The 54833-nt window shown below is 52.5% G+C and carries 66 protein-coding genes and 2 pseudogenes (2 of these 68 cut by a window edge); 17 read left to right on the plus strand and 51 right to left on the minus strand.

Annotated features, from left to right (window positions below; genetic code table 11):
- Together U8U68_RS08635 and U8U68_RS08640 are read right to left on the minus strand one after the other, a co-directional pair.
- Positions 1-820 carry the 5' portion of an Rpn family recombination-promoting nuclease/putative transposase gene (locus U8U68_RS08635; RefSeq protein WP_322200411.1) on the minus strand. Its footprint begins 62 nt before the window's first position, so only the first 820 of its 882 coding nucleotides appear in the window; the start codon lies at positions 818-820; its stop codon lies beyond the left edge, outside the window.
- A gap of 62 nt (positions 821-882) precedes the next feature.
- Positions 883-1050 carry a hypothetical protein gene (locus tag U8U68_RS08640; protein ID WP_322169191.1) on the minus strand — a complete coding sequence of 56 codons (168 nt, stop codon included), beginning with the start codon at positions 1048-1050 and terminating at the stop codon, positions 883-885.
- Between the two features lie 85 nt (positions 1051-1135).
- On the opposite strand from U8U68_RS08640, the gene U8U68_RS08645 reads away from it, so the two are divergent.
- Positions 1136-1663 (plus strand): nitroreductase family protein, encoded by a 528-nt coding sequence (locus U8U68_RS08645; protein ID WP_322200412.1) that lies wholly within the window; start codon positions 1136-1138, stop codon positions 1661-1663.
- 11 nt (positions 1664-1674) lie between these two features.
- Here the strand turns inward: U8U68_RS08645 and U8U68_RS08650 are convergent.
- The 5 genes and pseudogenes from U8U68_RS08650 to U8U68_RS08670 form a co-directional block, all read right to left on the minus strand.
- Positions 1675-2124 (minus strand): annotated as a pseudogene (locus tag U8U68_RS08650) (CHAP domain-containing protein); the annotation flags it as partial.
- Positions 2125-2600: 476 nt separating this feature from the next.
- Complete coding sequence (locus tag U8U68_RS08655; protein WP_322200413.1) at positions 2601-3653, minus strand: hypothetical protein; 1053 nt, start codon at positions 3651-3653, stop codon at positions 2601-2603.
- A 79-nt stretch (positions 3654-3732) separates the two neighbouring features.
- Complete coding sequence (locus tag U8U68_RS08660) at positions 3733-4389, minus strand: DUF3846 domain-containing protein (protein WP_322200414.1); 657 nt, start codon at positions 4387-4389, stop codon at positions 3733-3735.
- A gap of 11 nt (positions 4390-4400) precedes the next feature.
- On the minus strand, positions 4401-5093 hold the full coding sequence (locus tag U8U68_RS08665; protein ID WP_322200415.1) for a DUF3849 domain-containing protein: 693 nt from the start codon (positions 5091-5093) through the stop codon (positions 4401-4403).
- Positions 5094-5108: 15 nt separating this feature from the next.
- Positions 5109-5666 carry a DUF1281 family ferredoxin-like fold protein gene (locus U8U68_RS08670; RefSeq protein ID WP_322200416.1) on the minus strand — a complete coding sequence of 186 codons (558 nt, stop codon included), beginning with the start codon at positions 5664-5666 and terminating at the stop codon, positions 5109-5111.
- A 48-nt stretch (positions 5667-5714) separates the two neighbouring features.
- Between U8U68_RS08670 and U8U68_RS08675 the strand changes: the two genes are divergently transcribed.
- A complete protein-coding gene (locus U8U68_RS08675) occupies positions 5715-6101 on the plus strand; it encodes a hypothetical protein (protein WP_322200417.1) in 387 nt (128 codons plus the stop codon).
- A gap of 29 nt (positions 6102-6130) precedes the next feature.
- Here the strand turns inward: U8U68_RS08675 and U8U68_RS08680 are convergent, their stop codons facing one another.
- The 12 genes from U8U68_RS08680 to U8U68_RS08735 form a co-directional block, all read right to left on the minus strand.
- Positions 6131-6976, minus strand: coding sequence for a hypothetical protein (locus U8U68_RS08680; RefSeq protein WP_322200418.1), 846 nt, complete (start codon positions 6974-6976; stop codon positions 6131-6133).
- The gene (locus U8U68_RS08685; RefSeq protein WP_322200419.1) at positions 6977-8110 is read right to left on the minus strand and encodes a hypothetical protein; all 1134 of its coding nucleotides are present in this window, start codon (positions 8108-8110) and stop codon (positions 6977-6979) included.
- Positions 8111-8124: 14 nt separating this feature from the next.
- Positions 8125-8250, minus strand: coding sequence for a hypothetical protein (locus U8U68_RS08690; RefSeq protein ID WP_322200420.1), 126 nt, complete (start codon positions 8248-8250; stop codon positions 8125-8127).
- Positions 8251-9381, minus strand: a complete 1131-nt coding sequence (locus U8U68_RS08695) for a hypothetical protein (RefSeq protein WP_322200421.1) — start codon at positions 9379-9381, stop codon at positions 8251-8253.
- Between the two features lie 19 nt (positions 9382-9400).
- Positions 9401-11017 (minus strand): recombinase family protein, encoded by a 1617-nt coding sequence (locus U8U68_RS08700; RefSeq protein ID WP_322200422.1) that lies wholly within the window; start codon positions 11015-11017, stop codon positions 9401-9403.
- 2 nt (positions 11018-11019) lie between these two features.
- Entirely contained in the window at positions 11020-11871 is an 852-nt protein-coding gene (locus tag U8U68_RS08705; protein ID WP_322200423.1) for a recombinase family protein, read from the minus strand.
- Positions 11868-13400 (minus strand): recombinase family protein, encoded by a 1533-nt coding sequence (locus U8U68_RS08710; RefSeq protein WP_322200480.1) that lies wholly within the window; start codon positions 13398-13400, stop codon positions 11868-11870. The genes U8U68_RS08705 and U8U68_RS08710 overlap by 4 nt, the downstream gene beginning before the upstream one ends.
- Positions 13401-13471: 71 nt before the next feature.
- A complete protein-coding gene (locus tag U8U68_RS08715) occupies positions 13472-13621 on the minus strand; it encodes a hypothetical protein (protein WP_322200424.1) in 150 nt (49 codons plus the stop codon).
- A complete protein-coding gene (locus U8U68_RS08720; protein WP_322200425.1) occupies positions 13618-14001 on the minus strand; it encodes a recombinase family protein in 384 nt (127 codons plus the stop codon). Before U8U68_RS08720 ends, U8U68_RS08715 begins: the two co-directional genes overlap by 4 nt.
- Before the next feature lie 476 nt (positions 14002-14477).
- Entirely contained in the window at positions 14478-14897 is a 420-nt protein-coding gene (locus tag U8U68_RS08725; protein ID WP_322200426.1) for an RNA polymerase sigma factor, read from the minus strand.
- A gap of 292 nt (positions 14898-15189) precedes the next feature.
- Positions 15190-15786 carry an accessory gene regulator ArgB-like protein gene (locus tag U8U68_RS08730; protein WP_322200427.1) on the minus strand — a complete coding sequence of 199 codons (597 nt, stop codon included), beginning with the start codon at positions 15784-15786 and terminating at the stop codon, positions 15190-15192.
- Complete coding sequence (locus tag U8U68_RS08735; protein WP_322200428.1) at positions 15783-15938, minus strand: cyclic lactone autoinducer peptide; 156 nt, start codon at positions 15936-15938, stop codon at positions 15783-15785. The genes U8U68_RS08730 and U8U68_RS08735 overlap by 4 nt, the downstream gene beginning before the upstream one ends.
- Before the next feature lie 268 nt (positions 15939-16206).
- Here U8U68_RS08735 and U8U68_RS08740 point away from each other — a divergent pair, with 268 nt between their 5' ends.
- From U8U68_RS08740 to U8U68_RS08775, 8 genes are all read left to right on the plus strand, one after another.
- Positions 16207-16536, plus strand: coding sequence for a helix-turn-helix domain-containing protein (locus U8U68_RS08740; RefSeq protein ID WP_166545080.1), 330 nt, complete (start codon positions 16207-16209; stop codon positions 16534-16536).
- Positions 16537-16585: 49 nt separating this feature from the next.
- A complete protein-coding gene (locus U8U68_RS08745; protein WP_166545079.1) occupies positions 16586-17302 on the plus strand; it encodes a LytR/AlgR family response regulator transcription factor in 717 nt (238 codons plus the stop codon).
- The gene (locus tag U8U68_RS08750) at positions 17302-18606 is read left to right on the plus strand and encodes an ATP-binding protein (RefSeq protein ID WP_322200429.1); all 1305 of its coding nucleotides are present in this window, start codon (positions 17302-17304) and stop codon (positions 18604-18606) included. Before U8U68_RS08745 ends, U8U68_RS08750 begins: the two co-directional genes overlap by 1 nt.
- A 407-nt stretch (positions 18607-19013) precedes the next feature.
- Entirely contained in the window at positions 19014-19355 is a 342-nt protein-coding gene (locus tag U8U68_RS08755; RefSeq protein ID WP_322200430.1) for a hypothetical protein, read from the plus strand.
- Positions 19356-19510: 155 nt separating this feature from the next.
- Entirely contained in the window at positions 19511-20860 is a 1350-nt protein-coding gene (locus tag U8U68_RS08760; protein ID WP_322200431.1) for a hypothetical protein, read from the plus strand.
- Position 20861: 1 nt separating this feature from the next.
- Positions 20862-21728, plus strand: coding sequence for a carbohydrate ABC transporter permease (locus tag U8U68_RS08765; RefSeq protein WP_322200432.1), 867 nt, complete (start codon positions 20862-20864; stop codon positions 21726-21728).
- The gene (locus tag U8U68_RS08770) at positions 21725-22498 is read left to right on the plus strand and encodes a carbohydrate ABC transporter permease (RefSeq protein ID WP_322200433.1); all 774 of its coding nucleotides are present in this window, start codon (positions 21725-21727) and stop codon (positions 22496-22498) included. Before U8U68_RS08765 ends, U8U68_RS08770 begins: the two co-directional genes overlap by 4 nt.
- Complete coding sequence (locus tag U8U68_RS08775; protein WP_322200434.1) at positions 22495-23607, plus strand: hypothetical protein; 1113 nt, start codon at positions 22495-22497, stop codon at positions 23605-23607. The genes U8U68_RS08770 and U8U68_RS08775 overlap by 4 nt, the downstream gene beginning before the upstream one ends.
- Before the next feature lie 53 nt (positions 23608-23660).
- Here the strand turns inward: U8U68_RS08775 and U8U68_RS08780 are convergent, their stop codons facing one another.
- Genes U8U68_RS08780 through U8U68_RS08790 form a run of 3 tightly spaced genes read right to left on the minus strand, consistent with a single transcriptional unit; the run spans position 23661 to position 27483 of the window.
- Positions 23661-26549: an exodeoxyribonuclease III gene (locus tag U8U68_RS08780; protein WP_322200435.1), complete on the minus strand. Its 2889-nt coding sequence runs from the start codon at positions 26547-26549 to the stop codon at positions 23661-23663.
- Positions 26550-26555: 6 nt separating this feature from the next.
- The gene (locus tag U8U68_RS08785; protein ID WP_322200436.1) at positions 26556-26996 is read right to left on the minus strand and encodes a hypothetical protein; all 441 of its coding nucleotides are present in this window, start codon (positions 26994-26996) and stop codon (positions 26556-26558) included.
- A 16-nt stretch (positions 26997-27012) separates the two neighbouring features.
- Positions 27013-27483: an SLOG family protein gene (locus tag U8U68_RS08790; RefSeq protein WP_322200437.1), complete on the minus strand. Its 471-nt coding sequence runs from the start codon at positions 27481-27483 to the stop codon at positions 27013-27015.
- Between the two features lie 100 nt (positions 27484-27583).
- Between U8U68_RS08790 and U8U68_RS08795 the strand changes: the two genes are divergently transcribed.
- Positions 27584-27760 (plus strand): hypothetical protein, encoded by a 177-nt coding sequence (locus U8U68_RS08795; protein WP_322200438.1) that lies wholly within the window; start codon positions 27584-27586, stop codon positions 27758-27760.
- A 44-nt stretch (positions 27761-27804) separates the two neighbouring features.
- On the opposite strand, the gene U8U68_RS08800 is transcribed toward U8U68_RS08795, so the two are convergent.
- From U8U68_RS08800 to U8U68_RS08825, 6 genes are all read right to left on the minus strand, one after another.
- Entirely contained in the window at positions 27805-28041 is a 237-nt protein-coding gene (locus U8U68_RS08800) for a helix-turn-helix domain-containing protein (RefSeq protein WP_322200439.1), read from the minus strand.
- A 3-nt stretch (positions 28042-28044) separates the two neighbouring features.
- Positions 28045-28479, minus strand: a complete 435-nt coding sequence (locus U8U68_RS08805; RefSeq protein WP_322200440.1) for a hypothetical protein — start codon at positions 28477-28479, stop codon at positions 28045-28047.
- Between the two features lie 117 nt (positions 28480-28596).
- Positions 28597-29310 (minus strand): helix-turn-helix domain-containing protein, encoded by a 714-nt coding sequence (locus U8U68_RS08810; protein WP_322200441.1) that lies wholly within the window; start codon positions 29308-29310, stop codon positions 28597-28599.
- A gap of 100 nt (positions 29311-29410) precedes the next feature.
- Positions 29411-29665, minus strand: coding sequence for a hypothetical protein (locus U8U68_RS08815; RefSeq protein ID WP_322200442.1), 255 nt, complete (start codon positions 29663-29665; stop codon positions 29411-29413).
- Positions 29662-30744, minus strand: coding sequence for a M56 family metallopeptidase (locus tag U8U68_RS08820; RefSeq protein ID WP_322200443.1), 1083 nt, complete (start codon positions 30742-30744; stop codon positions 29662-29664). Before U8U68_RS08820 ends, U8U68_RS08815 begins: the two co-directional genes overlap by 4 nt.
- Positions 30741-31271 carry a hypothetical protein gene (locus tag U8U68_RS08825; protein WP_322200444.1) on the minus strand — a complete coding sequence of 177 codons (531 nt, stop codon included), beginning with the start codon at positions 31269-31271 and terminating at the stop codon, positions 30741-30743. Before U8U68_RS08825 ends, U8U68_RS08820 begins: the two co-directional genes overlap by 4 nt.
- Positions 31272-31411: 140 nt before the next feature.
- On the opposite strand from U8U68_RS08825, the gene U8U68_RS08830 reads away from it, so the two are divergent.
- Positions 31412-31723 carry a helix-turn-helix domain-containing protein gene (locus tag U8U68_RS08830; protein WP_322200445.1) on the plus strand — a complete coding sequence of 104 codons (312 nt, stop codon included), beginning with the start codon at positions 31412-31414 and terminating at the stop codon, positions 31721-31723.
- 137 nt (positions 31724-31860) lie between these two features.
- A complete protein-coding gene (locus U8U68_RS08835) occupies positions 31861-32409 on the plus strand; it encodes a helix-turn-helix domain-containing protein (protein WP_322200446.1) in 549 nt (182 codons plus the stop codon).
- A gap of 5 nt (positions 32410-32414) precedes the next feature.
- On the opposite strand, the gene U8U68_RS08840 is transcribed toward U8U68_RS08835, so the two are convergent.
- Genes U8U68_RS08840 through U8U68_RS08850 form a run of 3 tightly spaced genes read right to left on the minus strand, consistent with a single transcriptional unit; the run spans position 32415 to position 34487 of the window.
- Positions 32415-32666 (minus strand): hypothetical protein, encoded by a 252-nt coding sequence (locus tag U8U68_RS08840; protein ID WP_322200447.1) that lies wholly within the window; start codon positions 32664-32666, stop codon positions 32415-32417.
- Positions 32650-33102, minus strand: coding sequence for a YolD-like family protein (locus U8U68_RS08845; RefSeq protein ID WP_322200448.1), 453 nt, complete (start codon positions 33100-33102; stop codon positions 32650-32652). The genes U8U68_RS08840 and U8U68_RS08845 overlap by 17 nt, the downstream gene beginning before the upstream one ends.
- Before the next feature lie 14 nt (positions 33103-33116).
- Entirely contained in the window at positions 33117-34487 is a 1371-nt protein-coding gene (locus U8U68_RS08850; RefSeq protein WP_322200449.1) for a Y-family DNA polymerase, read from the minus strand.
- Between the two features lie 259 nt (positions 34488-34746).
- On the opposite strand from U8U68_RS08850, the gene U8U68_RS08855 reads away from it, so the two are divergent.
- Positions 34747-36120, plus strand: a complete 1374-nt coding sequence (locus U8U68_RS08855) for an NYN domain-containing protein (protein ID WP_322200450.1) — start codon at positions 34747-34749, stop codon at positions 36118-36120.
- Positions 36121-36393: 273 nt separating this feature from the next.
- On the opposite strand, the gene U8U68_RS08860 is transcribed toward U8U68_RS08855, so the two are convergent.
- Both U8U68_RS08860 and U8U68_RS08865 read right to left on the minus strand, forming a co-directional pair.
- Entirely contained in the window at positions 36394-36666 is a 273-nt protein-coding gene (locus tag U8U68_RS08860; RefSeq protein ID WP_322200451.1) for a helix-turn-helix domain-containing protein, read from the minus strand.
- Entirely contained in the window at positions 36659-38413 is a 1755-nt protein-coding gene (locus U8U68_RS08865; protein ID WP_322200452.1) for a type IV secretory system conjugative DNA transfer family protein, read from the minus strand. The genes U8U68_RS08860 and U8U68_RS08865 overlap by 8 nt, the downstream gene beginning before the upstream one ends.
- A gap of 100 nt (positions 38414-38513) precedes the next feature.
- Between U8U68_RS08865 and U8U68_RS08870 the strand changes: the two genes are divergently transcribed.
- Positions 38514-39479 (plus strand): uroporphyrinogen decarboxylase family protein, encoded by a 966-nt coding sequence (locus tag U8U68_RS08870; RefSeq protein WP_322200453.1) that lies wholly within the window; start codon positions 38514-38516, stop codon positions 39477-39479.
- A gap of 7 nt (positions 39480-39486) precedes the next feature.
- Here U8U68_RS08870 and U8U68_RS08875 read toward each other — a convergent pair whose 3' ends face one another.
- The 3 genes and pseudogenes from U8U68_RS08875 to U8U68_RS08885 form a co-directional block, all read right to left on the minus strand.
- Positions 39487-40419, minus strand: coding sequence for a DUF3991 and toprim domain-containing protein (locus U8U68_RS08875; protein WP_322200454.1), 933 nt, complete (start codon positions 40417-40419; stop codon positions 39487-39489).
- A 3-nt stretch (positions 40420-40422) separates the two neighbouring features.
- A complete protein-coding gene (mobP3, locus tag U8U68_RS08880) occupies positions 40423-42912 on the minus strand; it encodes a MobP3 family relaxase (RefSeq protein WP_322200455.1) in 2490 nt (829 codons plus the stop codon).
- Positions 42913-42948: 36 nt separating this feature from the next.
- Positions 42949-43881, minus strand: a pseudogene (locus U8U68_RS08885) (ArdC-like ssDNA-binding domain-containing protein); the annotation flags it as partial.
- Between the two features lie 77 nt (positions 43882-43958).
- Between U8U68_RS08885 and U8U68_RS08890 the strand changes: the two are divergent.
- Complete coding sequence (locus U8U68_RS08890; RefSeq protein WP_322200456.1) at positions 43959-44390, plus strand: DUF3879 family protein; 432 nt, start codon at positions 43959-43961, stop codon at positions 44388-44390.
- A 34-nt stretch (positions 44391-44424) separates the two neighbouring features.
- Here the strand turns inward: U8U68_RS08890 and U8U68_RS08895 are convergent, their stop codons facing one another.
- The 11 genes from U8U68_RS08895 to U8U68_RS08945 all read right to left on the minus strand — a co-directional run bounded on the left by U8U68_RS08895 (position 44425) and on the right by U8U68_RS08945 (position 51548).
- Positions 44425-44847, minus strand: a complete 423-nt coding sequence (locus U8U68_RS08895) for a hypothetical protein (protein WP_322200457.1) — start codon at positions 44845-44847, stop codon at positions 44425-44427.
- 356 nt (positions 44848-45203) lie between these two features.
- The gene (locus U8U68_RS08900; protein ID WP_322200458.1) at positions 45204-46007 is read right to left on the minus strand and encodes a Fic family protein; all 804 of its coding nucleotides are present in this window, start codon (positions 46005-46007) and stop codon (positions 45204-45206) included.
- A gap of 86 nt (positions 46008-46093) precedes the next feature.
- Positions 46094-46486 (minus strand): hypothetical protein, encoded by a 393-nt coding sequence (locus tag U8U68_RS08905; protein ID WP_322200459.1) that lies wholly within the window; start codon positions 46484-46486, stop codon positions 46094-46096.
- A 1-nt stretch (position 46487) separates the two neighbouring features.
- Positions 46488-46688 (minus strand): DUF6103 family protein, encoded by a 201-nt coding sequence (locus U8U68_RS08910; RefSeq protein ID WP_322200460.1) that lies wholly within the window; start codon positions 46686-46688, stop codon positions 46488-46490.
- A gap of 14 nt (positions 46689-46702) precedes the next feature.
- Complete coding sequence (locus U8U68_RS08915; RefSeq protein ID WP_322200461.1) at positions 46703-47191, minus strand: gamma-glutamylcyclotransferase family protein; 489 nt, start codon at positions 47189-47191, stop codon at positions 46703-46705.
- A 24-nt stretch (positions 47192-47215) separates the two neighbouring features.
- Positions 47216-48208 (minus strand): amidoligase family protein, encoded by a 993-nt coding sequence (locus U8U68_RS08920; RefSeq protein WP_322200481.1) that lies wholly within the window; start codon positions 48206-48208, stop codon positions 47216-47218.
- Between the two features lie 113 nt (positions 48209-48321).
- A complete protein-coding gene (locus tag U8U68_RS08925) occupies positions 48322-49701 on the minus strand; it encodes an ankyrin repeat domain-containing protein (RefSeq protein WP_322200462.1) in 1380 nt (459 codons plus the stop codon).
- Positions 49702-49750: 49 nt separating this feature from the next.
- A complete protein-coding gene (locus U8U68_RS08930) occupies positions 49751-50059 on the minus strand; it encodes a DUF6809 family protein (protein WP_322200463.1) in 309 nt (102 codons plus the stop codon).
- A gap of 11 nt (positions 50060-50070) precedes the next feature.
- The gene (locus U8U68_RS08935; protein WP_217958749.1) at positions 50071-50382 is read right to left on the minus strand and encodes a DUF6809 family protein; all 312 of its coding nucleotides are present in this window, start codon (positions 50380-50382) and stop codon (positions 50071-50073) included.
- Between the two features lie 104 nt (positions 50383-50486).
- On the minus strand, positions 50487-51179 hold the full coding sequence (locus U8U68_RS08940; RefSeq protein WP_322200464.1) for a hypothetical protein: 693 nt from the start codon (positions 51177-51179) through the stop codon (positions 50487-50489).
- A gap of 18 nt (positions 51180-51197) precedes the next feature.
- Positions 51198-51548 (minus strand): hypothetical protein, encoded by a 351-nt coding sequence (locus U8U68_RS08945; protein ID WP_322200465.1) that lies wholly within the window; start codon positions 51546-51548, stop codon positions 51198-51200.
- Positions 51549-51634: 86 nt separating this feature from the next.
- Between U8U68_RS08945 and U8U68_RS08950 the strand changes: the two genes are divergently transcribed.
- Positions 51635-52171, plus strand: a complete 537-nt coding sequence (locus U8U68_RS08950) for a flavodoxin family protein (RefSeq protein ID WP_322200466.1) — start codon at positions 51635-51637, stop codon at positions 52169-52171.
- 2 nt (positions 52172-52173) lie between these two features.
- Here U8U68_RS08950 and U8U68_RS08955 read toward each other — a convergent pair whose 3' ends face one another.
- From U8U68_RS08955 to U8U68_RS08965, 4 genes are all read right to left on the minus strand, one after another.
- The gene (locus U8U68_RS08955) at positions 52174-52752 is read right to left on the minus strand and encodes a hypothetical protein (protein ID WP_322200467.1); all 579 of its coding nucleotides are present in this window, start codon (positions 52750-52752) and stop codon (positions 52174-52176) included.
- Complete coding sequence (locus tag U8U68_RS22620; RefSeq protein ID WP_437124421.1) at positions 52745-53530, minus strand: DNA cytosine methyltransferase; 786 nt, start codon at positions 53528-53530, stop codon at positions 52745-52747. Before U8U68_RS22620 ends, U8U68_RS08955 begins: the two co-directional genes overlap by 8 nt.
- Entirely contained in the window at positions 53475-54233 is a 759-nt protein-coding gene (locus tag U8U68_RS22625; RefSeq protein ID WP_437124422.1) for a DNA cytosine methyltransferase, read from the minus strand. Before U8U68_RS22625 ends, U8U68_RS22620 begins: the two co-directional genes overlap by 56 nt.
- Positions 54234-54321: 88 nt before the next feature.
- On the minus strand, positions 54322-54833 hold the 3' portion of the coding sequence (locus U8U68_RS08965; RefSeq protein ID WP_322200468.1) for a VirB4 family type IV secretion system protein. The gene runs 1324 nt beyond the window's last position; 512 of the gene's 1836 nt are visible here — the last part of the coding sequence; the start codon falls outside the window, past its right edge — the gene reads right to left on this strand; its stop codon occupies positions 54322-54324.

Raw genomic sequence — 54833 nt, forward strand, 5'->3', positions numbered from 1 at the left:
CCTCCAGAGTCTTATGCCGCTCCAGCAGCCGCTTAATCAGGCCAGCCATGGCACTATGCTCACCTTCAGCGCGACCTTCGGCCCTACCCTCAGCTCGGCCTTCAGCCCTACCTTCAGCGCGACCCTTTTCCTCACCCTCTCTCAGGGCAATAAAACGTACATCCTCCAGTTTCGCTGCCAGCGTCATAAACCTCTCCACCTTCCTGTCGTCGGATTTGATGTCCTCCACCGCCCGGTCGATCCGGGTCAAATATTCGTTGCCGGAAACGTCAAAGGACAGCTTGTTCTTCTTCGCGTTGATGTACCGCAGAAACTCCAAAGCAGACTCACTAAGGTTCGGCTCTGTGAACTGCGCGTTCAAAATATACGCATGGGAGCCGTCATCATATACGATGTCCTCCGCGCCCTCAATTACAGATTTACGCTTATAAAGTGCCAGTCCCCTACCATAATAATCATCCGTACAGACGAAAATCACATAGCTGGACTTCAGGTCCCGGTAGCGCTCAGATACCTCCAGGGTTCGCCGGTCCAGGGAACTCTGGTAATACCTGATCCGACGCTCCAGGTCATAAGCGCTGCCGGTCTGCATCTCCACGGCGTACTGCGTCCTTTCGCTGTCCTCCAGGGAAATATCCAGCCGGACGCCATGCAGTTCAAACCCGTCCTTAATATCCTGCTGTTTCTCGATATAGGTGATCTCCGCAATTTTCTTCTCCAAAACCGCCTCCAGCAGCGGCTTGACGTTCTCAGGCTGGCGCATCACTTCGCCGAAGATGAAATCATTGGCCAGCGAAAGCTCCGCCGCAGCTTTGTTCATGGCGTCCACCTTCTTTCTGTTATCATTATACCCGAATCCGATCTAAAAAGCAACTGTTTTGCCTACTCACTGCCCCCCTCCGGCGCGGCGATGTCATCTTTTTCCACCTCCGCCTGTACCAGCCGGGTGACAAAATCCTTCTGCTTGAGCTGATGGCGCTTGAGATAGGCTTTCAGCCGCTGATAGGTTTCCTCGGGCATCTGAATGGCCATTGTTCTTGTGTTTTCCATAGTGATTTTCTCCTTGTTTATCTATTTTTTGTTTGCGCCATCCTTATTGAATGTGCTATACTTAGCTCAGCAAGGAGGCGTATCTATGAATATTATCAACGCGATTTCCACCCGGCGCAGTGTACGCCAGTTCACATCCCAGCCAATTTCTGATGAGGACCTGCATACCATTCCCCCAGCCGGTATGTCCGGCCCAAGTGCGGTAAACGCCAGGCCGTGGAGCTTCTTGATAGTCCGCGACAGGGATACTCTCTGCAAAATGGCGGACGGCAACGGCAATGCCGCCCAGCCCTTGAAGGGCGCTGCCCTTGGAATTCTTGTGCTGGGCGACATGACCCGCACTTTTGAGCGCGCCCCAGATTATTGGGTCATTGACGGCTCCATCGCTGCGCAGAACATGATCCTCGCCGCCCATGGCCTGGGCATAGGCTCAGTATGGCTGGGCACCTGGCCCCAGGAGGAAAAAATTGCCGCCCAGCGCCAGCTTTTTGATTTGCCGGAGAGCGCCGTGCCCCACTCCATTATTGCTTTCGGCTACCCGGAGGAATCCCAGAAAAATCTCCCAGCCCGCGGAGGTTATGAGGAAGAGCGGGTCCATTATGACAAGTGGTAGCCGAAAGCATTTTAGAACAGATTCGGCGTCCCATACCCCAAAATCTGGTAATTGCCGATGGGGTAGCTGTTCCGCTCACAAGCATTCCCTGAGTTGCCCTCGATGGTGTAGACCCTGCCGCCCTCCACCTTTTCCACAATACCAACATGGTCAGAGCTGCCATCCTGTACGCCGTTTTCGTCCGGCCAGTCGAAGAAGATAATCATTCCGGATTCGGGCGTTGACCTGCCGTCCAGCCACTGGCCTTTATTCTTGAACCAGGCCACGCCAGTATCGCAGCCTGCAAATTTGGGTATAATTCCCTTGTCGATGTAACCGCACTCGTTGGCGCACCAACTGACAAAACAGGCGCACCACTCCACCCGGCCTTGGAAGCCGTACCAGCTCCAGTATGGCTCGCCGCCTACATTGCCAAGCTGGGCTTTGGCAACCTCCACCAGTTGGTGATTGGCATAGTTCATGATTGCCGAGAAGTCCTCCGGGTCAAGGTCAGTACCGAACACAGCGTTGACCTCGGCAATAAGCTGCTGGTCCGTTTGACCGTCCGCAAAGCATCCTGCCAGTTTTGCAACAAACCCAGGCTCCTTTGCCTGTTCCGAAAGCGCCAGTATGTACAGCACCTCGGCGGCTTTGATCTGCTCGGGCGTTCTGCTGGTCATGGCGGAGTGGAGGGCATTGACGGTATCCTCCACGAATTGCAGTTCTCCGATCTGCTCTGGGGTGAGGTTGTCAATCACATCATTGACCAGCCCCGGCGCTGAGAAGTCGATATCGTCCCGGCTGAAAAATGCCGCCACCGCTGTGCCGGGGAGGATGAAGAACACGCAAAAGGCCAGAATCAGGCAGACGATTTTGTCCCAATTCCGCTTGTCCAGCAGGAGTGAAACGGCTATCTTTTTCAGTGCCGCGCCAATTGTTGCACCGATAATAATCCCCCCTACATATTCATGGCCATGCCGCCGTACTCCTGATCTTCTTCCTCATCGGGGTCCGGGAAACCGGGCGGCTCGTCCTGGCCGTAATCGAAGTTGGGAGCGACCTCCACCGCCGCTCCCAGGAGGCCCTCCACATAGGAGTGGTCAGGCTCCGATCCCTTAGTTTCCTCGGCGTATTCCGGTTCCCCGGTGGAAAAATCCTGGTCGTTTTTTTCCTCTTGTTCTTCGTCGAAACGGGCCGCGGAATCGCCCACAGTGGGGCTTTCTTCTGGCTCGTCGCCGTACTCGACCTCGGGGCTGTCCTCGTCAACAGGGGCCTCACAGGGGCCGGGAAATTCCTCGTCCTGTTCTTCTTCGGTGGTCTCCTGTTCGCCCTCAGAATCGGCCACAGCGGGGCTTTCTTCCGGTTCGTCATCGTACTCGTACTCCGGGGAATCCTCTGTCACAGGGGCCTCTCCAACCTCTGAAAGCACTTCGTCCTGCTCGTCTTCCTGGGTTTCTTCCTGCTGCTTTCTCAGCAGTTCTTCGTCCCTTTCCAGTTCTTCCTCAATCAGCCCGATGACGAACGCCTTTTGAGTCATCTGATTGCGTTCCAGGTACCGCTTGACCCGCTGAAACAGGCTTTCCGGCACCTGGAACGCCAGCGTTCTTAAGTTCCCCATATCTTTTACCTCCACTTCAAGGATATTTGGGTGCAGCTCATCTTGCGCGGCCAGGGCAATGAACTCGTCCATAGCCATGCCGTGTTCCTCCAGATATGCGTCAATCTCCGTTTTGAGTTTTGCGCCAATGCCTGGAATTTGCGGATGCAGTTCATTCTGCGCGGCCTGGGCGAAAAACTCATCCATTGTCACATTATGTTCCTCCAGATACATGCTGATTTCAGTCTGGAGTGTAGGGTCCATTTCCATGGACGGAGGCTGCAGCAGTTCCTGCGCTGCAAGGGTGATGAAGTCCGCCATTTTCATGTCGTGCTCTTGCAGATACGCGGTGATTTCGGCATGAAGTTCCCGGTCAACGTGAACGCTTATGCCTTTGGTGTTTGGATGGGGCATATTTGTCCTCCATTTCTCAAAATATTATGAAAGACGGCACTCCGAAAAGCGCCGTCTTGTCACCATAGTGATATGTAAATTAGAAAAAGTGCATGGTGAATCCCATATCCTCTTGCACTTCCCGCTGGCTGATTTGCTCCGGCTGGGCAAAGCGCTCCATGTACCGCTGGGTTTCCTCATCTGTCAGGGAGCGGAAGTCCTCGCCATCCTCTCCCATAATAAAGAACGGCCCTGCTATGATGGAATCACCAACACGCCGGTTTCCCTCCATGCCCATCAGCTTGGCTTCCTCGTTGCCTACCAGGATCGTGCCATCCCCCAAATAAACGGGCTCGATATGTCCCATTACAGCCCTTTGTAAGGACTTCAGGTCATCGCCAACCTCACTGACAAAGGGCGGACGGTTGGGTTCCACGTAGACGATTTTCAGCAGTCCATCCGGCTTATGGGACTTGTTTTCATCGAAGCCGATATCCTTAAAGCCGATTGTGTCGCAGAAATATGCGCCGTCCTCTGTGAGCACCACATCGGAGACGGAGAGGGAATGCCCGCGGTGCAGAGGGTGTCCCCTGGTGTTGAGCATGGTGAACACATCCTCCAGGTTTTTGCAGTCTACGTCTCCGCTGAACACCTCGTCGTAGCTGGCGGGGTCTATATCCTCGACCCGGTTAAGCCCCATGAACTTAGTTCTGTCAGGATCGCGCTCGGAATTGATTTGATAGATTTTGATATGCATGGTGTCCTCCTTTATGTCATTTCCTGCTCATTGGTCTGCTCTTGTTTTTCCGGCAGCTTTTCTCTGGCCCAGTCGGGCATATACTCGTCCTTCAGCACACCCAGGAAATCTTGACGCTCATAGTTAGTTTCTTCTCCATCTTTAAGAAACTGCCCATAGACCGCACGGCCGCGGGCAATGGGCGAACAGCCGAACTCGCCATCCGCTAGGAATAACTGGTAATCAGGCGTTTTATATGAATCCTTGAGTACGGTGGGGTTCAGCACCAGTACCTTACCCTGGAAGTCCTCGTCCGCGCCGGTGCAATGGCCCTTGTCGAACAGCCCCAGCGCCTGCCAGTCCCGGCGGACATCATTCACAAATAAGTTGAGAAGCCCCGGATGACTGTCCACCACAAACTGATACTGCGTGGTGTCCTGCGGGATATGGAAACCCTTGGCCCACTCCTTGTTGTAATGGAAAATGCGGCCATCCTGCTCTTTTTCGTGGATGGTATTGGCCAACACCCAGTTTACACGGTCGATGCCGTATTCGCCAAGGACGGCCTTTTCGCAGTTGTCTGTCAGCCGGGAGCCATCATAGTTTTCATTGATGGCGCGCTCGATGGCGCGGGCGCAGTCGCAGTTGGCTTGGTAGCTTTCTCGCCACAAACCGCGCTCATTATACTTGATCGCGTATTCCAGCGAGTATGGATATATGTACATTTTCTGACCTCCTGATTACATTGTCTGTTCCTGTTCCGGGGGAAGTCCATTGTGCTCAAACTGGTACCAAACTTCCACCGAAAAATCCATTCTTTCATCGTACCCATCTACCTGCTCGCACTCGGTCTGTACCCCTGCCTTATATTTAGCCGTGCCACAGTTTACAACCATCTGTTCCTCCGCCCACTGGTGGGTGAATTCGATGTCAGGGTACATTTCCGATAGCTTATGTATGACCGGGGCAGGCTCCTGCCAGGCCGTCCGAAAGGCCAGTTTATCACATTGACTGTAGTCTCTGCCTTCCTCATAACCGCCAGCGTCCCACTTGGTGTTCCAGTGTTTCCTGCACCAATCGTACCAGTTGGGAGCACCATACTTCTGAATGTTGTGGATGACTTGCGGGTCAGTTTTGCTCCTGCCGCACTCGATGTCCAGCTCCGGGGGCATAGGAATGATCTTGTTAAAGGAAATGCTGCCGGGGCCGAACTCATCGTTCTGGATCGCCGACAGCATCTCTTTGATTCTTTCTTTGTCACCATCGAAAGTGACAATATTTGCAACGTAATTTGGCATATTGTAACTCCCCCCTTTTTGTTGACTGTAATGGTGCATTGTGTTATTATGAGTAAGCAAGATTCTTTCAATCACCTCAACCGTTGGAGCAAGCGCATGAAATATTTTATAACCGAAGAAGAACGGAAAACGTCCGGCAGCACCTGCTATTTTGAATTTATGAAAGGCCGCTATCATGACAAATGCTGGCTCCCCGATTCCATAAGTATCAGCGATGAATTATGGGATGAAGTCGGTTTATCAAAACTCATTTCTGGCGTAATTGGATGCTTTGACTATTATGGGGTAACAGTCATTAATAAGCACCAATGGGGTGAAATTGTGAAGAACAGTAAAGGCTCTGACCCGATTATCGAAGATGTTATTGAAGAGCTGATCCCATGGTTAAAGGATTGTTTTAAGGAGTATGAAGTTTTTACAATCCTGGGGATTTAGTATCTGTATGGGCGGCGCTGACTGAGCGCTTACATCCCCCCAAACTGCTGGCCGGAATGCCCCAGGTACTCATCCATTTCCTCGCTGTCCTTGATAAAATAGCCGGTGCCGCTGTCCCAAAATGAAACGTAAAGGTTGCCCCGGTCGGTAGGAATCTCCTGCTGCTCATACCCTTCCCCTAGGCCGTCACTGTTCTGGCCGCGAATCCATTCCCGCAGCTCGTTTTCTTCTTCCTCTGTCATAGGCTCGGTCAGGCGGATATCGACTCTGCCGTATAGTTCATTGTCCAGGACTTCAAAGCCCCAATCAGCCAGGAGCAGCTTGTCCGCGCCAGCGTCAGTGTAGTACACGGACATATTGTTAATATCCCGGCGTGTATATTTGGCGAATGACTCCTGAATCGTATCTTCCATACCCAGCAGGAACCGCTTTCCGGCAGGCAGTTCTTCGCCATATTCGTCATCCCAAAGTTTGCCGGCAAGGGGGAAGTAATAGGTCTTGCTGACGGTCCCGGCATCGTAAGTCATCTGGTGAATATCGGCGCGCAGTTCCTTGGCGGTACGGTACTGGTCGTGAATGATATTCTGCTCCAAATCCTCTTTGATGAGATCGCTTGCCTGGGTAACGATGTGCGCCATGTCGTTGGCGTCCATCAAGGTGCAGCCATCCGGGAGCAAGCGTCTCAAGTGTTCGCCCATCTCGTTGTCTGGAATAAGCTCTCCCCGGATTCTCTCACCGTTGCCGTCCATAGAGATGTGCTCCGGCCACAACCGTGTGCCTGACGAGGCCACCGCCTCGCTCAGCCGCGAATAGTCCTGGGGCAGCGTGATGGTGACGCTTTCGCCGGTGTCTTTCGTGAGTTTAGCTTTGAACATCTACATTCCTCCTAATTCGATTTCATTACGTTTTTCATGGAGTATCTTCACCACATCGCAGCCTTCCTCCATGCAGACAAAACTGCCGGTCATGAACTCGCCCTCGCGCTCCTGTATGAAATATTCGCCCAGTTTGTGATAGTCCAGGAAGTCCCGAAGGTATTCTCCGGCCTCATAGCCATGCTCATGCTGGGTGACGTATTCACCCACACCGGCAGGCGTCTGTGCACCCTTTATGAAGATAAAGTCATTCAGGTGGTCTGCCAGCTTTTTTATGTCCTCACCGGTAACCACTTCCGCATAATCCGTAACACACAGCAGCTTGTGGAGGTCTATGTTTTCTCGGGCGAGAACCTCGGCCAGGTAATTGGCCTCATACAGACCCGCTATTTCTAAGTTGGTTTCCAGCCTGTCCCACCAGCATTCATCCGGGCAGTTGAAGATTTCCATCTCCATAGTGCAGTCGCTGAGACATGGCGCGTCCAAACGCTTTAGGGCTTTCTCGATGGAGATACTTTCCTCCGGTAGGTACAGGTATTCGGTCCTTTCCTTAAAGTGCATATGTACGATTGCGACCACGTCGCCCTTATAGAGATAGGGCGGGAATGTTGTGCCATCGTAGACCTGCTGAAAGGGCACTTCCTTATTCTCAAACAGCAGGCCGTATTCCGTAGGAATGCCCCTACCGGAAGAGAGCAGATCGCGGCCTACTTGGGCGAAGTCGATTGTTTCCAGCTCAGTTTTGGAAAGGCTGCCCCGAATATTCAGAAGGTGGTACTGGCCTATCCCGGCCAGGTCGGAAACATCCCGGATAACCGTGTAGTGGTTGATATTAAACGACAGGTTGATAAGCTGCTCAGGCTCAGGACATTTCTCAAGACTCACCGCTGCCATAAACTGGTCGTACTCGCTCTCATCAAAGCGATCGATGCTTTTCGCCAGGAAGTTCAGCTCATCGGCACTGACGATCAGACCGTTCAGTATATTTAGACCCGATGGCCAGATAACGCTGGAAATCGGAATTTCACTGCCGCCTATGTACTGCAGTTTGTCCTCCAGCACGCTGTCCTTCATGGGAAACTCCCACTCGATAGGGCTTTCATCGGTGTGGATCTGTACTCGGATCGTTCCCATCTTCCACCTCCATTTTATTCGATATTTTCTATCCTGGTTTTACCGTATTTAAATGTAATCACTATTTCATCCGCTTGTCCTCCTTGCATGCGGTACAACTGTGTTGGATGTCCTTGCGGCCAGCCGGAGGCTCCGTCCATCTACATCCCTCCAAACTCAATCCCCTCTGGCGCATCCCACATGATCTGCTCCAAATCGCAATTATCCTTCATGCAGATAAAGCAACTGCCCATAAATTTTCCATCGCGCTCATCCACAATATATTTGCCCAGCTTATTGAAGTCCACGAAGTCTTCTATATATTCTCCAATCTGATAGCCGGGCTCATGCTGCGTGATGTATTCTCCCACGTCCGCGCAGGTTTCCGCTCCGTCCATGATAATGAAATCATGAAAATGGTCCGCCAGTTTTCTGATCTCATCCGCCTCAAGTGTTTCCGCATAGTCCGCAATATACAATAAGCTATGGGCGTCCAGGTCTTTTCTGCTAAGAACCCCGGCAAGAGTATTGGCGTCTTCCAGACCCGCCTGATCAAAGACCTGCTGCAATATATCCAGCCAGATTTCGTCTTCATATGATAGGAGTTCAATCTCCATCGTACAGTCACTCCGGCATGGCGCCTCCAGCCTTTTCAAGGCTTTGTTGATAGAGATATCTTCCTCCGGCAGATACAGATATTCGGTCTTTTCCATATAGTGCATATGTACGACCGCGATTGCGTCCTCCCTATCCATGAGGGGGAAAACTGTGCCATCGTAGACCTGCTGAAAGGGTACTTCTTCATTCTCAAACAGCAGGCCGTATTCCGTAGGAATACCCCTGCCGGAGGAGAGCAGATCGCGCCCTACTTGAGTGAAGTCGATGGTTTCCAGCTCGGCCTTTGAAAGGGAGCCCTGGATGTTTAAGAGATGGCGCTTGCCGGTCCCGGTCCAATCGGAAACATCCCGGATAACCGTATAGCGGCTGACATTGAATGATAGGTTGATAAGCCGCTCCAGGTCTGGACTTTTCTCAAGACTCGCCGCTGCCATAAACTGGCTATACTCGCTGTCATTGAGGCGCTCCAGGCTCTTGGCGAGGAAGTTCAGCTCATCCATGCTGACAGCCAGTTCCCTTAACATGCCCAAGCCCTTGGGCCAGATGATGCCGGAGCTTGGTACCTTATTTCCGCTGCCAATGGACTTTAGTTTGTCTGCCAGCTCGCTGTCTTTCATAGGGAAATCCCAGGCAGCGCTGCCCTCATTGTCGCTGATTTGTATTTTTATACTCACCACTTTCACCTCCATTTTATTACATATTTTCCGTTCTCGTCTTACCATCCTTAAATGTGATTTCTATTTCCTCTGCCGACTTCACATGGATGGTCGAGACCAGCCTGCGGGTCAGGATGTCATCGTATTCCATACCGCTTTCGGCAAACTGCCCGAGCAGTTCGTCAATTTCAGCCATGCGGGAGTCCGTGATGGCCCGGTTCTTTTGCTGGCTCTCTATGCCTGCCAGCCGCTGATTTAACTGTTCCAGCTCGTTCACAATATTGGTGAGGAGCAGTTCATATTTTGTAATGTCGTTTTCTTCCATGCACCGGGCTACTAAGTCCTGTTTTTGCCGGGTCAGCTCCGTAATCCTAGCCCGGATATCTGCCTCGCCGCCGGGTATCTGGGGGGCCAGCGCCCGGTCCAGGTTTGCTTTGAGCAGTTCCATGTCAGCGCCCACATTTATGTACTGATTCATGATGCCGTTGACAATGGCGGTGTGGAGGGCTCCTTCTTCCAGCGTAGGGGACTCATTGCAAAACTGAGTACCGTAGTCCAGCCGTGTCCCGCACCGCCAGACAATTTTCTTCTTGCCCTTTTTTGCCCAGGTGGTTCGCCGGTAGGGGGAGCCGCATTTTCCACAGACCAGCAGCTCGCTGAGAGCGTATTTGCCCCGGTGCCTGCCCTCCAGCGGGTTCTTGGCTTTCTCCGTGGAAGCCCGCTTTGCCCTGCGCCGGGCGATTTCTTCCTGTACCTGCTGCCAGAGCTCCGGCTCGACGATGACCGGCAGGCAGTTGCTGACATAGTACTTGGCGCGTTCTCCGTTATTGACTTTGCTCCGTTCTGCGAACAGGCTGGGGCTAAATGTCTTTTGCAGGAGCGCGTCGCCCCGATATTTTTCATTTTGCAGAAGGGCCAGGATCACCGTTGTGCTCCAAGTATCGCGGCCAAATGCTGTCTTGATGTGCATCCTTTCCAGCTTTTTCTTGATATCTCCGGGCGTCATGCCATCCAGATAATCCTTGTAGATCATCCGCACAACCCCAGCCTGTTCCTCGTCAATGACAGGCTCTCCATCTCCGCCTTTTTTGAACCCGAACATAGCCGGACTTACGCTGACCTTGCCCTGGGCGTAGGCCATGGCGTTGCCCCGGATGATGTTCTCCCGGATGGACTCGGACTCTGACTGGGAGAAGGCGCTGAAGAAGGCCAGCATCAACTCCGAGGTCATCTGGCTGGTATCCAGATTCTCCTTTTCAAATATTACGGTAACGCCCCTTTCCCGCAGGTTCCGCACCGTGCGCATGATGTCCACTGTGTTCCGGCCAAATCGGGACACCGACTTTACCAGAATCAGGTCAATGCGCCCCTCCCGGCAGTGCCGGAGCATCCGCTTGAACTCGTCCCGCTTTTTCATAGACACGCCTGAGATGCCCTCGTCTGCGAAGATATCAGCCATTTTCCAGTTGGGATTGCTGGCGATTTTCTCGGTGTAATAGGTCTTCTGCACCTCAAAGCTGTTGAGCTGCTCGTCCTTGTCGGTGGAAACCCGGCAGTAAGCGGCCACCCGCAGTTTCTTCTTGGCAGGCTGGCCGGGGGCGGGGCCTTGGGTCTTGGCGGGTATCACGGTGACGTTTTTTGCGTGAGCGTTCATGTTCATTTTTTCCTTTCTGTTACGATATGTCTATTCTGCAATTCCAGCCCCAGCGAACCGTCTGGACGCAGCAGTATTCTCCTGACCGTGCGTTGGAACAGCTCTCTCTGAAAATCCAGGGATGGTTTGGACTTTGCGAAGTCAGCCATGAGCCTTGCCGTGATAGACTCCCGGCTGTCAATGGCCTGGTAATTCGCCGCCCCGATTTCAAATACCATCTTGATGAGCTCACCCTCGCTGGCCTGCCTACTGTCCAGCGCACGGTGAAACTCGTTTAAGAGACGCTTGCTTTCCAGGATGCGCACTTCCGGGGCAGGATCGTCCGGGGAGGCAGTGTCAGGCGTGTTAATCAGGGTGTTCATGATAGTGATAACCTGTGCCTTGAATCCATCATCCGACGGCCTCACCGACCAGCCGCAGTCCGGGCATTTCCAAGAGACCGGCTCGGCGGACCGGGAATCTGTTCGGCGGGTGACCTTTTTGCCGCATTTGGCGCAGACTGTAAGCTCTTTAAACAGCTTGGTGTCATCGTCTATGGTGAGCTTGTTGGTATTCGTCTGCTCCTTTTTGAGATTGGCCGCTACAAACTGTTCTCTTTGGATGAGGGCTGGGTATTCGTCTGAACCGATATACCTGCTGTTCTCCAAAATGCGCTTGATGCGGGCCTTGTCCCAACTCGTCTTTCCGGGGCTGTACTCCAACTGCCGGTGGGTCAGGTCCTCCGCTATCACCTTGAGGGAATCTCCGGCGCAGTAGCGGTGGAATATCTCCCCCACGATCTGGCTCTCGTCGGGGTGGGGGACCGGCTGTCCGGCCTCAAACTTGTATCCGTAGGGAATGTAGCGGTTACTCATGATGGGATTTCCTCCGTAAGCTCCAGACCGCAGTGCAGCCGGAAGGTCAGTTTATTGCCTGCCGTGGGGATGATTTTCTCTACTATCTCGTCAAATTGGTCAATGTCAAACTCTGTGGGCACACCCGGCCAACTGGAAAGAATGGCCTGCAATTCCTCCAGCTTTTCCATAGCTGAGTGGGATTGCAGGCCATGTAGTTTTTTGTTTCGCTCTGCTGACAGCTTTTTCCGCTGGGAGGTAAGGCTTTCGTTCTGGATACGGAACTCGTCCGGGCTGATGAAACCCTTGCTGCTGAGTTTTTGCAGAGTGAGGGATTTGTCATTAAGAGCGGCGATGGATTGGTTCAGCTCGAAGAGCTTGGTTTCGACAGTATTTTGACAATACTCTACTTCCATCAGCAGCCCACAAATCCCCGAAAGCAGTTGTTCATAGCAGAGAAATAGTTTTATGTTGAAATTTGCAATTGTCGTGCATATCGTTTCTTCTCTAAAGCGATAGGGCGAACAGGTGTCTGAGCCGTTCGCTCTATTGGGACAAATCCAATAAGATTTATCATTCGCTTGTAAGTGCCTAAAGAATCTGCCACAATCAGGGCATACTATTTTGTGCGTAAATATATGTCTCTTACGATTCGAATTACCGTTTTTGGATTTTAGCATAACCTGTGTGAGCTCAAAATCTCTTTTTGATATAATTGGAGGGTGTGAATTTGCAACATAGTATTGTGGGCATTCGCCTCTATTTTTCCGTTTATAGTGCTTTAGAGAATCAGCCGTATAATGTTTTTGCAGTAAAGCATCGCCAATGTACCTCTCGTTATCTAAAAGCTGACGAACCGTTGAATACAGCCACTTTCTTCCGTGATGTGCCGTGATTCTTTTTTCATTCAGCCTCATAGCTATCTTTCCTATACTCTCGCCAGAAAGATATAATTTGAAAATATTTCTAACAATTTCTGCTTCTTCTGGGACGATTTCAAGTTGACTGTTAGATAACTTGTATCCATATGGAGTACGTGTTCCGAAAAATGTGCCGTTCTCCATTCTTTTTTGATAGCTCCACTGTATGTTCCTAGATATTGACAGGCTCTCCTCCTGCGCCGCCATAGCGTACATGGTGAGCTGCATCTCTCCAAGCACCTGGGAGGTATCAAAGCCCTGCTCCTCAAAAACAACGACCACGCCCAAGTCCTTCAGCTCGCGCGTGGTCTCTAACAGCTCTGTTGTATTTCTGGCAAACCGGGACACGGATTTCACCAGCACCCGCTGGATCTTCCCCTCCCGGCAGTCTGCCAGCATCCGCTTGAACTCGTCCCGCTTGTCGATGCTGGTGCCTGTTATGCCCGCATCGGCATATAGGTCGTACAGCTCCCAGTCGGGGTTGTCGTTTATCAGCTTGGTGTAGTAAGCAATTTGAGAGTGATAGGAGTTGAGCTGGTCCGCTGAATCAGTGGATACCCTGCAGTAAGCCGCAACGGATTCCTTTTCGCTGGGCAGTACTATGGGGTCTATTCTCTGCACCTGCAGCATCTCTGTCACTCTCCTTTCGTCTGGTTACCAACACACTACCACACCCGGCCCCGAAAATCCATTCACGAATGTCACCGAATGTACTCCCGGTCAGGGTGCAGGATTTCGGCGTTGTACCTACTGGCCCGCGCGCGTTCTTCTTCGTTGATGGCTCCCTGTTCCACCAGGAAATCCAGGGCCTTTTGCAGAAGATAAAACTTGACGTTATTCTCTTGGTTCATAGCATCTGCCCTCCCATCTCTATATTATCGGCGGCTTGCTCCGCAAGCACATCCGGCAAGGTGCAAATATTCTCTCTTACAAGGCACAGTCCTTTCCCGCACTGTGAAAGCTCCTGGCCTATCTGGAGTATCCCGCGAATATCCCCACCGAATCGGGAAATACTGACCGCCGCCAGCACATCGAAGGTGTCCTGTTCTACGGCGTTGTGTACCAGCTCCAGCAGTTCATCTCTGCCGTTGCCAGTCACCAACGTTGTTCCCACAATCGTCAAATCATGCTCAGCGCAAAAGCGCTCCAGCTCCGTCTTTTGCAGTGCCAGATGGTCGCTTGCGTCTGCACTCCAGCCGTTTGCCACCCGGCAGTATAACCATGCTCTCATAACTTCACGTTCCTTTCTGTTTTTCTGCTCATGATACACAGGCGGGGATAGATACAGTTCGCCTATCCCCGTAGCGTCTATCATGAAAAATAGAAATCTGATTTTAGTTCTCTGGCCATATTTGCCCTGCGCCCCCGGCCCCGGGAATGTATCGGACGGATGCTGGCTAACACCCTCATGGTGATCTCAACCCCGCGCGGTTCTCGCCCGGCTGCCCCCATTGCGTGAGTCTGTGGCTGGACAGAAGTTCTCAGCCTCCTGCTGGTCCTCGCCGGGATGGGGCCCGCCTATCCCCTGGGCCAATCGGCCCGCTGGCTTGCAGTCAGAAGGTGATGTATCCGATACATTGCGTATTTTGTTGTCAAAGTCCGCAAGAGCTACAGAGGGCGTTTCCGGGGTGAATTATGGCCTTTTGGCATCCCCGGAAAATGTCCCTCTATATATTCCGTACATTTTCGGGGCTAAAATTGCCCCCCTCAAGAAAATTTCTCGCATATTTTTCTGAGGGCAACTTCTCCGCGCTCTATACTCCGGGATATTGTTGCTGGGTTACAGCCTTCTGAACGGGCAATTTCAGCCTTGCTCATACCCAAAAAGTAGTAGGCAATAAGGCGTGACCGCTGCTTTTCCGGCAAGGACTGCAAACCCTTATATAGAAGCTCTCTCATATTGCTCTGCTCCAGAATTTCCTCCGGGAGCGGTCCTTCTGCCGGGAACTCCCGAATCTCATTCATCAGTTCCAGCGAGTACATGGCCTTGTGGCGGTATGTACGGATGCGCAGAGCATCCTCGGCCCGGGCAAGCTCTTGCAGGAGGTCAGCCACCTCATCGGGAACTTGTACCATAACATCGTGAGTGTAGTTCGGGTAGTATTTCCGCAGATTAATTTCTTTCATTTTGCTCTCTCCAATCTGATTTTTGTTGTTGTGAACCAAAATCAGATTGAAAAGGCGGGGAGCGGCAGCGGGGTCGGACCGTAAAAAAGGGCATAAAAAGAGCCTGTATGCATTTCCTGGATTTATCCAGAAAGTGTATACAGGCTTCTTTATGATTCTGAAAGGCTAGGACACAAGAGGAAAGGCCCGGCCACTGCTGAAAAACGCAGTGGTCAGGAAGATGGCTTTAGCAAAACAGGATTGAATTGGCGAAAAGATAGGAAACCGAAAGTATCAATACCCATTTTGCTGATTATTGTCCCTCCCTTTCATGGTAACGCTTTTTGAGAAAAAGGCATGGAAACTGGAGCGCTGCCGAGAGAATTAGTCCAGAGCCAACCGAAACAGCCGCCCAGGTCTGATGAAAAGCCGTCAGCACAGCGCATATGGCAATGGTGATCATGGATAGAACGATGGTAATTTTCTTAAAGACCTTCTTTTCGTTCTGCGTCAGCCTCCGGCCCTCTGAATCTATGGGGCTGAACACAATAATTTGAGCAGCCGCAAGTAGTAGCACCGCACACCACCAGCCATATCCCGATGTATCAAGGACCAAGCGTATTCCTAACAGGAATGCGGTTAATACTAAGGTTGACACGATGCCGCAGAGCACAGAAGACTGGAAGTGGAACCCTCCGCAAAACTTGCGGATCAAGATAAAGGGGATAATCAGCAGAATCCCCTCTACAACCATGTGGAGGAACATGCTGATAATCAGCACCAGACCCAAAGGACACAGAGTGAAAAGAAAACTGTAGATGCCGTACTCGTAGAGTTCCACGTCACTAGCAGAAATGGCTCCTGCCTGCAGGAGCCATTTTGCAGTGACGGCGGCTAACCGCTTGATCACTTGAGCTTGCTGAACCGGCGCAGGGTCTCGGGGGCTTTGGGCTGGAATACAACGCAAGAAGAGGCTGAATTGGCGCCCACAAACAGTACTGCAGATAAGAAAAAAGCGGTAAGCCCAGCAAGACGGGAAACGGCAGCTTTAATAGTTGTCATTGAGATGACCTCCTTGTTATATGATAAATTTATTATAATACATCTCAGCAAAAAAAGATAGGGCCTTTGCATGAACGGTTAATAATCAATTAAAAATGGTATTTTTTGGAGAAAAAAGCCAAAATACACTTGTTTGAATGTGAAAGTTCGTTATAAAACAAGAAAAAGCAAAAAGCACACATTGCAGTGTGTAGTTAAATTATAATTTGTCGTTTTCTCATTCCAACCATGCTAAAATATGTGTATGCCTTTAGGAAAGGAGAAACTAATGGAATTCAATCGAGCTGAGGTGGGTCGCAGGATAGCAAAGCGGCGTAAGGAATTGGGCGTAAAACAAAATGTGCTTGCAGAGAAACTGGGGTATCATAAAAATCATCTCTCCGGAATTGAACACGGTCGGATTGCTCCGAGCATGGATTTGTTTGTAGGAATATGCAAGGAACTAAATGTGTCTCCGAACTACCTACTAGAGGGTGCCATGCACCCAGAAAATGTTCCTCTTGACATTGTGGCTGACATAAACAGATGCAGGGATGAGGATAAGGAGGTCATCGCAGAAATCGTTAAAATCTACGTTGACAAAGCTGAAAAAACGTGACATCCATGCACAAATAAGGTATAATATATCTTGAGGAGGGATGTCTCCAATGAGGATAGTGTTCTGTGATGACGATGTAACCGTTATGGATAAGCTGGAGAAGTATCTTCGGGCATATTTCAGTGAGAATAAATTGAAACAGCCTGAGTACGAAGCTTACATCAATGGAGAGGAATTACTGAATTCAGACAAGAGAATTGATATAGCTTTTCTTGATGTGGAGATGCCAGGTATAGACGGTATCACAGTTGGAGCTAGGTTAAAGGCCCGGTTTCCCTATGTGAAAATCATAATACTTACGTCATTTTCGGACTACTTGGACGAAGCTATGAAATTTCATGTGTTTCGCTACTTATCAAAGCCGCTTGAGAAAAGTCGCTTATATAGAAACATGAAAGAGGCATTGTATCAAATCAGTGTTGATACAAAACCTGTGTTGATTGAAACCGCCGATGAGTCCGTCACAAGATTTGCCGATGAAGTGATTATGGTAGAGGCAAACAAGCACAAGGTGAAAGTTTTTACTGTGGATAAGGTATACGATTCCGTTCAACCGATGAAACATTGGGAAACTCTTTTGGAAATAGGAAGTTTCTACCATACCCATCGCAGCTACATTGTAAATATGAAGTTTGTTCGCTCCTTCGATGCAACTACACTCAAGATGGGTTCACCAAGCGGTGAGAACCATCGGGCGTATATGGCCCGCAGAAAGTATCCAGGATTCAAGAGTGCATATGTGCGGTTTCTGGAGGCGATGAAATAATGCAAACAATCACCTTTATCTGTGTCTACTTAGTAGAGGGGATAACTGCTTGGCAGTATTTTTCCTCCCTGTTTATTCCGAAAAAGAAGCCCATCATACGAATTTCGCTATTTATACTTGGGTATGCACTCGGTTGTCTGCTATTCAATTTATCTATAATTTGGATTAATACAATTTTCTTTACCCTGCTCAATTTATTACTGCTTAAGTCTTTCTATATTTGTTCCTGGAAAAGCTGCATTTATCATACTGTGTTGCTGACTTGCCTTACTTTAGGCACAGAAATTCTCGTGGAGTTTCTCCTTGGAATGCTTTTCGGAGGGGCTGAGAAATATCAGGACAGCCTTCCAATTCTAGTTTTTCTCTGTGTTTTTAGTAAACTACTCTATTACACACTGACAAAACTGTGCATCCGCCTTTCACCCAAATCATTGACAAATATACACGATGCAGGCCCCATCGCGCTTTTGCTAGGCAGTTTCTCGTTTTCAACGATTTTCATTCTGCTCATTATGGCGTACTCAGCGCTGTATTGTAATTTGCCGCCCTTTATTGAAACCTTGATGATGGTAGGAGCGCTGATCCTTCTTCTTTCTGCCTTGGCAATATTTGCAGGATATCAGTATAGTCAGAAGCTTAATAAGGAGAATCTAGAACTCCAGTTGATAAAGCAGAAGGATCAGGTGGAAGGAGAATATTTCAGTGCTCTTGAGGATCAATATGAACGTCAGCAGGTCCTGCTCCACGATTTACGGCGGCATCTTACTGCCATCAAAGAATTTGCGCTGGAGAATGAAGACCAACAGGTGGTGCACTATGTCTCCAATTTACAAAACCTCCCAGCGCTTCAGCGAAAGCTGAAATATTGTGAGAACCTAATGCTAAATGTGGTTCTAGCCCGTTATAAGGAACTAAGCGATGAGAAAGGCATCCAGTTTTCCGCAGATGTCCGAGATGTAGATATGGATTTTTTGGCGCAAAACGACATAACCGCTCTGTTCGGGAATTTGCTGGAGAACGCTGTGGAGTCTGCTGAAAATTCAGAAAAGCCCTATATTGAGCTTATAATTGGCTCCAACGGAGATACACATTCTGATGCTAAGCTCTTTGTTTCCCTGACAAACTCCTGCGACAATGAGCCACTTAAAGACAGTGCCGGTAATTTTCTGACACACAAACTAAACAAGGAGTGGCATGGAATGGGGCAGAAAAGTATTAAGAGAGCCGTGAAGAAATATGGCGGTACTTTAGAACACCAATATTGCAAGGAAACTCATCTGTTCCACACGTCCATTTTATTTTGAGAAAGTACACTGTGATATGAACACCCCCTTTTTGACCATGCTTGTCAAAAAGGGGTGCTTTTTTGCAGAAAACCCACTGCTTTCTAGGGCTCCCGGCGCTTTAACACACTAAAAATAAATCGATACAAGAATACTTATATACCAAAATATGCCGTTTTTTAACCGTTCGTGCAGAGCTACTTGAAAAGGAAAACCGCTTGTGCTAAACTATGGGCAGTTGAACGAAACCCGAACCGCAGACCGGTTTTCATTCAATCAGCGCTGGCCAGCGTGATTTTCTAAAGGAGTTTGAGTCGCGTCTCTGCGGGAGCGTTTCGACTCCTGTCCGCCCCGGCACTTGTGCGTGGGATATAAACATAAGGCAAGTCTTTTGCTTGCGTGATATCAGAAGAAAGGAAGTCATCAATATGACAAAAAGATTTGTTTCTCTGCTCATGGCTTTGATGCTGATTATTGGCATCTTTGCAGTACCGGCTTTGGCGGCCCAAGGCGATGACGGCATCGAGCCCCATACAAGAGTTTGGTGTGCGAACTGCGGAGCCCTTGATGGAAATCAACAGTATCGGTGGGATAGGGTTGACTGGAGCGACCGTACCGTGGCCTGTACAATGGGCGCGGGCGGATGCGGCGGCGATTATACCGCAAGGAAGTATACGGGACTTCGGTGTTCAAGCTGCCTCTATGTGTATAATAGTAAGCACGTTGATACTGGCAAATTTTGCCCTGGCTTTGGCGGCTATTACTATTAAAATATAGCCCGATATATAAAGGGCGCATGGCCATTCTAGTCTTTCTATAAAAAACTGCATATACACATAATTAAAACAAAAATGGAAAGCATTGGGCAGAATCCGATTAGGCACACGATTGATTCTGCCTATATGCTATTTTGGGAGGTTTAACGATGAAAACAAGGATTACAAAAAGAATAATCCATGCTCTTTTGTTGATTAATGCTCTTTCCGTTTTTACATTCTTCTATGGATGTGAAAGTATGGAAAATAAAAGTGAGGAGAAAATTGATTCAACGTCTTCTGAAGGTTCTCCTATGGAAGTCCTCGAAATCTGCATTGACTCTCAGATCGATCCTTCTGTAATGGAATCGAGTTTTCTCGAATCAATGGAGTTGGTTCCCGGTTATCAAGAAGACTTTACCGTAAGCGTTTCCAGCCTTCCGGGGGATGTAGTTTTGTCAGAACAGGATTTGAACAATAGGGAAAACGCGCTTGTACGAATTAAAACGGAAATAATGGCCGGCGGCGGGCCGGATTTATTTATATGCGTTTGCCCCAGGCCGAGCTATGGCACAGAGCGGACAAATCGTAAAGGACTATTTCCCTATCCCGAATCAGCTATGGAGTCAAATCTCTTCCTTGATTTAAGCGCAGTTATTTCACAATCGAAATTGATTGAATGGGATAACCTGGTTCCACAAATAATGGATGTCGGAAAGTACAAAGAGAATCAATTTATACTACCCTTGACCTATACATTTGGAATAACTGGCTTCGAGCGTAATTTGCACAAAATGGCAAGCGTTTCTCCGATGACACGATTTGACCAGCTCAACAGTAAGAATGGTAGCATCCGGCAGGCTGGCCATACAAATGAAATTTTTTCCGTATTTGGTAGAATCGCGGACTATGAAAATGACATCTTAACTTTCACAGAAAACGACTTATTGACCTGCATAAAGGATTATTGGAAACCGTTGGATTTATCAGAGGATGAATTTCCTGATACTCCCGCAGGACTCATGGTTGGGTTGCCAAATATGCTAAATGACAAAGGAAAGATGAGGTTTGGGCAAAATTCCCCTGAATATATTTTTATCCCACAGTACAACACAATCAGTGGTGTTACCGCATATATAACGTCATTTATAGCAGTTAATCGGAATACGCAGTACCCGAAAGAGGCACTCGCCATCATTGAAATCCTCATGAGTAAGGAAGGGCAGCAGAACGCCCCATTGTATGGTGACTTGTACGGGATGCCCACCCACATGGAAGTTGGTAGCGAGGACTCACCTGCCTATAGCTCTTACGGTCCATGGTATATGAACGATGCAAATTTCAATGAGTTTTGCAAGTTGCGTGGCCAAATAAACGCGGTTAACTTCTTCACTCCATTGGAGGCGGAAATCGACAAAATGCTGTGGACCTGTTATGAAACCGAACTGACAGATGTCGAAATAGAAGAGCTTGTATCAGACTCTTACCGTGTTATGACTATGATGATTGGGGAAAGCTGACATGATATTCCGTTTTAAACTTTCTCTACAAGGCTACCTCCTAATCACCCCCCTCCTCCTCGGCTGCCTCCTATTCTACGCCATCCCCTTCGTGCTGGTGGTGCAATACTCTCTCAGCACCGGCAGCGGCGGGGCCAGCAATTTCATCGGCTTCATCAACTACCAGGATGTGAGTGCCAACGGCATGTTCACCCTGGCCTTTGGCAACACCATGCGCTTTCTTGCGGCGGCCCTGCCCCTCATCATGGTGCTGGCCTACGCCATCGCCCTGCTCATGCAGAAACACGCCAACAAGCATAAACTGCTCAAATCCGTGTTCCTGTTCCCCTACATCATGCCGGTGGTGGGCGCGGTCATTCTGGTGGAACTGCTCTTTGCCGACAGTGGCCTAATTCCCAGCATTGCCAATGCCCTGGGCCTGCCCCTGGTAGACTGGTTGGGCGGACCCGCGGCGTTTGGCGTGGTACTGCTGCTCTATCTCTGGAAGAACACCGGTTACAGCGTGATTCTGCTGCTGGCCGGGCTTGTTACCATCCCGGAGGAGCAATACTCTGCCGCCGATCTGGACGGAGCCTCCGACTGGCAGAAGTTCTTCTACATCACCACGCCGCAGATGTGGTACTCGGTGTTCTTCGCCATCATCTTCTCGCTGATCAACGCCTTCAAGTGTTTCCGGGAGATTTTCCTCATCGGCGGCACCCATCCCAACGAAAACATCTACATGCTCCAGCACTTCCTCAACAACAGCTTTGAGAATCTGAATTACGCTAAGCTGTCCGTGGCCTCGGTGCTGCTCTTGGTTGTGGTTCTGGTAGTATTTGCCGTGTTCTACGGGTTCGTTCGCAGGAAGGAGGCGTTCCGGGCATGAAGAAAACTTACAAAATCAGCGAGGCAATTGCGCTTTTATTGGCAGCTATTTCTGTTTTACCCTTCTGTTATGTGTTGGCGCTCAGCTTTCTGCCTGCTGGCGGCGGCATCACATTTGACTATTATTACGATGTGTTCCTGGGTTCGCCCCAATACCTGCTGCGGTTCTGGAAAAGCATGGGCATCTGCCTGTGCATCGTGGCGGGACAGCTTGTGGTATCCGTACTGGCGGGGTACGGGTTTGCCAAGTGTGAGTTCAAGGGACGGGACACCATCCTTTTCGTGCTCATGATTCTCATGGTCCTGCCCCTGCAGGTTACCTTGGCCCCCAACTACATTATGCTTGACAAATTGGGCCTGCTGGATACCTACTCAGCCCTAATTCTTCCGTCCATCTTCATGCCCCTGGGCACGTTCATCCTGACCCAGAGTTTCAAGTCCGTCAGCGACGACATCATTGACGCCGCCAAGTTGGACGGCTGCGGTCTGTTCCGTCTGCTGACAAAAGTCATCCTGCCCATGAACACCAGTGGGCTGGTCTGCGTCACGCTGCTGTCGTTCTTAGACGGATGGAATATGGTAGAACAGCCCATCGCCTATATCAAGGACTTTCTTCGCTACCCCCTCTCGGTGGCACTGGCATATGTGCCGCCCGCTGACCCGACGTTGCAATTGGTCTGCTGTATTCTGGTGGTGCTGCCGCCCCTGTTCCTGTTTACCTATTTTAACCGGGAACTGGTGGAGGGCATCGTCCTGGCGGAGGTGAAATGATGAGGAAGATAGACAAAAACGACCCGTATGAGAAGTATTTGTTTAGTGACCGGCCGCCCTGGAAACCCACCACACTAAAGCAGAAAGCCTTGTGGGTATCCGCCCTGGTCTTTTGGCTGATTGCCGCCTGCACCCTTTTCGCTGTTAAAAATCAGGAGCTGATGACCCCGCAGGTTACCACTGTGAGTGCCGAAAACAGCTACAACTCAGGTTCCCCGGCAAAGCTGCCTCTTGACTGCCTGCAGTTGGACAGCGAAGGTGGGATGCACCTTTACGAGATTTATGAGGGTACCGGCTGGGAGGCTGGGGTGCGGGTCCGGGAGGTACAGGGGTTCTCCTTGGACGAAGACAATGTACTCCTGGACAATGGCGGCTGGGGGGAGTATGTCCAGTATGCCTCAAAGACTCTGACCGATGGCGAGCTGGTGGAGGTGATTCGGGGCGGGGAAAAAGCCGCTGACCACTGGCTTGCCGTGTTCCCGGAGGACGCGCCGGAGCCAGATCATCTCCCTAGTGGCGTGGAGATCGTGGCCCAGGACGGCAACGCCCTACTGCTGTCCGTGGAATCTGACCAGCAGCCCTTCATGGAGGGCCGGGCCAAGAGCCTTGTGCCGGAGCTTTCCGGGGCCAGGATCTATAGCTTGTCTGCCATGGAGCAGTTCCAGGGCAATTTCATCTGCATGGGCCTGCTGCTCATGATATTTGTCATCCTGTTCTGGATGTGGGGCTACGCCTGGTATGAGAATCAGCTTGACAAAAGGTATCCCCGGATGTGGCCCATGAGCGTTGGCATCAGCGTGGTGCTTTTGGGCGGCATAGCGGTGATCCTGCACTTTGTGAACCTGCCCTCCTCCCTGTTGCCGCCGGAGCAGATCACGGACCTGTGGTATTACGGCCACGATTTTGGCCAGGCTTTCCCAGCCCTGGAGCGCTTTGGGGAGCAGTTTGAGAGAGGGAACCGGCTGGTTATAATGCAGACGGTCGCACTCTTTTGCAGTCTTGGGTTTATGGCCGTGGGCGCGGGGATCGGCTACCTGATTGCGCGGGTGGAAGAGTTTTATATGGAGGAGATCTGCGTTAAGAGGATGCGCCGGGGGGAATGGCGGTAACTGACGGAGGATGAAAAAGGGGAGGACGCCGCAATTTTTAGCGGCGCCCTTTTTTACAGCCCATACTTTTTCTTAACATACTGGAGAAAATGCTCGATCTCATATTTCGCCTCATCGGGGAGTTTTCTTGCCGTTACCCACTTCGGGATGACAACGTGAGCCGTTCCTTCCTCCTGCCTGTGAAACGTCGCCTTTTCCCGCTCAAAGTCCAGCTTGAACAGCTTATAACCCTCCGTCACCCAAGCCTCCGCCATGGCGTTCTGGTCGGGCCGGGTGTACCAGCGGGAGGTGTGCTTTCTTGCCGATGGGGATAGATCGCGGCCCAGGATCGTTTCAATCTCCTTAAATTTGAGGGTGATAGAGGCGTCGTTCTGTTTTGCAAACCATTTTTTCAAAGGCATGAACGGCCAGTTCGACCGTAGCGGACCAGGGGCTTTCTCTCTGGCATCCGGGCCGAGGGCAGTGGTCATCTCCTGCGCTCCATCCACCAGTTCCCTGTGAGTGTAAACGCTGACGTCTCCCAGCACTTCATGAACCGTCAGCTCGTTAGGTCTGCACAGCTCATGCACATAGGCAAAATTGGAGGGCAGCGCGGGGCCTGTCGGGTCGATCAGCATCACTTCTCTGGGGTGGTCCGGCAGAATCGGCCTGCCGCAGTAGTAGCAGCGGCCTTGCTGGCGTTTCCATACTTCTTGATATTTTCCGGTTGCCCCAACGATATTTTTTCGCTCATGGCGGCTCTGAAAGTATTCTATATCAATGTAGGGATTTTTGTTCAGCAGAATTTTCTCGTAACACTCCACCAGCAAAGTTTCAGAAATCTTTCGGACACGCACACTCCTGTTGTGGGGCAGACTGTATACCGATTTTCCCTTTGAATCTGTGTACCAATACTTTGCCCGTAGTTTCGGCGGGTTCATCCGAGGGTGCCGGGCCAAAGCCGCTTTCCACAGGCAGCTCTCCACCAGTTCATCAATCTCCCGGAACGCGGCCCTAGCGTTAGAGTAGTGGTGATAGGAGGCCCAGCCGGAGAGCTTGCGGTTGATAGAGTCTATCAGGTTCTTCTGAGAGCGATTGTGGGTGAGTATCAGCTCCTGCAAACCGGCCTTGATCCGGGCTACCGCCGATTGTGAGGGTGTGAGGTGTATATGACCGTTTTCCTTGACGTAATGTCGGGAGATGAAATCAAAGCCCTGATAAACGGAAACCACCTTTGTTTTTTCTTCTGAGACCTGCAGACCCCGCTCCGCCAGAAAACTCCGGGTGATTCCTACCATCTTCTCAGCGTCCTCTCTGCTCTTTGCTGACAGGAAAATGTCGTCCGCAAACCTGACAAGATTTCCGTTCGCGTAATCAGAAACAGGCATACCATTATATAAGTGCTTGTATATGTACCCTTGCAGCCCGTCCAGTACATGATTTGCCATCATGGGCGAAAGGTTGGCTCCCAGCGATATGCCGGATTCTTCTTCCGGAAACAACTCCCCGGCAAACACATGACCGGCGCGAAGAAATTCTCCCAACACTTTCTTATCCATAGGAATATGCTCCATAAGCCAAGTACGCTGTATGTTTGAATAATATGCCTTTACATCTATGACAGCAACCCACTTGGGCGGATTTAGCCCCTGCAGGACTTCCAGAATGTAAGCGTGAGCGTCCAGTGCTGAACGCCCCACTCGGAACGCAAAGGACTTCTTTTCTCCCCAAGCCTCCAACACCGGGGCCAGGGAAAAGCCGTAAAGTATCTGCATGGCCCGGTCAAAGTAGGTGGGAAGGCCATAGGTGCGCTCCCTGCCGGTTGGCTTGGACTTTACCTTAATATCCCGCAAGGGCTGGGCGTGGTAGTTCTTGGAGGTCAGCATGAGCGCGGCCCGCATTTTCTCTCCAGGCGTTTTCCACTTGATACCATCTACCCCCGGCCCGGAATCGCCGCTGCACACCTTTCGTACTGCAAGCTGCTTGATTTCTGTCCGGCGGACTAACTGCATTTGCAGTGCCTTTATCTTCTCGCCGTCCCGCTGCTGTGCCGCCAATGCTATCACCTTTTGCAGGCTCGCCAGTATCTGCTCTGCGGCTGTCCAGTCCGTTTCCTCCCACAGCTCCCCCAGGAACGCATCGGGGAAGTCAATGGAGGGCCGCATGGCGCGCAGCTTGGAGCAATCGAACTTTTCCCCGGCCACATAGTTCAAGTGGATTTTCAGCTCAATGGGGCAGTGGTCAGAGCCGAAAATCTCCGTGTGATGTTCCACCCCGTGGATTCGTTTCGCCAGATTCCGGTCAACAAGAAAGTAATCCAGCCGCCAGCCATCATTCTTTGAACGCTTGTCAAAACGCTGGCTCCACCAGGTATAGGCCCCTTCCTGGTCAGGGTGCAGGAGCCGGAAAGCGTCCACGAATCCGCTGTCTAACAGGGTTTCCAGATTGTCCCTCTCCACTGAAATATATCCCTTTTCCTGGTCCTGGATGCGGGTGTTTTCCGGGAACACGTCTATGGCGCTGCGGGTGACATTGAAGTCCCCGCATATGATGACCGGCTTGTATTCTTTCAGTTTCTGTACGAAAACAAACAACGCCTCGTCCCACCGGCCGCGGTAGGCCCGACGTTCCGGGCTGTCCTGCGCGTTGGGGACATAGGCGTTGATAATATAAAATGCCTGGTATTCAAGTGTGATGATGCGGCCCTCCCGGTCCAGGCTCTCTTGGCCCAGGCCCATCCGCACATCCAGAGGTTCTTCCTTTGCCATCGTCAATACTCCGGCGTAGCCCTCCCGCTTCCCGGTTTCCCAATAGTGGCGGTATCCCGGCAGCACTTTAGGGCGGCGGTTGGTCCGAACCTCTTGCAGGCACAGGATGTCCGGCTGCAATGCCTCTATCGGTTCAAACCCATTTTTGTCTATGCAGGCCATAAGGCCGTTGACGTTCCAGCTTATGATTATCACAAGTCCTCACTTCCTCGTTGGATATAAGGTGATGATCCTCCCCTTTGCCGGTATAGCACAATCCTTACTTTTATGGTTGTCCTTTCTTTGCGCATATTCCAATATAATTTCATCCAATTTGGCAAGCTGCTCCTCCCTTTCGTACTTATTCATCCCGCGCAGACTTCCGCCAAAGCACTTGTCCATAGCCGCCGGATCGGAATACTCTCTCCAAATTTTGACCCATTCATCTGCTGAATCTGTTGTGCCTATATACAGCGGTTCCCCACCCCAGCTATCGTAAGCCAATAGCTGGCCTTTGGATTCCATAAGACGCAGGGTTAGCCTGCCTAAAGCTGGGAAATGCAGAATTTTCTTTTCAATCAAGTCACCCAAGGTGAATGGAGTTTGCTCCCTCCAATAGTCCTTTAGTATTTTCCGCTGGGTGAATGTAAGGAAATGTTTCATGCAGTATCCACCTTTCTTAGGCCATGTTGATAATGGCAAGTCCATGAGTTCGCGCATAGTTGACTGTGTATGCTGTCCCGCCCGTGTTCTGCATCTGATAGCAGACACAGACACTGCTGCCATCTACCAAATGCCGGTTGCGTTTGTACATACACCCTGACGTGTACTCCTGGCTGACATATTTTACCTTGTTTGCCCTGCGCTTGATTTCTTCATATCGTGCCACATCTTCAGCTTTCCAGCCCTTTGTCTGATTCAAACATGGCAAAACTAAAATCAACCGCATATTTTGCAAGCTGCCATCCCGCAGGCGTAGGACTGTTTCGGCTGCGAGGGCATCAAATCCCAAAGCACCCCCAGCGCGATAGTTAATAATACCATTATTATACAGCTTTATTATAGTCTGTTCCAGCTTTTCTTCTATCAAGGCGTAATCTTTTTCTGGTATGTGTCTGTGGCCGGTAAAACAACAGATTTTTTCACGCATGGTTAGCTCCTTCTGTGTATTCTATTTTGAATATCGCAATTAGAATATATCCATAATATACCAAATGGGATATAATCTTGTCAAGAAGGAGGAGGGTGCCATGCCTAAATTTGTTCCGAGAAAACCGGAGAAGGAAGTAATTTCCATGCGCATTGCCGTTGACACCCTCCGGGAAGTCGATGAAAGGGCCTCTGAATATGGACTGAGCCGAAACGAGCTGATGAATCAAATGATTGATTTTGCCCTTGCGAATATGGATGATGTTTCCACAGAGTAGCGTATAGGCAGAAAGCGCCGGTTTCCCCGGCGCTTTCTTGCATTTCAATCTATGAACTGCTCTGGATTAAAGAACAAAGAAGGTTCCACGCCGAAGACTTCAGCTATCTTCTTTACTTTACCCAAATCCGGGCAGACTTTGCCCGTCTCATAGTACACATAGCTAGTGCGGGATATGCCCAGTTTTTTGGCTGTTTCCGATTGGCTTAGGCCAGCATTCTTGCGCTGCATGCGCAGCATTAGACCCAAATTCGTTTGAAATTCTGATTGATAATGCTCCATTTTTTACGCCTCCATTCTTATGTTTTTTAGGGCCTCTTGAATCTCCGGCAGCGCCTTTATGTCCTTCACACTGTCCCTAGGGCACCAGGCATAGAATACTACTGAGATACCCTCCGAGACAATAAGCCGGCACTCGTAATAGTCGCTTTCACTGTCATGATAAAAAACCTCATGTCCCCTCATCCCATTGTGCAAAATTTGTGCTATGGGCGAGTAGGGGACAAAGGTTGAACTCTCGTCTGTAAAAAGAGTCTCCAGGTCCGCCCGTGGGTCATCTTCATCGTCTACGAAAATTTCAAACCATAGATTATATTTTTCCAGCCAGGCCGTAAGCCCATATTCAAAGGATGCGGCTGCCTCGGTTTCCAGGCATGCTCCTTCCGGCAGCCGGAACGATACGCCGCCAGCATGAAAGCTGCCATTTTTGTATTTAAGCATGAAATCCCCCTTTTTTCTATAACGCAAATTACATTTGCTATTTAAGTCCATTTGGACTACCGAACAGCTTGCGGATTGCTCACACGCTGGACGAGTAATGCCGCCTTTGCCTAATCATCACCGGTTTAGATAATCGGCCATAGCATAGATAAATTCCACCGGCATAGGCTTTTCTACAACCTCATGTTTTACAATGCGGCTGTAGACCGGCGGGTTCTCAGTAAACCCCCAAATATTACTGACCATACGTTTCAATTCACGGTCTACCACTGCCGGATCTGCTTTTTCGTTAGCTGAAACCCGTTCACATATTTCAAGCGTAGTCAAGCGTTCCGGCAAATCAATCACAGCCTCGCGGATGGCGCTCACCAGGAATGGATAACCCTTGTAGGTTTTCTTGATGTTGAATTGTTTCAGCGCATCCTCTACGTTGCTTGAAATCTTGTCGTGAGTCTTGGCAAGGAAGTTTGTTTTCAGCCTATGGGCTGCTATCATCTGCTTTTCTTCTTCACTCAAATCACCCAGCTTTTGGGGGTCCACAGTAGGCATGTGGCGGACTCGCTGCCGGGCCGTTTCGAGGTTCGCATACTCATCCGGGTGAAGAAAGGACTCCGGCGGGATTTGGAAGATCGCGCCCAGTTTCAGCAAGGTCATTATGTCAGGGCAGATTTTCCCGGTTTCGTAGTTGGTGTAGGTGGCCCGGTTCACACAAAGCATGGCCGCTATATCGCCTTGGGTAAAACCGCAGAACATGCGAACCGAGCGCAGCATCCTTTGCAGGTTGTGCTTATACGCCGTTTCCTGTGTTAGGTTTATCTCAGCTAACGTCAAGTTTATTCACCTCTCTTTGTATAAATTAAGGCGGAAGCGGTCCCCTCTTAACTTGGCCACACTTCCGCCTTTATGTTTACTTTCCGCCGTATAGGAGCAATCATACCTGCGTTCCGATGGTGATCCAGTAGGGGTCAACCCAATAGCCACGGGTTTCGTTCCACCGGCGTTTCTGCAGTTTGCCCTGATAGGCCCGGTACTTGGTGACGATTACATCCGCATGGGGCTGAATGTCAGTGCCAGCGGCCTGCGCTGCGAACTGCTCTATGGCTGCAGCCTGTGCGGTAGCTGTCATTGCGGAAACGGCAATCATCACCGAGAACAGGATTGACAGGAGCTTTCCGGCTTTTTTCACGATAATGCACCTCCTTCTTTATATATGGCAGAAGTTTCCTCCTGCTGTATTGCTGCTATCTCGGATGCGGAAACAATAAAGTTTCCGCTCTCCGTGCGAAAAATATAGCTGCCGTCCTCTTGCTGTTCTATGACGCCCTCATGGATAGCGTATTGCCGATAATCAGCGCTCTCCGGCTGATAGGCGGGCTGCAAAAGAATCAGGTAACTCATTAGCAGGGCCAGCGCAACAATGGCTGTCACAAGATGGCGCGCTGTTCCAGCTCCGGCATCTCTGTATAGGATAAGGTAAAATCGGCTTTTCAGGGACGCCGACGCGAACTGGCGGGTCGGGCTGGGATACCGGCTGGCAAATTCCAGCAGAGTCCGGCAATAATATCGTTTGGCGCTGGGGCTGGCCGATTGCAGGGCCTCTGTGTCGCAACGATGGTCACACAGCCTGACAGCTACCGCACGGCAAATCAGAACACTGGGGTTCCACCAGAACAGGACGCAAATCAGGCAGAGGGCAAAATCCAGCAGGCCGTCGTGGTGCCTGACATGGGCATATTCATGCCGGAGAATATAATCAAGCTGCTTATGGGTGTAGCTGGTATCAGGCAGCAAGATGGTTTCGCGCCAAAATCCAATGACACAAGGCGTGAAAACCCTTGGGGTGAAAGCCACCCGCAAGCCAGATATGCCGTGCTTCCGGCAAAACCGCTGTATTCGGTCATCGTCCGTAACGGGCAGATTTCTCGCCGCCCAAAGTCGAACGGTGTATTTGGGGAGCCATAGGACAAGTCCCAATACTGTCCCCGTAAACCAGATTTCAAAAAACCAGGTCTCTGGTGTGGGCGAACCTGCCGCCCGGTCGATGAGCTTATGCAGGCGGTTCAATGTGGCTGCGCCGACTTCCTTGGTGACCTGCAGCTCTACCGGCAGGCAGCACCGGGCCAGCGCTGCGGCAGTGAGCACCACCAGCGGGGTCACCCCAAACCGGCAGAGGAACCATCTGCTCCGGCTCAGAGCGGACAGGCCCAGGGCCATCAGCCCGCCCCACAGAATACTGTTGAATATGGAATGGATGGTCACGGTCATTTTTTCTTGGAATCCTCGATTAGCTGTTCTAAGTCTTCTTTCTGTTTCTGGCTGATACTTTGGGTGAAACACAATGAGGAGGATAAACGATAGGAACTAGTGCTGGGGTTTGTTCCCCCCTCTTGTTTACCAGCGGAAAAATAATACGTTAACCATTTGGTGTAGCGTTCCAGACAGTCAAGTTTGAGGTTCCTTTTCTGCCATATTTCAAGATAGCGGACATAAAGGGAATACAGCGGGGTCCCTTTGAGTTTATACGCGAAATGACACTTCCTGATCAGTTGTACAAACTTCTTGTCCTGTACTGGCCCCTTGACTAAAGAATCCATTGATATGGAAAGCACATTACATATCCTGACTATTTGGCTTACGGAGGGTTCTGGCCCCCTGTCCCGCAAAAAGCTCGATAGCGCATGGGCGGGAAAGTCTGTCAGGTCGGCAAAGGCTTCTTCCGTCATTTCATTGGAAAAAAGGTAACTGCGAATCTGATAGGCCAATTCATAACTGCTAATATCTGAGAGTGTCACCCTTATGCCTCCTGTATAAAAACTTAATTTCTTCTGCAAGACGCAAAACACAGCATAAGCGTATTTTGCGTTTGTGTATGCCTTAAAATAACTGTACAATACTTATCGTATAGACAGTACCATACAGGAGGAAACAGGAAATGCGAAACCTAAAGCATCTTAGGCTTGAAAAGGGTCTAAACCAGTTTGAAATGGCAAGCGAACTGGATATGCCGCAATCAACCTACCAGCAGTATGAGGCTGGAATAACTGAGCCGAGATTTTCAACTGTGATACAGATTGCGGATTACTTCAATGTGTCTATCGACTACCTGATTGGCCGGACAAACGTCCGAGAACCATGGGACAGGTCGGGGGACAGAGTTTCTGCCGAGATTGCCTGTCTACGAAACCCGAAAGCGCGGCAGGCACTGCTTACTCTGCTTCGGGAGATTCGTTCAGACGAGCTTTGAGATACTTCCTCACCTTTATAATACACCACTAAAATAGTAATGTCAACCGGGAATCTAATTATAATTCAGTTATTTCGTTTCTCAATGCCAACTGTTATACTAAAATCGTAGTAACACTGGCTGGAGGTAAAGGGACGATGGTAAAAAACTTACGGATGCTCAGGGAGGACATGGGGCTTTCTCAGGAAAAGCTGGCTTCGCTAACCGGGTTGACTGCCCGGAGGGTCTTTTCATATGAACGGGAATCCAACGAGCCGGACATAGAAACCTTGGCCCTTCTGGCGGACTTTTTCGGGGTAACTATTGATTTTCTAGTCGGGCACACAGAGGATGAGAACGAGTGCGGTCCGAGCAGCTCTCTGAATTTGACCCGGTTCGGCGTTCGTATCCGGCAGTTTCGAGAGAGCAAGGACATGGAGCGCCCGGAACTTGCCAAACGAGTGGGCGTTACCTCTGCTTATTTGGGGCTGATTGAAAACGGCGGGAAGATACCCAAACTGGAAACCTGCCTTAAAATACTCAATGCTTTGGGGATGTCTGCGGACGCAGCTTTTATGGACAATCTTGATGCTGCCGTCCCTCAAAAGGCCAACTTGCTGCAGAGCAAAATTGCCGCGCTGCCCCCAGAAAAACAGCGGTTTATACTGAATCTTCTGGAATCCATGATTGAGGCCATACAGGAGTAATCTGGCTAGGTTTTCATTTCCACAAACCACTTCCCGCAGTCCTCATAGAGAAAGGTTTCTTTCCCTTTGACCACCACCGTGTAACGGTTGGCAATCTCTAAAGTGGAAAGCGTTTTCACTTTTGTTACGCCTTTCACATCCTCCACGTCAAAGGTAGGCCCGGCTATAATGATGATTTTCTGCGGCCGTACACTTCCGTCAATATGGTGGGTGGCTATCACCTCCACATACTGCTTGCGCCTAGTCTGGCCCATCATAGGGGTTCACCTCCACTTCACCGGCACATTCGGGAATATCATCCCCCTCCAGTCCGATGATGTCCGAACATGGGATATAGGCAGCGGAGAGGACAATGGCTTTTTCCTGCAAATCGATTGCCTCCACCGTCCCGGTTTCGGTGATATAAGTTCCTACCTCTGTGTCACCTATCATCTTCTCCATACGAAAATAGGTGATGGTAACTTTTGTTCCAGGCTGCACCATATGCAGCTTGCGGTCCAGCAGCTCCTGGGCGTCGTCCAAAAGGCTGGCCCTGACAGTGAGCTGCCGCTCCACCTGCTTGGCGAGCAGGGCTAAATCAAATCCCCGCAGTGCGTCAAAACTGCTGAACAGCTTGGCCCGGTTTCCCAAGTCCATTTTTGGATGGGAGGACAGGGGCCGTTCCATATGGATGATGTCCGTGTAGTCGTTCATTTTGTTCGCCTCCTTTACGCGCGATGGCCCCCGATTTGTCGGCTGCGTTCCAGGGCTGTGGCCCCTTCCATAAGGCTGTACCCCTTAAAAACCGTACCTTTCCCATACCGCTTTTCAAGGCCCAGGGTTGCCTGCACCAGCGCTATCTCTTTCTTCTCGCTGCTCAAATCAAGGAAGAATCCTAACTGCGGCGCAACCTCCGAGGCTTTGGAGAGCCGGATCGCGCTCACCCCCAGGTGCTTGGAGCACAGGCGTTTATCCATGAGCCGCTCAAACAGCTCCATGCTTGCGCTTAGAATCCTGCTGGGACAGGCGGTGGGCGCTCCCAGCTTGATGGTGCCGTGGACGGGTTTCGGCGTGGTCTTGCCATAGTGATTGATAACTGTGGGGCCGGAGTAGGCCCCGTCGGCGGTTTCGTGCCAGTCATAGCTGATAAACATAGTCAGCCCATCGGCTACCATGTCGCTTTCCACCAGCCGTTTCACAAGCTGCTCGGTCATCTCCCGGATAACAATCCGGGTTTTTTCATAGTCATAGCCACATCTGAGCACTTGGCCCTCATTAAAAGATTTTGTTGCCGGTTTGTAGTTCTTTATGTGCTCCATCCGCGTCCCCTCAAGGCCCCAAGCATGGTCCACAAGCATTTCTGCGTCCACACCGAACTCCCGAAAAAACACATCCTCGTTGGTCAGGCTTAACCGGGCGATATCACCCATTGTATGGATTCCCCACTTTGCCAGCCGTTTGGAAATGCCCCCGCCAATCATCCAGAAGTCAGTCAGCGGCTCGTGCGCCCATAGCTTTTCCCGGTAGCTGCGCTCGTCCAGTTCGGCAATGCGGACTCCATCCTTGTCGGCTGGGATATGCTTGGCAACGATGTCCATGGCTACCTTTGCCAAATACAGGTTTGTGCCAATGCCAGCCGTGGCGGTAATCCCTATGTTCTCTAGGATATCCCGCACCATGGTCATGGCCAGTTCATGGGCGTTCATGTTGTAGTAGGAGAGGTAGGGGGTTGCGTCGATGAAGACCTCGTCCACGGAGTAGACATGGGTATCTGTTGGGGACACATACTTGAGATAGACGCCGTAAATCTCGGCGGACACGTCTAAATAGCGCTGCATCCGGGGCGTGGCAATGATAATGTCAATCTCCTTGCCGGTCAGATTCTTGATCTCCCGCAGGCGCTGCTTGACTTCAAACAGCCTGGCCCGGCCAGAAATTCCGTGGGCTTTTAGGGAGGGGGACACTGCCAGGCAGATGGTCCCATCCCCCCGGGCCTCGTCTGCCACCACCAGATTTGTGGTCAGCGGGTCCAGGCCACGGTCTACACACTCCACGGAGCTGTAGTAGCTTTTAAGGTCACAGGCAATATACTGCTGCATCTTCACCACCTCTTTTTGTCGAACGTATTTTCTTGCTGTAATTTATTCTAGCAGAACGCACGTTCTTTTTCAAGGGGCAATTTCTGGAATTTGACCGGGAAGTTGGATTGACACAAGATATAGTGCTGTACAAAGAAAACATCTTCAACATTGGATATTGTTGACAGTTTCACACTTTAGGTCTATACTAATTGGGTAAGCCACCCGGCGCATTTTATGGAAAAATCATGATTACAGACCATCCCCAAGGAGAATCCATGTGAACAACAATATCCCGGCTGGCGGCATAGCCCCAAACGACTACGGTAACACCTATGAGCTGGTTTCCAAGGTGGCATACCTAATCGGCGTATCCCGCCGCATTTTTGAAAATGAAAATGAACCGCCCCAAATGGACGTATTCCTGAGGCTGGAACAGGATAGACCGGCTCGGATCGTCCGTCATCTGTGCATCCTACGCACCTCTATTGAGCGGAATTTTAAGCTGATAAGCGAAGCCATGCGTTTTCAATTCCGCACCCTCTACTCCATGCCCCAATGGGTACCCAGCGAGAGCCTGTGCCAACTGGATGAGGACGGCGTGGACTTTATGAAACACTCCAGCACCAAGCTGTGCCATCATGTGATTGAAATAAACCGGCTCATCTCCGACCGCATCAACAACTGCCGGGAGCTGTTCCCGCTATGGGTAAACTGGCAGTATATCCGGGAGCTGTTCATCATGCCAGACGGCCTGTCGGAGGAGGGCACAAAGGCTGCCGCGGAGGTCTATTACAGCAACCGTGGGGCGTATCCCTATCAGATGTACATCAACTGGAACCCGGTAAATGAGGGGAACATTCTGTATTCGGACAAGAAATTTGCACGGCTTCTCTATAGCTGGCATGGGGACATATTTGAGGAAATGAGCAAGGTGTCCGACGCCAACAGCTATGTCAAGGGGAATATCTATGACTTCATTGAGGACAGCGAGAGAATAACTGTGGTGGTGGACTGTGAGAACTCCGACCCCTATAAGCTGTGCGCCACGCTGAAAAGCCTGGACTATCAGCACACATCGAAAACATCTCAGATCATCTTGTTTGACGACGTCCATACCGCCACTGCCTGGGAGATCCTGGAACAGCACACCAAGCTGCCGGTAGAGCATATCCTGATCGAGCGGGTGAAGGAGAATAAATCCCTGGTGGACATCACACTGACCGCCCGGGCCTCCAAGGAACACTACCAGAACAGGGTGGATTCCTTCATCATCGTATCCAGCGATTCGGACTATTGGGGGTTGATCTCCGTGCTTAACGAGGCCCGGTTCCTGGTGATGGTGGAGCGGGAGAAGTGTGGTCCGGATATGAAACGCGCCCTGGTGGAGTCCGGGATCTTTTACTGCTATATAGACGATTTCTACTCGGCAAATTCCGAAAGTATTTTGATGAGCGCCCTGTTCAAGGAGCTTTACCGCTATCTGGACCATGCGGTCCAGCTCAACGCAAACGAGATGCTGGACGAGGCTCTGCGGGCGACACGGATCAATATGTCTCCGGCAGAGAAACGGCAGTTTTTCGAGAAGCACATCAAAGGGATGCGGCTGGTGCTTGACGGGGACGGAAATGTGAGCGTGGAACTAAAAAGATGAGCGGAAGGGTGTCTTATAACTTCTTCACAGCTTTCAACAGTTTTTCAACAGTCAGGTTTCGGTCATGCAGAAAAAAGAAAAAGGCCAGCCCACGAACTTACATTGCCGATCCTTCCTTGTTAAAAACTTACCTCTAAGATATCCCAGGCTTTCTCTTTTTTTCTTTCTGTCTTACAGTAACCTGGTAGGTTAACATTCCCCTGTCACCATGACACCCTCCCGGTGTCACCAAATGCCGAGACTGCTCCCTTGTGAGTATCTTTTCTTTCAAAATCACCATCCCGGCTCTGCGTTCGTCAGGGTGTAGAGGTTGGACGAATCCGCGCCATTGGGCCGCTGGCGGCCTGTGACATAGAGGAAACCTCCTTTCTCCAAGTCCTTGATTGCCCGGTGTACCGTGGCCTCGGACAGCTTTGTCTGCCGGGCTATGGTGGGGACAGAGGGAAAGCACTGCCCCTCTATCCCTGCCCGGTCGGACAGGTACATATAGACTAGAATCGCCCGGTTGGGCAATTCGCTCCGATAAATATTTTCCAGTCTACCCATTGCCAGCCTCCTTTCTTTCCGTAATTACTTTTGCGGGCTGTTCCGGTGCCGGCGCCGCAGGACGGGTCTTGGGCCGCAAGTGCGGATAGGTTTCGTGGATGGCCTCCATCAACATTTGCCTGCTGGCGTAGCGCACCGGGCGGCTGCCCTGATCCGGTACATGGTACGGCTCTCCAAACTCGATGCCCCACTTGAAAAACAGCTTGAGCTTTACCTTCATGGGATTTGTGCCGGTTTTCATCACCACAAACTGTCCCTTGGGCATGGACTTCAGCTCGTCCGGGGTCATGAGCGGCCTTTCTATCATTTGCAGGGATTGGCTGGGGTCGTTCTTCCCCCGGCTGACGGAGCCAGAGAGCGCCGTCCTGCTGCCCAGGGATTTGCTCATCACCTGGGCGGTCTCGCTGTTGGGGGCAAAGCCGCCAAAAATCGTGAGCTGCGTGTTGTCTATGATAATTTCAGCGCCCTCCTTGCCGTAGTTCTTCTCAAGCTGCCCCAGCGATTGTATGATCGGCACGATACTCAGGCGGCGGGAGCGTGAGGCTGAGAACATCATCTCAGCGGACTCGATTTTTGGCAGCGTGCCAAACTCGTCGGCAAAGAACACCGCTCGGTTCTTCAGCTTGCCGCCGTTCTCATCCGCTACGGCGAGGATTTCCCGATAGAGCTGCTGGATTACCAGCGACACCATGAAAAATTTGTTGGGGTCTTCCTCTGGCATTACCAGGAACAGCGCGGACTTTTTGTTGCAGAAGGTTTCCGCGTCTACCGCCGTGCCAAAGCATAAAATCTGCTCCATTTCACTGTCAAGGAAACTGTTTAACCTTGCCAGCGCCGTGGACATAACCGAGGCCATGGCCTGTTCGCTGGAGGACAGCGCGGCCCCGGCGAACCAGCGGGCTTTGTGGTCTGAGGGGAGCGAGTCCATGAGGAGGTGGAACAGGGTTTTCCCTTTGACCCCGCTGGGAGCCAGCAGTTCCTGGATGATCTTGAAAACGGACACAATGTGGCGCTCGGCAGGTTCACAAAATTCTGCAACCAGGAGAATTGCCGACGTCAGAAGACCCTCCGCCGCATCGTAGAAAAAGGCATTTTGACCATAGCTTGCGCTGTCGCCGCCGGACATGATGATGGTCTTGGAGATGATTTTGGCGTACTTCTCAGCGCGGGCTTTATAGGCCAGCGTATGCTCTTGCTTGTACAAATCAGCGTATTTGTTGACTAGGTGCAGGAGGTTGAAGCCATCGCTTTTGGTGGGGTTGCGAAGGTCAATGACCGAAACCCGGTAGCCGTAGCAGTCCCGGGCGATGCCTGCGTAATTCCGAAAAACGTCGCCCTTTGTATCCGTTGAGGCGAATGACATCCCACTCGCCAAGGCATATTCCAGGCAGGGATATAACCAGTAGGCAGTCTTTCCCACGCCAGCAGCGCCTATCATGATGGCGTGAACGTCGCCGGTATCCACTAGGGCGGTGGTGCCTTTTTTACCACCTTTGCACCCCACCACAATGCCCTGCTGGTCGGGAAGATTCTTACCCTCACGCCACAAGGCCGGTGTGAACGGAACATGGGTGTATGTGCGGGCGATCTCGCCCCTGGTAGCCCAGCGAGCTGTGCCATGCTGACCGTGGCCAACGGTCTTGGCCTTTATATTAAGCGAGTAGAAATTACTCAGGACAGTGATTCCGGCCAGGACGGCGAACATGACGCCCGCCGCAATAATCAGGCCGGATATGTTTTGAGGCATAAAAAGAGCTCCTTTCTTAATTTACAAAAGGCTGTTTTCATGCAGCCTTTTGTGCTATAATTGAACTGTCAATTATACTTTTTCAAAGGGGTCGATACATATGACGAAAAGGCAAAGGGTCCTGGCGGTGCTGCACGGTGAAAAGCCCGACCATATCCCGGTAGGTTTTTCTCTGCATTTCCCGGCAGACCAGAACGCCGGGGAGGCCGGTGTTCTGGCTCATCTGGAGTTTTTCCGGGAGACGGACGCCGACTTGGTGAAGATCATGAACGAGAATCTTGTGCCTGCCCAAGGGATGATTTCCGGGCCGGATGACTGGAGCTGCATCGCGCCCATCAATAAAGAAACGCCTTTCATAAAGAAACAACTCGACTTTACCAAGAATATTTTGGACCAATACGATGGGGACGGATACCCCCTCGGGACCCTCCACGGCATTACCGCTTCTTCCATCCATCCCATCGAGCAGGCATATGGGTATGAAGGCTCCAGGACCCTGCTGGTGGAACACCTTCGGGAGAACGAGACTCCTGTGCTGGACGCCATGAAGCGCATTGCCGAGGGTATGTGCCAGCTTGCCTGGGGATATCGTGAGGCCGGTGTGGACGGTATCTACTATGCGGCCCTGGGCGGCGAGGGCCGGTGGTTCACCGACGAGGAATTTGCCCGGTGGATAGAGCCCTTTGACCGGCTGATCCTCTCCGAGATACGCAAGGCGGGGTGTGACGTTTTCCTTCATATCTGCAAGGAGCAGCTTCAGATGGAGCGCTACCGGGGCTATGGAGAGCTGTGCGATGTGGTGAATTGGGGCGTCTATGAGGCTCCGCTGTCGATGGAGGAGGGCCAAAAGCTGTTCCCGGGGAAGGTGCTGATGGGCGGGCTCCCCAATCGGAGCGGCGTAATGACAGACGGAAGTAAGGAACAGCTTGTCAGGGAGGCTCAGAGGCTGATACGGCAGTTTGGTCCCACCCGTTTTATTCTCGGCGCGGACTGTACTCTGCCCACGGAGCTGCCCTATGAGCGGGTGAGGTGGCTGGCGGAGGCCGCCAGGGGAATCGAACTATAATATTTGCCTACATAGCCATCACCGGCTCCAGATTTTCCTCCGGGAAAGGGGCGATCAGTTCTTCATTCCAATCCTTCCGCTCGGGGAAGTGTGCACTGACTTCCACCTCCCACTCGTCCAGCAGCTCCCTTGCGATACGCATAGCGGCCTTATGACCTGCTTCATCGTTATCCAGGCAGAGGACGACTTCTTCTAACTGCGGCGCTTCCTCCAGGAAACGCTGGATAGGCATACTGCCTACACCACACAGGGCAACATACGAGTTTTCCTGCCAACCGTCCGGGTGCAGGCTGATGTAGGACAGCATATCGATGGGCGCCTCGAATACATAAAGCTGCCGTCCGCTCCCGGTATGGTGGAAGCTGTACGCCTTCTCGCTGCCGCCCAGGGTCTGCCGGAAACCGGAGCTGGTGAGCGTCCCCCGCATATGGATGTGCTTGACTCGGCCATGTTCGTCCTTACCAACGAACACAGCGTTGTGCTTGCCGGCGCTTTCATAGAGCAGATGGGCGTGGGCGAAAGCCGACACCACCTCCGGGTCGATGCCACGAGTCTGGCAGAGGTAAGCGAACACCCGCCGCATATTTCCATTAGCGGCGGGTGGGGTCAGGTCGGTTTTCTTTTCCTCCTGCTTGGGTGGAGCCATCTTTCTAGTGGGCCGTATGCGCTCCGGCATATCGTCCAGTTCGGAAACGGAACAGCCCAGGTGCTCGGCAACGGCGCGTTCCTCGGACATGCCGTAGAAGTATTGCAGGAACTTCACAGCGTCGCCGCCCTCCTGGGTGTACTGGTCGAACCAGACGTTATGGCGTACAGTGACGCGCTCATCCTGGTGTTTCCACTCCCACTCGCTGCCGGATTTCTTTAGCTTTTCGCCCCGAGATCGGAGCCAGTACACCAGATCAGCGTGACCCGCTTTGTAACGGTCTTTTGCGGTCATATTCTAACCTCCCAGCTTCTGGCCCTGGGCCAGCTTTTTTTCTACAATCTTGCTCATGAGCTTGCGGTCTGCATGGTGCGCGTATTGATTGTCCATGTCACGGAAACGGTCTTGGAAAATGCTGGCGGTCTGGCGCATGAGAGCAAGAGCCGAGCTTGTGACGGACCAGCTCTGCGGCTCTGGCGTTCTGTGGAGGGAGTCAAGCAGATACTGAGCATACTCGTTCCCATGTGCGACGGCGGCGTTCAGATACGCTATGGCACGGACTAAGTCCTTGGGCACCTCCTTACCCCGAAGATATAACTTGCCCAAAAGGTATTCCGCGTTGGCATTCTCCTGACTGGCGGCAACCTCCAAGTATTGCAAAGCCTTGCCGATATCCTTGACAGAATCCTCCGTGAGATAGATTTTCCCGGCCAGGTATATGGCGGGCTGGTTCTCCTTTTCGATTGCTTTTTCCAGATAGAATAGGGCCTGTCTGAGATTCCTTGGGACTCCCTGGCCTAAATAGAACAGCCTGCCCAGAGCATACTGAGCGTCTGTGTTCCCTAACTTTGCGGCCTTCATGAAATACTCCGCTGCCTTATGCGGGTCGGCCACAGTGCCTGTCCCTGTCAGGTTCATGTGGTCCAGGCGGTAATATATGCGGTCGTCGGGCAGAGTCTGCGCGATAGAGAGAAAGCCGTTATATGCCTGACGGTACCAGCGGTCCGCTGCGGTCAGGTCGATCTCTGTGCCGATACCCTCCCGGCACATCCGGCCCAGCTCGTATGCGGCATAGGCGTTGGGCTTTTCCTCATGGCTGGCCGCGTCAGTGAACAAGGCAAAGGCCCGCTGATCGTCCTGCTCCACCCCCTGGCCTCTACGGTACAGACAGCCGAGGGCGTATGCGGCGAAGGGATTTTTCTCGTCCGCAGCCTTCTCGTACCAGCCAGCGGCCTTGCTGTGATCCTGCCCGGCGCCGTAACCCATGGCGTACATTTTGCCGATGCGGTACTGCCAGTAGCCCGGCTTTTCGCTCCGGGATTCCTCGGTCAGAAACGCGGTCAGGGCCTTGCGGAACCAGTCCTGGGCCTGCTCGTCGTCCTCTACACAGCCCAGGCCCTTCTGCTCCATAAGCCCTAAATCGTACATGGCGAGGCAGTTTCCCTTTGCCGCCTCTCCCAGCAGGAGCGCCCTGGCCCCCGCAAAGTCCGGGGGACAATCAGCCGAGCCGTAGAGGAACTTTCGCGCCTGCTTGTATTCCTCTGTCCACCAGGATTTCTTTCTGCCGGAACCGAACCCGGAATTGACCGGTTCCTCCTGAATATCTTCCCGGTTCTCCCAATCCACGGAATCTTCCAAAGGCGAGTCGTCCTGGTCGGAGACTTGGATTTTCTCCGGCGCGATCGCCAGCGCGGCCCTGACCACGGCATTGCGAACGGGTTTGAACTCCGGGTTCTGTGAGAGGGGCAACTGCTCAGAAGGTGTGGAAGAATAGGTCATGAAAATCTCATCCCTTTGCCGGTACCAGAGGTCATACAACTCCGCGATCCTGCTGTTCTGTGCCAGCTGGTCCACAATGCTGTCCACCAGCTTTTTCGTTCCGGCAGAGAGATAGCCGTACACCTTCTTGCCTCTATGTTTCTTTAACCGCTGGGCCAGCTCCACCAGCATTTGCTTGAGCTGCGTGTCAACAATCAGACCAGAGTTTATCTGCTCCACCAGCGCCGAGATTTTCTCTTTGCTCTGTTCCCGCAGCTGGTCCCTATACTCCGTCTGCTGTTCATATACGCAGTGCAGGTCCTGGGCAAAAATGTCCCTTGCGAACTCCGAGCGGAGGTTATGCACTCCCTTTTTCGTGAGATATCCCTCGTTCTCCAGGTTAGAATAGGCCAGGAGATGGATGTGCGGGTGGTGGCTCTCATTGTGAAACGCCGCGAACCACTTGAGGTGCTCCATGGGTATCTTGAGGTTTTCAGCCAGCACCTGGGTCTGGGTGCGGAGCATATCCCGCCAGCGGGAGCCACTATCAAACCCCAGCCTCTCCGCGTCCTCGCGCCGGAGAGATATTATAATGGTATACACGTTCCCGCCGTAGCTGTTGAGGTCGGCGGACACCTTCTCCAGGTTGACCTGCACACCGTCATCGGTGAACAGCCCATGGGAGCCGAAGCGCTCAGCGCGGGGACGAGTAGCGATGTAGTCAGCGTAGGTCTTGGAGGCCAAACACCGGTCGGCGTTGTCCTCAATGGCGCGGGTGATGAACTCAGAGGCCGCACCGACCGTCTGATTTTGGAGGTAGTCCTCGTACTCGAACATCTCCTCGCTGTCAGGAAAATCTTTCAGCAAGTGCTGGACAAGCTGCCGCTGTTTGGCGGTAGCGGGCGCGAACTTCTGGCTGTCGTCCAGCTTTTCCACGCCCTCCCGGGTAGCGATGTACTTGGCATAACCGCCACGAGACTGGCGAGCGCCGGGCTTGAGGTACTTGAACTTGGTGACGAGTCTTGGCATGGTTCAGCCCTACATTGCCATGACCGGCGAGGATATTTCGTCCTCCTGCTCCCGGTTCTGCCGTAACTCTTGAAGCTGATTCTCCACATCGTCAATGATTTCAGCGGCAGTATCGCGGATGATCTCCAGCGAGGAGCACAGCTCTTTCAGCTCCCGGCCCGAACTCCACCCGGCGATGTAACCGAAGGAGTAACCGGAAGTGTCCAAGCCAAAGTGATGGCAGACGGTAAACGCCACGCTTTCGGCCTGGCACTCCATGGTCTCACGGTCGATGTCCGGACGCTCATCGGTAGGAGCCTTAAGGTCATAGTCATGCAATTTGGCATGGCTTATCTCATGAATTAAGGTCTTGAGGGTCTGCTGCTCGCTCATGCCTTCCTGCACAGCGATGCGCTTATCAGCCAAGCTGTAGTAGCCATGGGCGCTGCCGGAGATGTCCTCAAAGCCGATTGGCACAGGCGAAATCTGTTCCAGCGCCACCATAATATCATCGTAGCTATCCACACTGCCGGTGAGGGTGCTGGCAATCTCCGGCAGAGGTTTGCCCTCGGTCTGGCTGATATCGTATGTCGAGACCACTTTGTAGCGAGGGACGACTACTTCCTTTTCCTCTGTCACAGGCTTGCCATCTGTGCCGAGAATGGGCTGCAAAGTATGTGGATCGTTCTTGCCAACGGTGATGGTGGTCTTATACGGCGCTGGCGCAATGACCTTGATGCCCTTCTCACCCTTCTTGACGTGCCGCCCAAACTTCTTCCAACTCTGGAACCCGGCAAGCCTGGTAGCCCCAGGAAACTGCATGGCAATCAGCAGAGTGTTGTTGAAACTGTAGTTGTGGAACCGGGACATCACCCGGAGATACTCTTTGTAGTGCTCACTTTCGAACAGTTCTGTGATCCCTTGCTCTAGGCGGTCAGTGATTTCTTTGAGGCGGTCAGCAGATTTCTCTGACTTCAATTCGATTGGTGTGTTCATACACATCTCCCCTCTTATTTTCTTGTGTGAAACGCCGATATAAATAATGACAGTCGGAAGGAGGCTACCCCATGACAATTTCTCAAATAGTCCACAGCCATCAGCAACAGCGGGCCGGTGAATTAGCTCGGCAGAACAGACCCCACGTCAACCCCTATGGCACTCCCGGCATGAGTCTGAACGATGCCGGAGACTGGCGCAAGCTGGTTCCCGTGGATGAGAAAGCGGCACAGAGGGTCAAGCAGATTGCTTTTGACCACATGAAGAACGGCTATGGCGTCAGCGACGGCGAGGATATTTCCGCGGCTATCCGGGACTATACCATGTCCCTGGCACCCGAGGAGCGGCTCAGCGCCTCCTGGACCTTGAACGAGATCTTCCATAACGAGGCGGCGCGGCTGGGCGAGTTCGTCCACCAGCGCGACCCAGGCTGGGATTGGGGAAAGCCCTTTGACACCAGTATTTTGGACGAGTACCGGCAGGGTATAGACGTTCTTGCGTAATAAAAGTAGGCCGAGGGTTGCCCTCGGCCTTGCTTTATTCTTTTCCTTCCTGCCACTCCACAGCATCATCCAACGTAAAATTACCGTTGGTGCGTTTCACTTCCTTGACGCACTCCCCTCTTAGCCGTCCCAAAGTATCCCGGTCGATCTTGAAAGTAGCGGCTACCACGTTGAGGAGCATGGCCAGCTCCACGGCCTGCTTGAACAGCATTTTGCTGTGGCGGTTATCGCTCTCAGCCACAATGCTTTTCATCGTGGAGAGAAAAGCATTGGGCAGATAACTGCCTCCATCCTCTGCGGTGAGATAACTGACATAAAACTGAATGGCTTTCTCGATGAACTCTGACTTGCTCCGGCAGTCCGTCTTGCGGTACCACTGGTTGACCTGCTCGTAGGTTTCGGGGTGCAGATACAGTGCGAACTTGAACTTTGATTTTTGCTTGGATATTGGCCTCACTTCCTTTCTTCCGGGGTGACCCCAGCTTATTTGCTGATATGCCGGTTTTTTGCCGTGAACTGACCCCATTTTTCGGCCTGATCCAGCAGTTTGACCCCATTGTGCAAGCTGTCCTAATAAGCCCGGAATCCCTTGAAACGACCGGCGTTGCCGGGCGATGTGAACTAGGCTGGGGAACGCTCTTGACCCCAGCCTTTTCTCCTGCTTGAAAATCCGATACCTGGAGTCCGGGCGCTCCTGGTAAAACTGCCGAACCGGAAACCGGCCCACAAAGGCCCCACACGGCCCCGGAGGGCCTCTCGGCGGGCACTTCCTCCACCCGGCCCCCAAATCGGCCACACGGGGCTGCACACGGCTCAACAGGGGGCCTCCCCAGCGAACTGCGCCAGGGGCTTGTGGCGTTGGCCTTGCTTTTCCATCTGCCAGAGCTGGGTTTTCCAGGTATCCTCCAGCATCCGCCGGAAAAACCGCTCCAGCGGCTCCAGATCCTCCTGCACGTCATAGGCGTCCAGCGCGGCGTAATAGTCCGCGCGGCTATGCTCAAAAAAGACCAGCGGCGGATGGTCATGCTGCATCAAATAATAGTTAACCAGCGTCCTCCCTACCCGGCCATTGCCGTCGGCAAAGGGGTGGAGGTGCTCAAAGCGGGCGTGGAGGTAGGCCGCTGCCATAAGGGTCCACGGGCCGGTGTAGCCGTTGACCTCTGCCAGCAGATCGCCCACCTCCCGCTCCACACGGCTGGCGGGAACGCCTACTTCATGCAGGCCGACGCCGTAATCGTGTTTCTTGAACTCACCGGGGCGTTCGCCGTTGTCGATATAGTGGCTCTGATTATAAGTGCCGTTGGTGAGCAGCTTGTGGACTTCAAGAACCAGGGGGATGTCCAGCGGCGCCCTCTCCACCAGCTTGGCGCGGGTGAACTCATACGCCAGCCTCTGGTTGCGCTGCTCCAATAATGACCGCACCACGCCGGTGTACTCGGCAACGCTGTCCTTCTCAAAAATGCTCACGGTGTCGTGATAGGTGATCTGAGGGTTGGTCAGCCGCCCGGACTGAAAGGCAAAGCTGGTCTTGAAATTATCCAGCGCCCGGTCAATATCGGCGGCAACCTCCAGCTTATGGGTCCTCCACATGGCCAGAATCTTTTCGTAGTTATCCATTTGGGTCTTGGCTCCTTTCGCTTTTTTATTGGAATAAAGAGAAAGGGAGCGGATCTCTCCGTCTCCCTTCTTGGCTTATTTTTGTATTAGGTCATGGAAGGCGAACTGCTTTCCTGCTCAGGGAAACGCTGGAACTCATCCAGCGTACCCTCCAGAGACATACCCACCACTTCTTCCACGGTCTTTCCCTGAGAGAACGCCTCTCCGGCACGGTGTATCTCCCAGGGGAACAGGCAGTGCTTATGCAAGGAAAGCTCTGCCACGCTTTTTGCGGCAGGACTCCCATATTCTTCGTCAGCTCGCCGGAGTTCCGCCCATATCCAGCTCAGAAAGTAATCAGCGGGCCTGCCTGTACCTAGACGATCAGGGTCATCCATTTCCGCCAGCTCACCGGCCCATACGCTCCACTGCCCCGCCGCGTCATCTGACGCCAGCCGCCCTACTTCCTGCAGGAACCTCTCTCTGCTAATTGCCTCCATGTCAGTCCCCGCTTTCCTCGCCGGCGTCCTCGTCTCCTTCCTCCAAATACTCCCGCACCGTAACCGGGACGTACTTGTCGTAAAGGCGGGTCAATGCGTATTCCAGCTCCTGCTCCACAGTGGAGTTGGCCTTGCGCTTGAGGTATTTCTTCAGCGCCTTGTGGCGTTCGCTGTCCATCTGGACTGTAATGCTGATTTCCATTTTAACAGCTCCCTTCACATTTTTTGCTGCTGATTATCGTCCGGCAATTCATACACCCGCCGAAGGTGCTCGGTGGAATATTCCACGGCCTCGTCCAGCACCGCCGTATCAAAACCCGACGAGGCGTAGCCCTCCCGGATGCAGTTCAGATAGGATTCGCTGGGAGCGCCGTAAAGAAAGCCCGGCCCCATCACATAGGCCATGGCGCTGACCGGCTTGCCGTCCACTTCGACAGACAGTTCCTGCTTGCCGTAAAAACTGGGGTAGCCCTCGTACCTGTCCAGGGCCTGTTCGTCCTTGGGCGTGATCTCCCACAGGACTACCGGCACCGCATGGCCAGGTGCGGGTTCGATTGAGGCCACCGCCGCGTCCGTCCTCCCGGCAAAGAACAGCCGGTGGTCCTGGAGCCAGCCTTTCCCTGTCACTGTCGCGCCGGGACAGCGGTATTCCATCTGCTCCAAATTCATGTTGCTGCCGTAGGCAATGTACTTTTTTATTGCCATTCTTGATTCCTCCTGCTATAATTTTCACATGGACATGACTGGGCCGCTACCCTGTTCCTCGTCATCTACCTGCTCTGTCTCCGCATAATTCACAGGCTGCTCCTGCTGGCGATGCGCCTGGGCCGGGTCCCGCCAAGCGATATTGCCATCCAGGTTCTCTAACAGATGCTTTCGGGCCGTGGCGAACTCATCTCCGATGAGGCCCATCCGCAATAGCCAGGTGCGGAAGGTGTACCGCTCGTTCTCGCTGACGGTCTTGATGCGGCTGGCGGAGTGCTGGTTCAACGCCTGGGCGGTGATGGCCAGGGAGAGCTGAATGTACGCCTTGATTTTCCCTGCGTGTTCTACGGTGGAGTTATATAAGCGGAATTCTATGGTACCTTTTTGGAATACGCTATGAAGATTGACTCCCCTATATCGGGAACTGTCATAGTGATCGCCGCTTCTGCTGTCGCCCCGGTACCAGATACGGCTGAGTTCTTCCATTGACTTCGGCCTGCGCCGGTTCAGCTCGTCAATATAACGCTGGTCAGTTTTCTGGCAGTAGCGATGCTCCCTTGCCACCTCCACTTCTAATGCCCGGTAGAGGATGTCCTCCTTGGAGTACATGATGTTGGTAAGGTTCCGCAGAGTACGTGCGTCAAAGGGTGCGGCAGAAATGTGGACGTGCAGGCCGCAGCTCTGGTTGGAAAAAGCGCCGCTATGCCGTAGCTGCCGCACAAGTTCTTGTATAACAGGGATATCTTTGTACTGGCAGATGGGCGTGACCATCTCGGTTTTGTAGGCGCCGTCAGCGGCAATCTTCGCCCCGCGCTCCTTCCTCTGCGCTTCAATGCTGCTGTCAAAGGTGAACTTCCACTTGCGGCCCTGGCGGTCTGTGGCTAGGTAGGTGTCGTAGTAGGTGCCAGCGTACTCCACCTGACCGCCGAGATACTCCGCTGCCACCTCCGCGGCCCTCTTGCGGGTGATGCCGGTCATCTCGATCTCCACGCCGAAGTCCTGTTCTCGAAGGTCCAGACTCACACCCCCTTACACCTTGAAATAAGAACAGGCCGCGCCCTTTGGCACGGCCTTCGACCACTTGTTTTCTCAAATCGGCTGAGTCTGCGCCATCTCAGTACCACCAATGTTCACATAGTCTGCTCCTGGCCCGGCTCCTGCTGCTGCCGCTCCTGCCAATACTCTGCCAGTTCCGTATAGGCGTCGCTGCCGGTTATGCCGTCCTGTCCTTTAACCTGGGAGGCGAACACCTCAAAGTCCACGCCGTGGTCGATGAGCAGTTTCCCAGCCTCCGGGCACTGGTATTCCACACAGGCCGCAAGCGCGTCATAGTTGTCCGGGCTGACCTTCATCCCAAGCTGGAGCAGTTCCCGGAGTTTCTCAGGCCCTTCATTTCCCCTGCGCTGGATAAAGGTGCGGAGCCTGCTGTCTCCATTGACGCCCTTCCGAGCCATTATCCTGGGCAGATCCATGTCTCCGCCGAGTAGGGCGACTTTCAGCAGACCCTCTGGCGTTGCGGACACTTCTTCCGGCGAACAGCGTTCTATGATCTGCGCCGAGATGAACTGCACCCCCGGCCAGGTGTAGGCGTATTGGGCCAGCTTGCCGAAGAAGTCCGGCGACAGCTTATCGGTATGTGCGCTGGCCTGCTCCTGGAGGAAGGCCACCTTTTCCTCGTCCACAATGTATACCGCTTTCTCACACGCTTGCTTATACATGTTTTCGGAAAACACACTGTCCTCCATCAGAAGCAGTGTCATCTTCCGGCCCACCTCTCCGGGGCGGGCTGCGGCCTCCAGGAACAGCATATCTATGGTTTCCTGCCCGGTGATCCTGGGGAGCAGTTCCTTGAATTCCCTGAGATTACCGTCCCGGATGGCCAGCACTGCCTTGTCCGAATCTGACATATGTAAGGGCCTCTGTCCTGTGAGACTGATGTATTCGGTGATGCTCCCGGTCATGCGCCGCAGGAGCTGCTCGGTCTGGGATATGGCGGTTTCCTGACGCTCCCGCTGCTCTGCCAGGGCGCGGACCAGCACCTCCTGCTCTTGCATACTCAGGTGCAGGAGAGCGCCGCCGGTGTCGTCATGGCCCTTATATTTCCTGTCGCTGTAACAAAGGGAGTTCTCGCCGTGGAAGGCTTTGGTGATGGCGGAGGAGATGAGGAACATCCGATCCAGGTCGTTGCCGGTGTCTCCCAGGGTCTTGCCCGTAAAGAAAGGCTCCGTGGCGGTGATATCGCCTTTGAGCCACTTGAGGTAGCCGTCAAGGTATATACCCTCGCTTTCGCCGTAATCGACTTCACAGAAAATATCCGCGCCCTTGGGTATTTCACGACCATTCTCCCACCCCTTTTCCATGAGGAAATACTCGTCAGGCAGATAGCCCATGCCCTCCAGCCGGTGCCGCAGTTCCGCAAACACCTCCTGGGCAGTGGGTTGGCCGATGTACTTCAGCCTGCGGGGGCTGCCGGGAATGACTTCCCATTTTTCAAGCTCAATCCTGTTCATTGCATTGCTCCCTTCATTTTAATATAGTGGAAGTCCGCGCCTTCCAGACTTAATTCCTTTTTCTATGGGAGGGAAGCTCACCGCCCTCCCATAGCGATTCCAGCATGAGCCGGAACCCAAAGCGGACCCCCTCGGCATAGGTCTGCCGAAGTTCGATGGTGTGGGTGCATTCTATGGCAGCCACAAACCTTTCCAGCAGCGCATGATGCTTTTCTGGCAGCTTGGATTCCAGTCTATTCTGTATCCTGCTCTGCTTGTCCACGGCCTCCTGATACTCGTCCGATTGGGGCACGATGTCCTCAGCAGGGAATATCTCGCCATCATAGAGACTATCCAACAAGGACTTCTTTTCAGACATAGCTGATCACCTCATTGCGTTTTCTTAACCCGCAGCCGAATCACCGGCCTGACCCTTGCCGCCCTGGGAAGCTCCAGCATCAGCTCTATGCCGAACCGCACACCTGCTCCGTACATAGCGGTTGACTCCAGCTGTTCCACTAGAAACCGTTCCCACATTGCCTGGTCCAACAGTTCACCCTGCCTTCGGCTTAATGTTTTCGACAGAGTGAGCATGCTGGCCTTGCTTTGTTCCAGAGCCTGACGGTACTTCTTCGAGCGAGGGACCACGTTCTTTCCAGGGTGGATTTCTCCATTATAAAGCCTTGCAAAAAATGATTTCACCTGACTCACCTCCTGCCCACACAATACCCCAGCCGGGACCAAAAGTCCAGTTGGGAAACCCACAGAAAAAGCGGGGCGGCGTGGGCGGTATGTTCCATCGATTGTCACAAGACCCCATCCTCCAGTTCATATCTCTGCTCTGCTGGCTCGGAGCCCTCCATGGCGTCATAGATTACTTCCAGGATGCAGTCATAGGGAGCGTTCCGGCTGTCCGCCAGCCATTCCTCATAGGTAACTCTCAGCGGGTCCTTGAACCGAATCAAATACTGTATGCACTCCAAGGGCAGCGCCGGTTTCTTCAGCAGGATGTAGCTGGTCCTTGCGGCCTCCAGTTTCCTGGACCGGTTCAGCAGCTCCAGAGGGGTACAGTCCTGGATGTCCTCACAGAACCAGTTCCAGCACCTCTCCACCTTTTCCCGAAAGGCTTTCCGCAGCTCCGGGTCGTCCCGCTCTGCCCATTCCTCGTCCAAGGCAAAGTGCGAGTCTGTATCCGGAACGTCCTGCATAACGGAAACCACCTCGAACACGTCCTCTGCCAGCACGTCCTCCTGCATGGTCAGATAAACGTGTTTTACGGCCATCAGCGGGTCGCGGAAACGGAGGAGATAGAGCATTTCCTCCTTGCTGGCTGGCCGTTTGCTTAAGGCGTCATAGCAGGCCCGGACCGCCGCGATCTCCCGGCACCGCTCTATCAAAACGGGGGAGGAGGCGTTCTCCAGCCAGGAATTATATTTCTGCCAACTGTCTTTCAATTTGTTAAGATAAGCGGCCCTGACCTTTCTTTTATCAATCTGCATGATTTGATCACTCCTATTTTACATGGTCTGCTTCATCTCATACAACTGCTCTGCGTCCTGCCGGTCCCGCAGCTCCCACAGCGCATGGTCGAGAGCTGCGCTCTGATCTCCGTCCTGCTCACTGAGCCAGCTCTCGGCGACCACCTGGAGAGGATCGGAGAACCGGTCCAGATAGTCCAAGTCGTTCCTGGAAAGGCTGGGGATGGTCAGCACCTCCCGGCTGAGTTTTACGGCGGCGATTTCTTCCGCCCTATCGATCAGGTCCTCTTTGGGCAGAGCAAGCAGCTTTTCACGGTAAGCCTGCCAGTTGGACGCGATCTTCTCCTTGAAACACGATATGGCCTCCATATGTTGGCCTAGATCGCGCATATAAGCAACTCCTTTGCGTTGACACGATAGCTGCGCCATGTTATAATTTTGTGTAACTTACAGTGTTTTCATGGAGGAATGTCATCATGAAAATTATCGGCGTAACGTGCAGCTGTCTGCCCAAGAGCCTTTCCCAAAGGGCCGTGAAAGCCTTCCTGCAAGGCGCGGAGGAGGCGGGCCACGAGGTTCTGCTGGTACCCATCGGCAAGGGGTTAAGCGGCTGCACAGGCTGCCACACCTGCAAAAAGCTGGACGGTTTCTGTGTCCAGCAGGACGCCCTGCGGCCCTATTTCGATGACCTTCCTGACGCTGGCGCGGTGGTGTTCGGCGCTGGAATTTATATAGGCTACCCCCAGGGTGAGGCGTGGTCGTTCATGAACCGCCATTTCTGCCTGCATGACCGTGTGGGCCCGGAAGCGAAGTGCAGGATTGGGCCAGGCAAAAAACTGTACCCCATTTTCGCACAAGGCGCGCCGGATAATCCAGAGTACCGTGCCAATTACGAGGCGCTGCTCCGACCCTTTGACGGCTGGGGTTTTGAGAGGATGGAGCCGATAGTTGTCACCGGGCAGACCTGTGAGGAGGCTGTACATAGGGCGTATGAGTTGGGCCGGGCACTGTAATATCACATTGTCATATCCATATCAAGTTCATCACTTTCTTCTGCCGCCACAGTAAACAGATTAGGTTCAGCGGATTCCAGCGCCTGCCGCACCCTCTCCGCGCAGTCCCGGAATGATTCCAGGTACCGTTCCGGTTCCCGGTGGCGGCGCATCTCCACCAGATTGTCCTGGGCGATTGATTTCTGGAGCCCTGCCACATACCCAAACACAGCGCCTACGCACAGTTCCTTGCTTTGTTTTGGGGATAGGCTATCCCGGTGGCGTAGGAGGTATTGGTAGTTGGGGTCAGCCAGATATGCCCCTAGGGACTGCCGGGCCTGTTCCCGGATTTTATCCGTGTTGGCCATGTAGTTCTGATCCACTTCCGGCGGCAAATCTCTCAAATATATCTCATCCGCCATGTAGAGAGGACAGGTTTCCTTGATCTGCCCTTTGTAGTAGATGATGTGATTTCTCACCAGATTGAGGTTTACGCCGTCCGGCCAGAAAGGGTCGGAGCCGCCGTTTTCATAGAGCCGCTGCCATTGGGTATAGGCTTTTTCCAGTTCTTCCAGCGGGTTTTCCTGATTTTTCTTAGCCACGCAGAACCTCCATTTCCAAGTATTTTACAATCCCGCCCAAGATAAACTCCGCACAGGGAACGGCGATGCTGTTGCCCAGGGCTTTGTACCTTGCGGTATCCGAGGCTCCGGGGACTTCCGTCCAGCCGGAAGGAAAGCCCTGCAGCAATTCACATTCCAGTGGGATCAGCCGCCTGATGAGAAGTGGCCCCTCCACCACCAGTTTGTTCTGCTCTGCATAGACATTATCCGCTCCCTTGTAATCTCTGGCGCATAGGGTCCCAATCACCTCCTGCTCTAATGCAAACGGTAAGTTGTTTCCACCCTCGCCAGCCCCGGCGCAGATGGAGGGCGCTATGTCTACAGGCCCTGTAAACCGGGAATCCTGGCCGTGATTCTCAAACACCAGCGGCTGATGCCCATGCTCCTGGGCGCGTAGGGTCCCGGCGCACTCCACTGAAAGGTCCATATTCCTGCCACCCTGGTCGTTGATGCACAGCACCGATGGCATCATGTTCCCGCTGGGGCTGGCCTTGAGGGTGGGCGCCACTTCTTCTGTGTAGCCTATGCTCCCAGCCTTGGAACCCGCCCCTGCACAGAATCCCGCCGCGTACCTCTTCCGGGACACAAAGGTCTGCATCTGCATATTGGTGGTCGCCATGAGCGCCCCAGCCGTTTCGCCCAGGTCTATGACTTCCTCCCGCTGGTTGATATGAAATGCCTGGGGCAGCCTTGGGGGAATCTCAAGAGGTATCAGCCTGGCCTGTATCTTCAGCGCTGTCTCCAGTTGCGGCGGCAAGGGTTTCCCACGTTCCTTGGCCCGGCGGAGAATTCCCGAACAAGCCCTTTTCGTCAAATAGTATTTTGGAGGCACTCCCGCCCGCAAAATCTGCGATAAGGTACACACGCACACGTCTCTGGGGGACGGACCAGTATTGAGCGTCCAGGGTCCGCCACGCCAGGGAGAAAGTATCTCCCAATAAAATTCGCCCAGCAGATTTCCACTTCCCGGAGTCAGGTCTAGGGATAGATACGGTATTGCAGCTAATTCGGACGAATGATTGCAGGACGATGCGGAAATCCTCGCCGGGCGGCTCCCCGCTGGAATATGCGCCAGGGACGTTCTCCCAGACGCACCATCTTGGGCGAACAGACTGAGCTGTCCGTCCTCTTTTTCTGTCTGCATTTCTCAACTCCTTTATTACTCGGATCATCTCATAAAACAGGCCGCTCCGGGTCCCCTGGAGTCCGTCACGGGTCCCTTGCGCGACACTGAGATCTTGGCAAGGTGAGCCGCCGCAGACGATGTCCACAGGCGGCAAATCGCTCCCTTTCAGCTTGGTAATATCCCCCACGTGGACCATCTCCGGGAAACGCTCCATGGTCACCCTTATGGGAAATTTCTCAATCTCGCTGGCCCAAAGGGTCTTAATCCCCAGATGGCTTGCCGCCAGGGGAAAGCCGCCGATGCCGTCAAATAAACTTCCCATGGTCAGGCTCATATCCCACCTCCTGATTTTTTCTGCGTGAAGCACGGGCGGTAAACTTCATGCTTTCTCTCAGTTTCCCGCGCAAGTTTCCAGCGGTGGCTCACCGCCCGCCAGCCTCCCCGAACATCTTCGTTTTGAAGTCCGGGAACTCCACCTGCAAAAGATACCGCTCATTGCCGCACCTATATAGACAGGTGCCCCGCTCCGGAAACTTAATGAGCTCGAACTCCGCTTCCTCCATCTGCAGGGTGCGGATGTACGACTGGGGGTCGGTCTGCCCGGCGTTAAACAGGAACTGGTGGGTGGGGATGGAGAACAGGGGTTTCGTGAACTCCCGAATCGAGGGTATCAAAAAGTCCTCGATATTCTGGCTGGCGATGAGCACTGTGGAACTGCGCTTTCGTACCCGTTTCATGAGGTTTCGGATATACTCGATGGCCGTCAGGTTGGAGAGGAACAGATACAGCTCGTCTATGGCCCCCACACAGTTGCCCTCACCCAGCATGGCGTTGGTCATATAAGACAGAATGCTGAACAGCAGCGCATCCTTGAGGCTCTTGTTGGTGTTGAGCACGTCCTTGACCCCAAAGCAAAGGAATTTGTCATCCTTTA

This window comes from Acutalibacter intestini (assembly GCF_034334985.1).
Lineage (GTDB): Bacteria > Bacillota > Clostridia > Oscillospirales > Acutalibacteraceae > Acutalibacter > Acutalibacter intestini.

Bases quoted from the DNA above. Each gene is read 5' to 3' on its own strand.
- mobP3 (WP_322200455.1), bottom strand. From the start codon at position 42,912: ATGCCAAGACTCGTCACCAAGTTCAAGTACCTCAAGCCCGGCGCTCGC.
- U8U68_RS08835 (WP_322200446.1), top strand. From the start codon at position 31,861: ATGGTAAAAAACTTACGGATGCTCAGGGAGGACATGGGGCTTTCTCAG.
- U8U68_RS08715 (WP_322200424.1), bottom strand. From the start codon at position 13,621: ATGAACCAAGAGAATAACGTCAAGTTTTATCTTCTGCAAAAGGCCCTG.
- U8U68_RS08850 (WP_322200449.1), bottom strand. From the start codon at position 34,487: ATGCAGCAGTATATTGCCTGTGACCTTAAAAGCTACTACAGCTCCGTG.
- U8U68_RS08720 (WP_322200425.1), bottom strand. From the start codon at position 14,001: ATGAGAGCATGGTTATACTGCCGGGTGGCAAACGGCTGGAGTGCAGAC.
- U8U68_RS08910 (WP_322200460.1), bottom strand. From the start codon at position 46,688: ATGGAAATCAGCATTACAGTCCAGATGGACAGCGAACGCCACAAGGCG.
- U8U68_RS08800 (WP_322200439.1), bottom strand. From the start codon at position 28,041: ATGGAGCATTATCAATCAGAATTTCAAACGAATTTGGGTCTAATGCTG.
- U8U68_RS08725 (WP_322200426.1), bottom strand. From the start codon at position 14,897: ATGAAAGAAATTAATCTGCGGAAATACTACCCGAACTACACTCACGAT.
- U8U68_RS08775 (WP_322200434.1), top strand. From the start codon at position 22,495: ATGATGAGGAAGATAGACAAAAACGACCCGTATGAGAAGTATTTGTTT.
- U8U68_RS08640 (WP_322169191.1), bottom strand. From the start codon at position 1,050: ATGGAAAACACAAGAACAATGGCCATTCAGATGCCCGAGGAAACCTAT.
- U8U68_RS08740 (WP_166545080.1), top strand. From the start codon at position 16,207: ATGGAATTCAATCGAGCTGAGGTGGGTCGCAGGATAGCAAAGCGGCGT.
- U8U68_RS08770 (WP_322200433.1), top strand. From the start codon at position 21,725: ATGAAGAAAACTTACAAAATCAGCGAGGCAATTGCGCTTTTATTGGCA.
- U8U68_RS08690 (WP_322200420.1), bottom strand. From the start codon at position 8,250: ATGGACGGAGCCTCCGGCTGGCCGCAAGGACATCCAACACAGTTGTAC.
- U8U68_RS08670 (WP_322200416.1), bottom strand. From the start codon at position 5,666: ATGCCAAATTACGTTGCAAATATTGTCACTTTCGATGGTGACAAAGAA.
- U8U68_RS08890 (WP_322200456.1), top strand. From the start codon at position 43,959: ATGACAATTTCTCAAATAGTCCACAGCCATCAGCAACAGCGGGCCGGT.
- U8U68_RS08750 (WP_322200429.1), top strand. From the start codon at position 17,302: ATGCAAACAATCACCTTTATCTGTGTCTACTTAGTAGAGGGGATAACT.
- U8U68_RS22625 (WP_437124422.1), bottom strand. From the start codon at position 54,233: ATGAGCCTGACCATGGGAAGTTTATTTGACGGCATCGGCGGCTTTCCC.
- U8U68_RS08870 (WP_322200453.1), top strand. From the start codon at position 38,514: ATGACGAAAAGGCAAAGGGTCCTGGCGGTGCTGCACGGTGAAAAGCCC.
- U8U68_RS08665 (WP_322200415.1), bottom strand. From the start codon at position 5,093: ATGTACATATATCCATACTCGCTGGAATACGCGATCAAGTATAATGAG.
- U8U68_RS08905 (WP_322200459.1), bottom strand. From the start codon at position 46,486: ATGGAGGCAATTAGCAGAGAGAGGTTCCTGCAGGAAGTAGGGCGGCTG.
- U8U68_RS08795 (WP_322200438.1), top strand. From the start codon at position 27,584: ATGCCTAAATTTGTTCCGAGAAAACCGGAGAAGGAAGTAATTTCCATG.
- U8U68_RS08915 (WP_322200461.1), bottom strand. From the start codon at position 47,191: ATGGCAATAAAAAAGTACATTGCCTACGGCAGCAACATGAATTTGGAG.
- U8U68_RS08860 (WP_322200451.1), bottom strand. From the start codon at position 36,666: ATGGGTAGACTGGAAAATATTTATCGGAGCGAATTGCCCAACCGGGCG.
- U8U68_RS08660 (WP_322200414.1), bottom strand. From the start codon at position 4,389: ATGCATATCAAAATCTATCAAATCAATTCCGAGCGCGATCCTGACAGA.
- U8U68_RS08925 (WP_322200462.1), bottom strand. From the start codon at position 49,701: ATGAACAGGATTGAGCTTGAAAAATGGGAAGTCATTCCCGGCAGCCCC.
- U8U68_RS08875 (WP_322200454.1), bottom strand. From the start codon at position 40,419: ATGACCGCAAAAGACCGTTACAAAGCGGGTCACGCTGATCTGGTGTAC.
- U8U68_RS08840 (WP_322200447.1), bottom strand. From the start codon at position 32,666: ATGATGGGCCAGACTAGGCGCAAGCAGTATGTGGAGGTGATAGCCACC.
- U8U68_RS08700 (WP_322200422.1), bottom strand. From the start codon at position 11,017: ATGAACGCTCACGCAAAAAACGTCACCGTGATACCCGCCAAGACCCAA.
- U8U68_RS08820 (WP_322200443.1), bottom strand. From the start codon at position 30,744: ATGACCGTGACCATCCATTCCATATTCAACAGTATTCTGTGGGGCGGG.
- U8U68_RS08940 (WP_322200464.1), bottom strand. From the start codon at position 51,179: ATGCAGATTGATAAAAGAAAGGTCAGGGCCGCTTATCTTAACAAATTG.
- U8U68_RS08845 (WP_322200448.1), bottom strand. From the start codon at position 33,102: ATGAACGACTACACGGACATCATCCATATGGAACGGCCCCTGTCCTCC.
- U8U68_RS08785 (WP_322200436.1), bottom strand. From the start codon at position 26,996: ATGAAACATTTCCTTACATTCACCCAGCGGAAAATACTAAAGGACTAT.
- U8U68_RS08765 (WP_322200432.1), top strand. From the start codon at position 20,862: ATGATATTCCGTTTTAAACTTTCTCTACAAGGCTACCTCCTAATCACC.
- U8U68_RS08930 (WP_322200463.1), bottom strand. From the start codon at position 50,059: ATGTCTGAAAAGAAGTCCTTGTTGGATAGTCTCTATGATGGCGAGATA.
- U8U68_RS08805 (WP_322200440.1), bottom strand. From the start codon at position 28,479: ATGCTTAAATACAAAAATGGCAGCTTTCATGCTGGCGGCGTATCGTTC.
- U8U68_RS08945 (WP_322200465.1), bottom strand. From the start codon at position 51,548: ATGCGCGATCTAGGCCAACATATGGAGGCCATATCGTGTTTCAAGGAG.
- U8U68_RS08760 (WP_322200431.1), top strand. From the start codon at position 19,511: ATGAAAACAAGGATTACAAAAAGAATAATCCATGCTCTTTTGTTGATT.
- U8U68_RS08675 (WP_322200417.1), top strand. From the start codon at position 5,715: ATGAGTAAGCAAGATTCTTTCAATCACCTCAACCGTTGGAGCAAGCGC.
- U8U68_RS08830 (WP_322200445.1), top strand. From the start codon at position 31,412: ATGCGAAACCTAAAGCATCTTAGGCTTGAAAAGGGTCTAAACCAGTTT.
- U8U68_RS08685 (WP_322200419.1), bottom strand. From the start codon at position 8,110: ATGGGAACGATCCGAGTACAGATCCACACCGATGAAAGCCCTATCGAG.
- U8U68_RS08645 (WP_322200412.1), top strand. From the start codon at position 1,136: ATGAATATTATCAACGCGATTTCCACCCGGCGCAGTGTACGCCAGTTC.
- U8U68_RS08900 (WP_322200458.1), bottom strand. From the start codon at position 46,007: ATGGATAACTACGAAAAGATTCTGGCCATGTGGAGGACCCATAAGCTG.
- U8U68_RS08710 (WP_322200480.1), bottom strand. From the start codon at position 13,400: ATGCTGCAGGTGCAGAGAATAGACCCCATAGTACTGCCCAGCGAAAAG.
- U8U68_RS08790 (WP_322200437.1), bottom strand. From the start codon at position 27,483: ATGCGTGAAAAAATCTGTTGTTTTACCGGCCACAGACACATACCAGAA.
- U8U68_RS08755 (WP_322200430.1), top strand. From the start codon at position 19,014: ATGACAAAAAGATTTGTTTCTCTGCTCATGGCTTTGATGCTGATTATT.
- U8U68_RS08655 (WP_322200413.1), bottom strand. From the start codon at position 3,653: ATGCCCCATCCAAACACCAAAGGCATAAGCGTTCACGTTGACCGGGAA.
- U8U68_RS08705 (WP_322200423.1), bottom strand. From the start codon at position 11,871: ATGAGTAACCGCTACATTCCCTACGGATACAAGTTTGAGGCCGGACAG.
- U8U68_RS08745 (WP_166545079.1), top strand. From the start codon at position 16,586: ATGAGGATAGTGTTCTGTGATGACGATGTAACCGTTATGGATAAGCTG.
- U8U68_RS08865 (WP_322200452.1), bottom strand. From the start codon at position 38,413: ATGCCTCAAAACATATCCGGCCTGATTATTGCGGCGGGCGTCATGTTC.
- U8U68_RS08950 (WP_322200466.1), top strand. From the start codon at position 51,635: ATGAAAATTATCGGCGTAACGTGCAGCTGTCTGCCCAAGAGCCTTTCC.
- U8U68_RS08735 (WP_322200428.1), bottom strand. From the start codon at position 15,938: ATGACAACTATTAAAGCTGCCGTTTCCCGTCTTGCTGGGCTTACCGCT.
- U8U68_RS08680 (WP_322200418.1), bottom strand. From the start codon at position 6,976: ATGTTCAAAGCTAAACTCACGAAAGACACCGGCGAAAGCGTCACCATC.